Annotated in this window: 49 protein-coding genes and 1 pseudogene (1 of these 50 running past the window's edge); 30 read left to right on the plus strand and 20 right to left on the minus strand. The window is 61.2% G+C overall.

What is annotated here, in order from left to right; translation table 11 throughout:
• Positions 1-157: 157 nt before the first annotated feature.
• Positions 158-1,003 (plus strand): hypothetical protein, encoded by an 846-nt coding sequence (locus C6382_RS21715; protein ID WP_107026380.1) that lies wholly within the window; start codon positions 158-160, stop codon positions 1,001-1,003.
• A gap of 44 nt (positions 1,004-1,047) precedes the next feature.
• Here the strand turns inward: C6382_RS21715 and C6382_RS24795 are convergent, their stop codons facing one another.
• The 8 genes and pseudogenes from C6382_RS24795 to gap all read right to left on the minus strand — a co-directional run bounded on the left by C6382_RS24795 (position 1,048) and on the right by gap (position 9,891).
• Positions 1,048-1,803: a methyl-accepting chemotaxis protein gene (locus tag C6382_RS24795; protein ID WP_371919651.1), complete on the minus strand. Its 756-nt coding sequence runs from the start codon at positions 1,801-1,803 to the stop codon at positions 1,048-1,050.
• Between the two features lie 150 nt (positions 1,804-1,953).
• Positions 1,954-3,186: pseudogene (locus tag C6382_RS24800) on the minus strand (cache domain-containing protein); the annotation flags it as partial.
• A 98-nt stretch (positions 3,187-3,284) separates the two neighbouring features.
• Positions 3,285-3,710 carry a YbaN family protein gene (locus C6382_RS21725; RefSeq protein ID WP_107026382.1) on the minus strand — a complete coding sequence of 142 codons (426 nt, stop codon included), beginning with the start codon at positions 3,708-3,710 and terminating at the stop codon, positions 3,285-3,287.
• A gap of 59 nt (positions 3,711-3,769) precedes the next feature.
• Positions 3,770-4,384, minus strand: coding sequence for a biliverdin-producing heme oxygenase (locus tag C6382_RS21730; protein ID WP_107026383.1), 615 nt, complete (start codon positions 4,382-4,384; stop codon positions 3,770-3,772).
• Positions 4,385-4,520: 136 nt separating this feature from the next.
• Positions 4,521-7,115 (minus strand): TonB-dependent receptor, encoded by a 2,595-nt coding sequence (locus tag C6382_RS21735; protein ID WP_107026384.1) that lies wholly within the window; start codon positions 7,113-7,115, stop codon positions 4,521-4,523.
• Between the two features lie 119 nt (positions 7,116-7,234).
• Positions 7,235-8,197: a FecR domain-containing protein gene (locus tag C6382_RS21740; protein WP_107026385.1), complete on the minus strand. Its 963-nt coding sequence runs from the start codon at positions 8,195-8,197 to the stop codon at positions 7,235-7,237.
• A 67-nt stretch (positions 8,198-8,264) separates the two neighbouring features.
• On the minus strand, positions 8,265-8,783 hold the full coding sequence (locus C6382_RS21745; protein WP_107026386.1) for an RNA polymerase sigma factor: 519 nt from the start codon (positions 8,781-8,783) through the stop codon (positions 8,265-8,267).
• 106 nt (positions 8,784-8,889) lie between these two features.
• Positions 8,890-9,891, minus strand: a complete 1,002-nt coding sequence (gene gap / locus C6382_RS21750) for a type I glyceraldehyde-3-phosphate dehydrogenase (protein ID WP_107026387.1) — start codon at positions 9,889-9,891, stop codon at positions 8,890-8,892.
• Between the two features lie 268 nt (positions 9,892-10,159).
• Between gap and edd the strand changes: the two genes are divergently transcribed.
• From edd to C6382_RS21800, 10 genes are all read left to right on the plus strand, one after another.
• Positions 10,160-11,986 (plus strand): phosphogluconate dehydratase, encoded by a 1,827-nt coding sequence (gene edd / locus C6382_RS21755; protein ID WP_107026388.1) that lies wholly within the window; start codon positions 10,160-10,162, stop codon positions 11,984-11,986.
• Positions 11,983-12,936 (plus strand): glucokinase, encoded by a 954-nt coding sequence (locus C6382_RS21760; protein ID WP_107026389.1) that lies wholly within the window; start codon positions 11,983-11,985, stop codon positions 12,934-12,936. The genes edd and C6382_RS21760 overlap by 4 nt, the downstream gene beginning before the upstream one ends.
• Complete coding sequence (locus tag C6382_RS21765; RefSeq protein ID WP_178082820.1) at positions 12,937-13,680, plus strand: response regulator; 744 nt, start codon at positions 12,937-12,939, stop codon at positions 13,678-13,680.
• A 43-nt stretch (positions 13,681-13,723) separates the two neighbouring features.
• On the plus strand, positions 13,724-15,118 hold the full coding sequence (locus C6382_RS21770) for a HAMP domain-containing sensor histidine kinase (RefSeq protein ID WP_107026425.1): 1,395 nt from the start codon (positions 13,724-13,726) through the stop codon (positions 15,116-15,118).
• A gap of 144 nt (positions 15,119-15,262) precedes the next feature.
• Positions 15,263-16,525 carry an ABC transporter substrate-binding protein gene (locus tag C6382_RS21775; RefSeq protein WP_107026391.1) on the plus strand — a complete coding sequence of 421 codons (1,263 nt, stop codon included), beginning with the start codon at positions 15,263-15,265 and terminating at the stop codon, positions 16,523-16,525.
• A 102-nt stretch (positions 16,526-16,627) separates the two neighbouring features.
• A complete protein-coding gene (locus tag C6382_RS21780) occupies positions 16,628-17,536 on the plus strand; it encodes a carbohydrate ABC transporter permease (protein ID WP_107026392.1) in 909 nt (302 codons plus the stop codon).
• Positions 17,529-18,374, plus strand: coding sequence for a carbohydrate ABC transporter permease (locus tag C6382_RS21785; protein ID WP_107026393.1), 846 nt, complete (start codon positions 17,529-17,531; stop codon positions 18,372-18,374). The genes C6382_RS21780 and C6382_RS21785 overlap by 8 nt, the downstream gene beginning before the upstream one ends.
• Before the next feature lie 6 nt (positions 18,375-18,380).
• Positions 18,381-19,538 (plus strand): ABC transporter ATP-binding protein, encoded by a 1,158-nt coding sequence (locus C6382_RS21790; protein WP_107026394.1) that lies wholly within the window; start codon positions 18,381-18,383, stop codon positions 19,536-19,538.
• Between the two features lie 54 nt (positions 19,539-19,592).
• Positions 19,593-20,939, plus strand: a complete 1,347-nt coding sequence (locus C6382_RS21795) for a carbohydrate porin (RefSeq protein WP_107026395.1) — start codon at positions 19,593-19,595, stop codon at positions 20,937-20,939.
• A 135-nt stretch (positions 20,940-21,074) separates the two neighbouring features.
• Positions 21,075-21,929: a D-hexose-6-phosphate mutarotase gene (locus tag C6382_RS21800; RefSeq protein WP_107026396.1), complete on the plus strand. Its 855-nt coding sequence runs from the start codon at positions 21,075-21,077 to the stop codon at positions 21,927-21,929.
• Here the strand turns inward: C6382_RS21800 and hexR are convergent.
• Complete coding sequence (gene hexR / locus C6382_RS21805; protein WP_174242320.1) at positions 21,922-22,782, minus strand: DNA-binding transcriptional regulator HexR; 861 nt, start codon at positions 22,780-22,782, stop codon at positions 21,922-21,924. The two genes, C6382_RS21800 and hexR, sit on opposite strands and share 8 nt — an antisense overlap.
• Positions 22,783-22,996: 214 nt before the next feature.
• On the opposite strand from hexR, the gene zwf reads away from it, so the two are divergent.
• Genes zwf through C6382_RS21820 form a run of 3 tightly spaced genes read left to right on the plus strand, consistent with a single transcriptional unit; the run spans position 22,997 to position 25,858 of the window.
• Complete coding sequence (gene zwf / locus C6382_RS21810; RefSeq protein ID WP_107026397.1) at positions 22,997-24,466, plus strand: glucose-6-phosphate dehydrogenase; 1,470 nt, start codon at positions 22,997-22,999, stop codon at positions 24,464-24,466.
• Positions 24,453-25,166 (plus strand): 6-phosphogluconolactonase, encoded by a 714-nt coding sequence (pgl, locus tag C6382_RS21815; RefSeq protein ID WP_107026398.1) that lies wholly within the window; start codon positions 24,453-24,455, stop codon positions 25,164-25,166. The genes zwf and pgl overlap by 14 nt, the downstream gene beginning before the upstream one ends.
• A 17-nt stretch (positions 25,167-25,183) precedes the next feature.
• Complete coding sequence (locus tag C6382_RS21820) at positions 25,184-25,858, plus strand: bifunctional 4-hydroxy-2-oxoglutarate aldolase/2-dehydro-3-deoxy-phosphogluconate aldolase (RefSeq protein ID WP_107026399.1); 675 nt, start codon at positions 25,184-25,186, stop codon at positions 25,856-25,858.
• Between the two features lie 189 nt (positions 25,859-26,047).
• Here the strand turns inward: C6382_RS21820 and leuA are convergent, their stop codons facing one another.
• From leuA to C6382_RS21840, 4 genes are all read right to left on the minus strand, one after another.
• Positions 26,048-27,721, minus strand: coding sequence for a 2-isopropylmalate synthase (gene leuA / locus C6382_RS21825; protein ID WP_107026400.1), 1,674 nt, complete (start codon positions 27,719-27,721; stop codon positions 26,048-26,050).
• A 312-nt stretch (positions 27,722-28,033) separates the two neighbouring features.
• Positions 28,034-28,858, minus strand: coding sequence for a M23 family metallopeptidase (locus tag C6382_RS21830; RefSeq protein WP_107026401.1), 825 nt, complete (start codon positions 28,856-28,858; stop codon positions 28,034-28,036).
• A 3-nt stretch (positions 28,859-28,861) separates the two neighbouring features.
• Positions 28,862-30,241, minus strand: a complete 1,380-nt coding sequence (gene xseA, locus C6382_RS21835) for an exodeoxyribonuclease VII large subunit (protein ID WP_107026402.1) — start codon at positions 30,239-30,241, stop codon at positions 28,862-28,864.
• Positions 30,242-30,249: 8 nt separating this feature from the next.
• On the minus strand, positions 30,250-31,218 hold the full coding sequence (locus C6382_RS21840; RefSeq protein ID WP_107026403.1) for a LysR family transcriptional regulator: 969 nt from the start codon (positions 31,216-31,218) through the stop codon (positions 30,250-30,252).
• Between the two features lie 102 nt (positions 31,219-31,320).
• On the opposite strand from C6382_RS21840, the gene C6382_RS21845 reads away from it, so the two are divergent.
• The 4 genes from C6382_RS21845 to guaA all read left to right on the plus strand — a co-directional run bounded on the left by C6382_RS21845 (position 31,321) and on the right by guaA (position 35,891).
• Positions 31,321-32,103, plus strand: coding sequence for a sulfite exporter TauE/SafE family protein (locus tag C6382_RS21845; RefSeq protein WP_107026404.1), 783 nt, complete (start codon positions 31,321-31,323; stop codon positions 32,101-32,103).
• A gap of 18 nt (positions 32,104-32,121) precedes the next feature.
• Positions 32,122-32,679: a sugar ABC transporter ATPase gene (locus C6382_RS21850; RefSeq protein WP_107026405.1), complete on the plus strand. Its 558-nt coding sequence runs from the start codon at positions 32,122-32,124 to the stop codon at positions 32,677-32,679.
• Positions 32,680-32,764: 85 nt separating this feature from the next.
• Positions 32,765-34,234: an IMP dehydrogenase gene (gene guaB / locus C6382_RS21855; RefSeq protein ID WP_107026406.1), complete on the plus strand. Its 1,470-nt coding sequence runs from the start codon at positions 32,765-32,767 to the stop codon at positions 34,232-34,234.
• Between the two features lie 79 nt (positions 34,235-34,313).
• Positions 34,314-35,891 (plus strand): glutamine-hydrolyzing GMP synthase, encoded by a 1,578-nt coding sequence (gene guaA / locus C6382_RS21860; protein WP_107026407.1) that lies wholly within the window; start codon positions 34,314-34,316, stop codon positions 35,889-35,891.
• Between the two features lie 65 nt (positions 35,892-35,956).
• On the opposite strand, the gene C6382_RS21865 is transcribed toward guaA, so the two are convergent.
• Positions 35,957-38,740, minus strand: coding sequence for a dermonecrotic toxin domain-containing protein (locus C6382_RS21865; protein ID WP_107026408.1), 2,784 nt, complete (start codon positions 38,738-38,740; stop codon positions 35,957-35,959).
• Positions 38,741-38,879: 139 nt separating this feature from the next.
• Here C6382_RS21865 and C6382_RS21870 point away from each other — a divergent pair, with 139 nt between their 5' ends.
• On the plus strand, positions 38,880-40,259 hold the full coding sequence (locus tag C6382_RS21870) for a multicopper oxidase family protein (RefSeq protein WP_107026426.1): 1,380 nt from the start codon (positions 38,880-38,882) through the stop codon (positions 40,257-40,259).
• On the plus strand, positions 40,259-40,741 hold the full coding sequence (gene tadA / locus C6382_RS21875) for a tRNA adenosine(34) deaminase TadA (protein ID WP_107026409.1): 483 nt from the start codon (positions 40,259-40,261) through the stop codon (positions 40,739-40,741). The genes C6382_RS21870 and tadA overlap by 1 nt, the downstream gene beginning before the upstream one ends.
• A 69-nt stretch (positions 40,742-40,810) precedes the next feature.
• Here the strand turns inward: tadA and mltF are convergent, their stop codons facing one another.
• Positions 40,811-42,271: a membrane-bound lytic murein transglycosylase MltF gene (gene mltF, locus C6382_RS21880; RefSeq protein ID WP_107026410.1), complete on the minus strand. Its 1,461-nt coding sequence runs from the start codon at positions 42,269-42,271 to the stop codon at positions 40,811-40,813.
• 246 nt (positions 42,272-42,517) lie between these two features.
• On the opposite strand from mltF, the gene purL reads away from it, so the two are divergent.
• Both purL and C6382_RS21890 read left to right on the plus strand, forming a co-directional pair.
• Positions 42,518-46,417, plus strand: a complete 3,900-nt coding sequence (gene purL / locus C6382_RS21885; RefSeq protein ID WP_107026411.1) for a phosphoribosylformylglycinamidine synthase — start codon at positions 42,518-42,520, stop codon at positions 46,415-46,417.
• 2 nt (positions 46,418-46,419) lie between these two features.
• The gene (locus C6382_RS21890) at positions 46,420-46,731 is read left to right on the plus strand and encodes a YqfO family protein (RefSeq protein WP_107026412.1); all 312 of its coding nucleotides are present in this window, start codon (positions 46,420-46,422) and stop codon (positions 46,729-46,731) included.
• A 92-nt stretch (positions 46,732-46,823) separates the two neighbouring features.
• Here C6382_RS21890 and C6382_RS21895 read toward each other — a convergent pair whose 3' ends face one another.
• Positions 46,824-47,381 (minus strand): murein L,D-transpeptidase family protein, encoded by a 558-nt coding sequence (locus tag C6382_RS21895; protein ID WP_107026413.1) that lies wholly within the window; start codon positions 47,379-47,381, stop codon positions 46,824-46,826.
• 19 nt (positions 47,382-47,400) lie between these two features.
• Positions 47,401-47,955, minus strand: coding sequence for an NUDIX hydrolase (locus C6382_RS21900; RefSeq protein ID WP_107026414.1), 555 nt, complete (start codon positions 47,953-47,955; stop codon positions 47,401-47,403).
• Positions 47,956-48,088: 133 nt separating this feature from the next.
• Here C6382_RS21900 and C6382_RS21905 point away from each other — a divergent pair, with 133 nt between their 5' ends.
• From C6382_RS21905 to purT, 5 genes are all read left to right on the plus strand, one after another.
• Positions 48,089-48,688 (plus strand): CoA pyrophosphatase, encoded by a 600-nt coding sequence (locus C6382_RS21905; protein ID WP_107026415.1) that lies wholly within the window; start codon positions 48,089-48,091, stop codon positions 48,686-48,688.
• A gap of 43 nt (positions 48,689-48,731) precedes the next feature.
• Positions 48,732-49,256, plus strand: coding sequence for a gamma carbonic anhydrase family protein (locus C6382_RS21910; RefSeq protein ID WP_107026416.1), 525 nt, complete (start codon positions 48,732-48,734; stop codon positions 49,254-49,256).
• On the plus strand, positions 49,256-49,468 hold the full coding sequence (locus tag C6382_RS21915; protein ID WP_107026417.1) for a DUF1289 domain-containing protein: 213 nt from the start codon (positions 49,256-49,258) through the stop codon (positions 49,466-49,468). Before C6382_RS21910 ends, C6382_RS21915 begins: the two co-directional genes overlap by 1 nt.
• A gap of 63 nt (positions 49,469-49,531) precedes the next feature.
• Positions 49,532-49,999 (plus strand): VUT family protein, encoded by a 468-nt coding sequence (locus tag C6382_RS21920; RefSeq protein WP_107026418.1) that lies wholly within the window; start codon positions 49,532-49,534, stop codon positions 49,997-49,999.
• A 96-nt stretch (positions 50,000-50,095) separates the two neighbouring features.
• The gene (purT, locus tag C6382_RS21925) at positions 50,096-51,277 is read left to right on the plus strand and encodes a formate-dependent phosphoribosylglycinamide formyltransferase (protein WP_107026419.1); all 1,182 of its coding nucleotides are present in this window, start codon (positions 50,096-50,098) and stop codon (positions 51,275-51,277) included.
• 58 nt (positions 51,278-51,335) lie between these two features.
• Here the strand turns inward: purT and C6382_RS21930 are convergent, their stop codons facing one another.
• From C6382_RS21930 to C6382_RS21940, 3 genes are all read right to left on the minus strand, one after another.
• On the minus strand, positions 51,336-52,640 hold the full coding sequence (locus tag C6382_RS21930; RefSeq protein ID WP_107026420.1) for an MFS transporter: 1,305 nt from the start codon (positions 52,638-52,640) through the stop codon (positions 51,336-51,338).
• A gap of 268 nt (positions 52,641-52,908) precedes the next feature.
• Complete coding sequence (locus tag C6382_RS21935) at positions 52,909-54,120, minus strand: transporter associated domain-containing protein (RefSeq protein WP_107026421.1); 1,212 nt, start codon at positions 54,118-54,120, stop codon at positions 52,909-52,911.
• A 12-nt stretch (positions 54,121-54,132) separates the two neighbouring features.
• Positions 54,133-54,945, minus strand: a complete 813-nt coding sequence (locus tag C6382_RS21940; RefSeq protein ID WP_107026422.1) for an inner membrane protein YpjD — start codon at positions 54,943-54,945, stop codon at positions 54,133-54,135.
• A 196-nt stretch (positions 54,946-55,141) separates the two neighbouring features.
• On the opposite strand from C6382_RS21940, the gene ffh reads away from it, so the two are divergent.
• The 3 genes from ffh to rimM form a co-directional block, all read left to right on the plus strand.
• The gene (gene ffh / locus C6382_RS21945; protein WP_107026423.1) at positions 55,142-56,518 is read left to right on the plus strand and encodes a signal recognition particle protein; all 1,377 of its coding nucleotides are present in this window, start codon (positions 55,142-55,144) and stop codon (positions 56,516-56,518) included.
• A 235-nt stretch (positions 56,519-56,753) separates the two neighbouring features.
• Positions 56,754-57,005 (plus strand): 30S ribosomal protein S16, encoded by a 252-nt coding sequence (rpsP, locus tag C6382_RS21950; RefSeq protein WP_038614163.1) that lies wholly within the window; start codon positions 56,754-56,756, stop codon positions 57,003-57,005.
• Positions 57,006-57,010: 5 nt separating this feature from the next.
• Positions 57,011-57,353: the 5' portion of a ribosome maturation factor RimM gene (gene rimM, locus C6382_RS21955; protein WP_107026424.1), read on the plus strand. Its footprint extends 194 nt past the window's final position; 343 of the gene's 537 nt are visible here — the first part of the coding sequence; its start codon is at positions 57,011-57,013; the stop codon falls past the right edge of the window.

The raw sequence follows: 57,353 nt of genomic DNA on the forward strand, positions 1-57,353 counted from the left end.
CTCTAGCGGCTTGTTGAGCTTATAACAGGGCGCTGTTTATCACGGCTACCTAGCATTTTTGCCAGTTGTGTGGGGGGGGGCAAACGCCTAACGTCGGGATTCAGGCGGTCACCATTGCTCGGTGTCCATCGATAAGCGATGTTTTGCGAGAACATTCATGACCAGCACTAATCTTAAGGTAAGCACCGTCGCGCCCTCCGGTAGTGTCACCGCAACATTGGTCCCGCCCGGCGCAGTGTCTGAAAAATTCAGTGGTACCTACTTCGATGCGTACAGGTATCAAAACGAGCTTCACCTTTGGGCGGAGCAAGGTGATGTGAGCGGCGGCAAGTACGACGCGATCCTCCTATTAATCCCCTTTGACACCGCTGATGGGGCAGAGCACGAAATCTTGCCAGGAGAACCAGGGGAGACAGGCAAGATCCGAGCTGTTTTTTTTACCCCGGGTTCAGCCGCTTGGGCTGTGAAGGGGGGGAAGTTGCTCAACTTCAAGTGGGGTCAAGACCAGCAGTCCGTGGCGTTTGAGTTCCATTTCGACGTTGAAGTCGAGGGAAAGGTGCGCTCCATCGAGAATGGGGTGTTGGAATTACGCTATGACGTGCCAAGACACACTAAGGGCATCAAGGCTGAAACAGGTTCAGTGTCGGCCACCATTGCACCACCTGTTTTTCCGGGGCATGAACAATTTCAATCATCCGAAATCTTATTTGAAAAAGACTCCACAGGCGGTTACTACCGGCTGACTGCTAGGCATATCTTCGATGGCTCGGTGCCGGAGGTGCACCAGGGAATTATGCTGCGTATATCCACTGAAAACCCCAAACCCGGAGTCTTCGCGTTTTTCATCAGAAACCATGGTATTTACCTAACAACTGGCTACCAGCTGGAGAACGTCGAGTGGGACAAGGAGGGGCAGACTTTCAAGGCTGACTTCAGCTTCGATGTCGACCTCTCGCCCGGTATGCATGCTCTGCGTGACGGCAAGATCGACATCGGTTACTGATCGACTACCTTGAGCTAGCAAGCCGCAAGGAGTAAGCAACCAGCTCAAACCCTGAACTGATCCATCAATGCCATCTGCTGCGATGACAAGGTGTTTAGCTGGCTGCTTACCTGCGCCGATTCGGCCGCCTGGCCGGTCAGTGTCTCAGTCACGCCTCGGATCGCCGAGACATTGCGATTGACCTCTTCGGCTACCGCACTTTGCTGTTCGGCAGCACTGGCGATCTGCAGGTTCATGTCGCTGATGACCGTCACCGCCTCGCTGATCCGGTCCAGCGCTTCGACAGCCTGGTGGATCTGCCCGGCGTTCTCCTGGGCCTTGCCATGGCTCGAATGCATGGTCGCCACTACCTCGCGGGTGTTGCTCTGGATACGCTCGATCACCTGACGAATTTCTTCGACCGAATCCTGGGTGCGACGCGCCAGATTGCGTACCTCGTCGGCAACCACGGCAAAGCCACGCCCGCTCTCACCGGCGCGGGCGGCTTCGATCGCTGCGTTGAGGGCCAGCAGGTTGGTCTGTTCGGCGATGCTGCGGATCACCTCCAGCACCGAACCGATCTTTTCGCTGTTCTGTGCCAGCACTTCGACTTCGCTCACTGCTTTGCTCACCTCATCGGCCAGCAGGGTGATGTCGCGGGTGCTGCGTTCGATGATCGCCATCCCGTCCTTGGCCGAGCGGTCGGCGCCGCGAGCGGCATCGGCAGCGCTCGCGGCACTGTTGGCGACGTCGTGGGCGGTGGCGCTCATTTCATTGGAGGCGGTGGCGACCTGATCGATCTCGCGAAACTGTACCTGCATGCCCTCGCTGGTGCGCTGGGCAATGGCCGAGGACTGGTCCGCAGTGCTGCGGGCCTGGGTGATGCTTTGCTTGATCTGGGCGATGGTCGGCTGCAGTTTGTCGAGGAAGCGGTTAAAGCCCGAGGTCAGGCGGCCCAGTTCATCCTGGCGGGCGTAGCGCAGGCGCTGGGTCAGATCGCCGTCACCGCCGGCAATGTCTTCGAGCATGCTGGCCACGGTATTGAGCGGACGGGTCACGCCGGTTGCGGTCAGCCACATCAACAGCAGGCCGCCAAGACCGGCCAGAGTGGCAAACAGCAGCACCTTGAGGGTGCCGCTGGTGCGGGCTTGCTCAAGGGTGTTTTGCAGGCTGATGGCATCTGCCAGCAGCACCTGCCTGGGCAAGTCGATGACAATGCCCCAGGCTTTGCTGTCGGCAGTCGGTTGCACGGGGGTGAGGGCGCGGATGGTTTCGCCCTGCTCAAGGAGCAGCGGCTGGTTGGCGGCGAGTTTCTGCACGGCCTGCTGGCCTTCCTGGCCAAGGGTCTGGCCAATGTTTTTGCCGACCTTGGCGGCATCGTCGCTGTTGGCCGCCAGCAGTCCGCTAGGCGCGACGATCATCAAATGCCCGGCGCCATTGAACAGTTCCTGCTGGGCCTTGGCAGCAGCGGCCTGGAGTGCGTCGAGGGAAATGTCCACGCCGGCTACAGCGATCACCTTGCCGTTTTGCAGCAGTGGCACGGTGATGCTGGTCATCAGCATCTGCTTGCCGCCGACGGTGTCGGAGTAAGGTTCAAGCAGGCAAGGGCGGGCGCTGTTGCGTGAGCAGGTGTACCAGACATTGTAGGGCGTGCCGCTGAGGTTGATGTCGGTCTTGTTCAGGTCGGCATCACTGATCACAGTGTTCAGCGACTCGCCTTGCGCCCGGCTCCAGTAGCTGGCGAAACGACCGCTTTCATTACTCATGTGCTTGGCATCGTTGGCGAACGTGCTGTCGTCAGCGTCCATGGCCTGGGGTTCGAACGCCAGCCAGATACCGAGCACTTGCGGATTACGTTTGAAGCTGGTGGCCAGGCTCTGGTTGATCGCTTCGCGTAGTTCGCCTGCGCTCAGGCCACGCTCGCGCGCCAGCTTTTGTACGTCCTGGACCTGATCGGCGAGGGCGATGATGACGGTCTGGCTGTCGCTGAAGGTACGCCGCAGCATTTCGGCTTTTTCCCCGGCGCGGGCCTGAAGCAGCGCCTGGACGTTGCGGGTAAGCATGGTGGTGCTGGCTTCGCCGACCAGTTCATCGCTCTGGTGTGATTGATAAAGGTTGATACCGACGACCAGCGCGACCACGCCGAGCAGGCAAAGGCCGGAGAGCAGTACGATTTTCAGGCGGATGGAGAGCGTGTCGAACATGGACGTACTCGCTAAAGACAGGCCAGAAGGGGACCGAACCGGGCACGATTCGATTCGCTACATCCATTTAGCGATATCAGGGCATCGGCTTTATAGCGTCAACCATGAGTGCCTGCCGATGAGCGGTCGTCAAGGCTCAAGGGCGCGGCTTCTGGCCGTGACCAGATCCACAGGTTGCCCAAAGCCATGCCGCCGATGGCGAGAAATACCGGCCAACGGTGCTCAAGGAACACCAGCATCAGGCTGGCGCACACCAGCATGCTCACGGTGGCGCTGAGTTTGGCGCAACGCTGGATGACTTTGCCATTACGCCAGTTGTGCAGGATTGGGCCGAACAGGCGATGGTTTTCCAGCCAGGCGCTCAGGCGCGGTGAACTGCGGGTCGCGGCCCAGGCGGCGAGGAGAATGAACTCGGTGGTGGGCAAGCCGGGCACGACGATTGCGACCAGGCCGATGGCCAGGCTGACGTAGGCCAAGAGGCCAAACAGCAGGCGTGAGAATTTGGAGGCAGCGGGACGAGTCATGGGGGCGTCGGTTGCACGGGTTAGGCCCGGTTGCCACGAGGGTAACCGGGGACGGCGCATCAGGTCAGTTCGGCTTTAGGCGCAGTCGCGTAAGCGTGTTTGAGCAGTTCGGTGAAGCGCTCGAACGCCGCCACGGCGCCTTGTTCAGCCTTGGCCTCTTCCTCGGGGCTGAGCTCCAGGCTGTCGAGGATGCGGGTGAACTGCTTCCAGCCTTCGGCACGGCCACCGGCCGGTTCGCCCAGGTGGCGGGCACCGAAGCTGTCGGACAGGCCAAGGACCACGGCACGCTTGATCAGGAACGCCGCACCGAGTTTGGAGCCTTCGGAAACGAATATCCAGCCCATGGCCTCACCCAGGCTCGGGTTGTGCACGGCACCGGCGAAGTCGGCGGGAATCTCGGTATTGAGGTCAGCCAGGTCGAGGCCGGCCTGTTCGGCACGGCAACGTTCGGCCAGGTCTGGGACGATGGCGATCAGCTCGGGGTTGGTGTACAGCGCCTTGAGTTCGTTCTGGAACAGGTACTGGGCGACGACGAAGCGGGCGAAGCTTTCGTGGGTTTCGAACGGCGCGTGGGATTTGACCAGGGCGTCCAGCACGGTGTGCGGGGCATGGGTCAGCTGGTTCAGGCGTTGCGAACGCAGGCTGGCGCGTTCGCTGGTGATTGCGGCGGTCATGGTGATTCCTTGCGAAATGGGCGTGTCTAGTGACTAGACGAACAAGGTGACGTGCGACAGTAAAAAAATCTCACCCCATCGCGGGGCAAGCCCGCTCCCACAGGTTTCGTGGGAGCGGGCTTGCCCCGCGATGCCTTTAAATGTCCCAGATCAGATTGATGGCGAAATTGCGCCCCGGCATGGTCAGGCGGTCGAGGTTGGCGGGTGAGGTGACAGCCGCTTCACCGAGGCCGTCGTAGCCGCGCACGTCATCCCATTGCCAGTATTTCTTGTCGGTGAGGTTGTACAGGCCGGCGTTGACCGTGATGTCGTCGGTGACCTTGTAGTAACCCGTCAAGTCGAGCACCCCGTAACCCGGCGTGCGGAATTGTTTGCTGGTGCCGTCGGGCGCGAAGAAGGTGGTGTAGTCGACCCGATCCTTGCGCTTGACCAGGGTCCAGCTCAGCAGACCGCCGTATTGTTCCTGCTCATAGCCCAGGCCCATCACTGCAGTCAGCGGGTTGACACTGTTGAGCGGCTGACCGGTGTCCTCGTTACGGCCGTAGGCATAGGCCAGCGAGCCCTGGCTGTAGAGGCCATGTGGCGCGCCAAAGGCATCCAGGTTCAGGCGGCCTTTGAACTCGGCGCCCTTGATGATGGCATGTTTAATGTTGTTGGCCTCGAAGGTCTGGCCCAGGTTGCTGCCTTGCACGGCATCTTCGTTGATGAAGTCACGGTACTTGTTGTAGAACACCGCCACATCGAAGTTACCGGCGCCGAAGTTGCCGCGCAGGCCGGTCTCGTAGCTTTTGCTGGTTTCCGGTTCCAGGTTGGAGTTGCCGCGTACGCTGTAGCCCAGGCCCGGGTTTTCAAAGCGGCCATAGAGTGCCTTGGCGGTTGGCGTACGGAAGCCTTCGGCGTATTGGCCGTACCAGGTGTAGTTGGCGTTGAACGCATAGGTCACACCGAACTTGGGCGATACCTGGTGCCACTTCTTCTGGCTATCGTCAACCGGGTCGGTGCTCGATGCCTCGACCCCGCGCAGGTACTCGTCGGTCATGTGTGGCTTGAGCTGCGTGTAGTCGTAGCGAACACCCGGCAGGAAGGTCCACTGGTTCCAGCGGATCTCGTCCTGGGCGAACAGGCTGTAGGTGTTGACCGTCGGGTCCGGGAAGTCGCTGACGAGTACCTGGCCATCACGCGGGCTGTCGGCGCCGATGGCTCTGCAGGTGCCGCCGACGTTCAGGCAAGTACCGGTGCCGCTGCGCGAACCGGTGACTTTCTGATGCTTGAGGGTGGTGCCATAGGTCAGTAGGTGTTCGCTCTCACCGATGCTGAAGGTTTTGTCCAGCTGGGCATCGAAGATCCACTGGCGATCCTTGTAAGTGGTCTGGCGATCACGCAAGACCTGGCGCCCCCCGGCAACATAGCGTTCTTCGGTGCGCTGGTCAGTCTTGCCGATCTGATAGTTCAGGCTCCATTTCATGTTGTCGGCAAGCAGGCTGCCCAAGGCGAACTCATGGTTGATGCCGAAGCGCTCGCGGGTCACGGTGTCATTGCCGGTACGGTCGCGGTAGGCGTTCATGGCGCCGAAGCCAGGGATGAAAGGCCCGCCCACGGAGCTCTTCTGATCCAGGTCGCGGTCGTCCTTGTAGTGTTCGTAGGTCAAGGCCAGGCGCGCCTCGTCGGCATAGTTCCAGCCGGCTTTGGCGAGGATATTGGTGGTGCGCACGTCTTCAGGGTTCGCCTCGGTCCGCTCAAGGCCAGTGCCGCCGTGGCTGCCGTAGGACTCGGTCTCATGGCCATTGCGTTGGCTCAGATGCAAAAGACCGTCGAAGTCGCCCTGACGTCCGGCGACGGTGGCCGAGTTCAGCCAGCTCTCATCTGCTGAGCTGTAACCGGTCTTCAGGCGGGCGCCGACGTCCTGGCCGGGCTTGATGATGTCGTCCGGGTCGAGGGTGAAGTAGCTGACCGCACCGCCGATGGCATTGCTGCCATACAGCACCGAAGCCGGGCCACGGAGGATTTCCACGCGCTTGACGATCTCTGGATCGACGTAATTGCGCTGGGTCTGGGCGTAGGGGCCGAAGAAGAAGCTGTCGGGAATCGACACGCCGTCGACCTGGGTCAGTACGCGCTCACCGTCGATGCCACGAATGTTGTAACCATTCAGGCCGCTGCGCTGGCCGGTGCCACTTACCGATATGCCAGGCTCGTAACGCACCAGCTCCTTGATGTTGTTGACGTTCTGGCGGTCGAGCTGCTCACGGGTCTGTACTGAGACCGTGCTCGGCACCTGGCTGATGTCCTGGGCGCTGCGGGTCGCACTGACAGTGATCTGCTGCAGGGCGATGGCGCTGGAGTTGCTGCGCTCGAGCACCACATTGCCAGCACTGAGCCTGCGGTACTTCAGGCCGGTGCCAGCGAGCAGGCGCTGCAAAGCGGCCTCCGGTTTCAGCGAGCCCTGCACGCCTGGCGAAGCGACGCCCTCTGCCAGCTCGGCCGACAGCCCGACCTGCCAGCCGGTTACGGCGGTAAACGCGTTGAGCGCCGAGACCAGCGGCTGCTGGCCAATTGCAAAGTGATAGTCACCCATGCGCGGGGCGCTGGCCTGGGCTGGCTCGGCGGCCAGTGCCGGCAGGCTGCAGGCGCCGCTGGCGAGCATGGCCAGGGTCAACAGGGAGAGCGTGCAGCGCTGTAGGCCTGGTGTACGTGGGGTGTCTGAAGACCGACGAGTGAAACCGGTTGGCATCGAAAGCGCTCCCTGTCGCGCGAATGTTATAGGTGCTGGCTGATTCAAAAATAAGAATCAGTTGCATTGGCTATAACGAGACGTATCGCCGCAGGGGATCGCGTAAAAAAACTTTCCAGTCAGTTAAGAATGACCATTGCAGGGAGCTCGAGCAACTGCGCCGAAGTAATGTGGGCCAGGGCTCGCAAGGTTTCCACGGGTTGGTCGAGGCGGTAGTTGCCGGTGACCGCGACCTGCTCCAGGCGCTCGTTGCCGGCGATGATCAGGCCCGGGTAGTAGCGGCGCAGCTCGGCCAGTACCTGGCTCAGCGGGCAATTCTCGAAGATCAGGCGGCCCTGGACCCAGGCCAGGTCTTTCTGCGGGTCGACGCGCTCGCGATGACCGAAGCCATTGGGGCCGATCCGAATGCTGTCGCCACTGGACAGACGAATGCGCTGGTCGCTGCTGGCCTGCAGGTCGACATCGCCGCGTTGCACCCGCACCTGGGCTTCGCCGTCGAGGTAGCGCACGGCAAAATCGCTGTCGCGCACACTGGCGCGCAGCGGGCCTGCCTGCAACTCCAGCGGCTGGTTACGGCCGGCGGGCACCTCGAAGAACACTTCGCCCTGATAGAGGCGGGCGACGCGCTGGCGGGCATCGATGTCACTGGAAAATGCAGTGTTGGTGTTGAGCAGAACCTTGGAGCCGTCCTCAAGCTGCAGGCGCTGGCGCTCACCGACCACGGTCAGGTGATCGGCCTGCAGACGCATCGGCAGATTACCGATGGTAAACACCCCGATCAGCAGTACCGCAGCTACGGTCAGGGGCTTCCAGTGCGGGCGCAGGCGCGCCAGGCGCGAAGGGCGGTAAGCCTGGGCGATCTGGCTGGCGGCCTGGCGCACGGTGTCGCCTTGCCACAGGGCCTCGGCTTCGACATAGGCTTGGGCATTGGCTGGATTTGCTTCCAGCCAGGCTTCGAAGGCGCGGGTGTCTTCGGCGCTGGCGCATTGCAGGCGGATCAGCCAGTCCAGCGCCTGGTCCATGGCACTGTTGCAGGCAGCCGGGTCTGGCGGCGAAGGGCGGTCAGGGGCGCTTTCGGTCACGGCAAATCCTGGGGGGCTTGTAATTGCGCTAATGATCAAGCGTAACGGCGCAGGTGGCAAGCCAGGCTCAGTCGCGGTTCAGGCGACTGGCAACACCAACACAAATGGCCATGATCAGTTTCAGTTCCTTCTGAACCGTGCTGGCCGAGACGTTGAGCTGCTCGGCGATTTCCGGGTAACTGGCGCCGTGCAGGCGGCTGAGGATGAAAATCCGTTGTTGTCGCGAGGTCAACTGCCCCAGGCTGACGCTCAGGCGCTTGAGCAGCTGTTCGGCATGAGCTGCGTCTTCGGCGCTGCTGCCGGGTGCGGCGACGTTGTGCAGAACCTGCTCGGGCACATCATCCACCAGGTTGCGTGATTGCGCCCGGCGTGCGCGCAAATGGTCCAGGGCCAGGTTGCGGGCGGTCTGGAACACGAAGGGCTCAAGGTGCTCGATCGGCCGCTCCCCCAGTGCCCGGGTAACACGCAGGTAGGTCTCCTGCAGCAGGTCTTCGGCGGTGCTGGGATTGTCGACCATGCGCTGCAACGTCCGCAGCAGGCTGACCCGCTGAGCGAGGAATACAGTGTTGAACTGGGACTGACTCACAGCGATACCTGACCAATGCGAAGTTAATGATAATGCTTATCATCATCGTATTGGTCAAGTATTGGTTGCTGGAACCAAATTTGTGTGAGCGGGCTTATTATTGCTCCTACACCGCGTGGCACAACGCCAGGCAGTTATCCAGCATACGGTTGGAAAATCCCCACTCATTGTCATACCAGGCCAGCACTTTGAGCATTCGTCCGTTGGTGCGGGTATGGTTGGCATCGAAGATCGATGACAAAGGGTTGTGGTTGAAGTCGCACGACACCAGCGGCAGGCTGTTATAACCGAGGACCTTGGAGTGACGGCTGGCGTCCTTGAACAGGTTGTTGACCTCTTCGACGCTGGCATCGCGCATGAGGTTGACGGTCAGGTCGACCAGCGACACGTTGATCACCGGCACGCGCACCGCCATGCCGGTGAGTTTGCCCGCCAGCTCCGGCAGCACCAGGCCCACGGCTTCGGCTGCACCGGTCTTGCTCGGGATCATCGACTGGGTCGCCGAGCGGGCGCGGAACGGGTCGCTGTGGTGAATGTCGGTGAGGCTCTGGTCGTTGGTGTAAGCGTGGATGGTGGTCATCAAGCCCTGCTCGATACCCAGCTCGCGGTGCAGCACCTGGGCAATTGGCGCCAGGCAGTTGGTGGTGCATGAAGCGCTGGAGATGATCTGGTGCGAAGGACGCAGGATGTCGTGGTTGACCCCGTAAACAATCGTCGCGTCGGCGCCCTTGGCCGGTGCCGAGATAATGACTTTGCGCGCCCCGGCAGTAAGATGGGCGGCAGCCTTGGCGCGGTCGGTGAAGTGGCCGGTGCATTCGAACACCACATCGACGGCTTCGGCTTTCCACGGCAGCTCGGCCGGATTGCGAATGGCACTGACGGCAATGCGGTCGCCATTGACGGTCAGGCTTTCGTGGTCGGACTCGACATCGGCCGCAAAGATGCCATGAACACTGTCGTACTTGAGCAGATGCGCATTGATTGCGCTGTCGCCCAGGTCGTTGATTGCGACGACCTGCAGGTCTTGACGGTAGCCTTGGGTATAGAGTGCGCGAAGGACGTTGCGGCCAATGCGGCCAAAGCCATTGATTGCGATACGAAGGGTCATAGAGCTACCTCTGGCAGACCGGGTGAAGCCCGTGGTAAATGAGGAACTGCTTCACTGAATCTGATTTTGTTATTGGAATTACAAGATTATTCGTAAAAAAATAGAAAACAAGCCTTTTTGCTGGCAGTATTTTGTTCAATCTACAACGAGCGACCGGCCAAGCCGTTCCTTTCGCAACAGCTGCCCCTGTCTTTGAGCCTAGGTGGCGATTGTTGATAAGGGAAACCGCCGCAGAGCTCGCAATCACCGATAGCCTGGAGTCCAGTACATGCATCCGCGCATTCTTGAGGTCACCCAACGGCTGATCGACCGCAGCCGTGCCACCCGTGAACGCTACCTGCAATTGATTCGCGGGGCCGCCAGTGACGGGCCGATGCGGGCCAAACTGCAATGCGCCAACTTCGCCCACGGAGTGGCCGGATGCGGCACCCAGGACAAGAACAGTCTGCGCATGATGAACGCGGCTAACGTCGCTATCGTTTCCGCTTACAACGACATGCTCTCGGCTCATCAGCCTTACCAGTACTACCCTGAACAGATCAAACAGGCCCTGCGCGATATCGGCTCGGTTGGTCAGTTCGCTGGCGGCGTGCCGGCCATGTGCGATGGCGTTACTCAGGGTGAGCCAGGTATGGAGCTGGGTATTGCCAGCCGCGAAGTGATCGCTATGTCCACGGCCATTGCCCTGTCGCACAACATGTTCGACGCCGCACTGATGCTGGGTATCTGTGACAAGATCGTGCCGGGGCTGTTGATGGGCGCGCTGCGCTTTGGCCACTTGCCGACCATTTTCGTCCCCGGCGGGCCGATGCCTTCAGGCATTTCCAACAAGGAAAAAGCCGACGTGCGCCAGCGCTATGCCGAGGGCAAGGCCAGCCGCGAAGAGCTGCTGGAATCGGAAATGAAGTCCTACCACAGCCCCGGCACCTGCACTTTTTACGGCACTGCCAACACCAACCAGTTGCTGATGGAAGTAATGGGCCTGCACCTGCCGGGTGCGTCGTTCGTCAATCCTTACACGCCGCTGCGCGATGCACTCACGGTCGAGGCCGCACAACAGGTCACGCGGATGACCAAGGCCAGCGGCGACTTCATGCCCTTGGGCGAGATCGTCGACGAAAAGTCCCTGGTCAACTCCATCGTTGCCCTGCACGCCACCGGCGGCTCGACCAACCATACCCTGCACATGCCGGCAATTGCCCAGGCGGCGGGTATCCAGTTGACCTGGCAAGACATGGCCGAGCTGTCTGAGGTGGTGCCGACGCTGTCCCACGTCTACCCGAACGGCAAAGCCGACATCAACCATTTCCAGGCAGCCGGTGGCATGGCTTTCCTGATTCGCGAGCTACTCGATGCCGGGCTGCTGCATGAGGACGTCAACACGGTGGCCGGTCACGGTCTGCGTCGGTATACCCAGGAGCCGTTCCTGCAGGATGGCAAGCTGGTCTGGCGCGAGGGGCCGCAAGCGAGCCTGGACGAAGTGATCCTGCGTCCGGTGGCGCGGCCGTTCTCCCCGGAAGGCGGGCTGCGGGTGATGGAAGGCAACCTTGGCCGCGGGGTCATGAAGGTCTCTGCTGTCGCTCCTGAGCATCAGGTGGTCGAAGCCCCGGCGCGGGTGTTCCATGACCAGCAAGCACTGGCCGATGCTTTCCAGGCCGGCGAGCTGGAGCGCGATTTTGTTGCGGTGATGCGCTTCCAGGGGCCGCGTTGCAACGGCATGCCGGAGCTGCACAAGATGACGCCTTTCCTTGGTGTGCTGCAGGACCGTGGCTTCAAGGTGGCATTGGTGACTGACGGGCGCATGTCCGGTGCTTCGGGGAAAATTCCGGCGGCCATTCATGTCTGTCCGGAAGCCTTTGACGGCGGCCCGCTGGCGCGCGTGCGCGATGGTGATATCGTGCGGGTCGACGGCGTTGCCGGCACCCTGACGGTGAAACTCGATGCTGCGGAAATGGCCGACCGGGAAATTCCGCCAGCCCCGACCGGCAACGATCTGGGTTGCGGGCGGGAACTGTTCGGCTTCCTGCGCATGGCCCTGAGCCCGGCAGAGCAGGGCGCCAGCGCCTTCACCTCAGCCTTGGAAGCGCTCAAATGAAGCGCGCCCTGGTCGGTGATATCGGTGGCACCAATGCCCGCTTTGCCCTCTGGGAAAACAACCGGATGCACTCGGTGCAGGTGTTCGCCACCGCCGATTACACCAGTCCCGAGCAGGCCATCGGCGCTTATCTGTTGGCACAAGGGCTGGCCAAGGGCGACCTCGGCGCGGTCTGCCTGGCGGTGGCCGGGCCGGTCAGCGGCGATGAGTTTCGCTTTACCAACAATCACTGGCTGCTCAGTCGTCAGGCCTTCTGCAAGACCCTTCAGATTGAGCAGCTGTTGCTGATCAATGACTTTACCGCTATGGCGCTGGGCATGACTCGCCTGCAGCCTGACGAGCGCCGCACGGTCTGCGCAGGCGAAGCTGAAGCAGGGCGTCCGGCAGTGGTGATCGGCCCTGGAACCGGCTTGGGTGTGGGCACTTTGCTCGGCCTGGAGGATGGCCGCTGGATAGCATTGCCGGGTGAAGGTGGGCATGTCGACCTGCCGGTGGGCAACACCCGCGAGGCGCAGATCCGTGAACAGATCGCCAGCGAGACTGGTCATGTCAGTGCCGAAACGGTGCTCAGCGGCGGCGGCTTGTTGCGTTTGTACCAAGCCATTTGCGCGCTGGACGGGCACCCGGCAACCTTGCAAAGCCCTGCGGCGATTACCGATGCAGCACTGGCCGGTGAGCCGCTGGCACTGGTGGTGATTGAGCAGTTTTGTCGCTTTCTTGGGCGGGTGGCCGGCAACAATGTGCTGACCTTGGGTGGGCGAGGTGGGGTATACATTGTCGGCGGCATCATTCCGCGCTTCGCCGAGCTGTTTTTGCGCAGTGGTTTTGCCGTCAGCTTTGCCGAGAAAGGCTGTATGAGTGGCTACTTCAAGAATGTCCCTGTGTGGCTGGTGACCGCCGAATTCTCCGGCTTGCTCGGGGCTGGAGTGGCCTTGCAGCAAGCCGGTTGATTGTCCCACCGAACAAGGAACAGTGCTGTGAGCAAGTCGATACTGCTGGTCGACGATGACCAGGAAATCCGCGAGCTGTTGCAAACCTACCTGAGTCGCGCCGGTTTCAGCGTCCAGGCGGTTGCCGACGGCCAAGGCTTTCGCCGGGCGCTGGACGACAGCGACTGCGACCTGGTGATCCTCGATGTGATGCTGCCCGATGAAGACGGCTTCAGTCTCTGCCGCTGGGTGCGTCAGCATCCACGCCTGGCCCAGGTGCCGATCATTATGCTCACGGCCAGTTCCGATGAAGCCGATCGGGTCATCGGCCTGGAACTGGGCGCCGATGATTATCTTGGCAAACCCTTCAGCCCACGCGAGTTGCAGGCGCGAATCAAAGCCCTGCTGCGCCGCGCCGGTTTTGGCCAGGAACGCACTGGTAGCGATGTATTGGCCTTCGATGACTGGCGCCTGGACACGGTCAGTCACCGCTTGTTTCACCGCGACGGTGAAGAGGTGATTCTGTCCGGTGCCGACTTCGCTTTGCTCAAGTTGTTCCTTGATCACCCGCAGCAAATCCTTGACCGCGACACCATCGGCAACGCTACTCGAGGGCGCGAACCCATGCCCCTGGACCGCATCGTCGATATGGCGGTCAGCCGCCTGCGCCAACGCCTGCGCGACACGCACAAGCCGCCACGGCTGATTCGTACCGTACGTGGCAGTGGTTACCTGCTGGCGGCCAGCGTTGCGCCTGCGCACTGAGGGGCGCTGGCGTCTGCCGCTGCCGCGCTCGTTGCTCGGGCGCATGCTGCTGTTGACTCTGCTGGTGGTGTTGCTGGCCCAGGGCTTGTCGAGCCTGATCTGGCTGTCGCAACTGCGCGCCAGCCAGCTCGAAGGACTGGTGGCCAGCGCCCGTAGCCTGGCGCATTCAATGAGTGCCAGCGTCAGCTATTTTCGCTCGCTGCCGGTGGCCTACCGGCCCATGGTGCTGGATCAGTTGCGCAACATGGGCGGCACACGCTTCGTGGTCTCGCTCAACGACAAACCCTTGGACATGCAGGTTCTGCCGATTACACCGCGCAAGCAGGCCGTGCTCAGCGCAGTGGACGAAGTGCTGCGCCAGCGCCTCGGCGCGCAAATGGATATCTCCCTGGAGTTCGTCAGCCCCCAGGACCTGCGGATCTTCAACAGCGGCCTGAAGCTCGACGAGCTACCGCGTTCCTGGGCGCATTACGCGCTGACCCTGGAACCGGTCAATCCACCGGTACTGGTGACCCAGATCCGCCTCGGCGAAGGCGAGTGGCTGTACATCGCCTCGCTGATGCCTGAGCCCTATACCAGCCTTGAAGACGAAGGTCTGCCGCGTCAGCAGTTGTGGTTCATCGGCCTGACCAGCTTCTTTCTGCTGCTGTTCATCGGCTTGCTGGTGCATTGGCAAAGTCGTCCGCTCAAGCGTCTGGCGCGGGCGGCGCGGGAGATGTCGCTGGGTGCTGATGTCGAGCCAGTGCTGGAGGGGGGCGGCAGTGAGGTGGTCGAAGTCGGCCGGGCGTTCAATGCCATGCGTGAGCGCATCAGTCGCTACCTGACCGAACGCAGCCAGTTGTTCAGTGCTATATCCCATGACCTGCGCACACCGATTACCCGTCTGCGCCTGCGCGTCGAGCTGCTTGAGGACGAGCAGCAACAGACCAAGTTCAGCCGCGATCTGGACGAGCTGGAGATGCTGGTCAAAGGCGCGCTGCAGTGCGTGAAAGACACGGATATCCACGAGAACATCGAACCGATCGACCTCAATCATGCCCTCGATTGCCTGGTCGAGCCGTATCTGGCCAGTGCCCGCGTTACCGTGCAGGGCAGGGCGCTTGCCCCGTACCCCGGCAAGCCGCTGGCGCTGCGCCGGTGCATGGGCAACCTGATCGACAATGCCTTGAAATACGGCGAGCGTGCGCACCTGCGCGTGTTCGACAGTGAGTCAGGGTTCGTCCTGCAAGTGGACGATGAGGGGCCGGGGGTGCCCGAGCAGCGTCTGGAACAAGTCTTCGAACCGCATTTCCGTCTGGCCGGGCAGCAGCAGGGCTATGGCCTGGGCCTGGGGATCGCGCGCAACATCGCCCACAGCCACGGCGGCGAAGTGAGCTTGCGTAACCTGCAGGGCGGCGGTTTGCGGGTGACCTTGAGCCTGCCTCGCAGCAGCGACTGACACGCTGGCCAAGCGAATGTCACCAGTTAGTGACATTTGCGCATCCCTTCGTTACCTCGGCCACGCCAGTGCCTGGTTAGACTCCGATGCAAGCGCAAGCACCACGACTTGCACCTGCATAACAACAAGAAAAGGTCACGCCCCATGAATGCGATCAATCGCCTCGCCGCTGTTATTTCACTCGCCTCCTTGTTGCCTTTGAGCGCCATGGCCGCCGATACCGGTACCGTCGAAGTCCTGCACTGGTGGACCTCCGGTGGCGAAGCCAAGGCCGTTGAAACCCTCAAGGCCCAGGTGCAAAAAGACGGATTCATCTGGAAAGACAACGCCGTGGCCGGTGGTGGCGGCGCCGCAGCGATGACCGTGCTCAAGACCCGCGCCATTTCCGGCAACCCGCCAGCCGCTGCGCAGATCAAGGGGCCGGACATTCAGGAGTGGGGCGCACTCGGTCTACTGACTGAGCTCGATGATGTCTCCAAAGCCAACAATTGGGACGGCCTGCTGCCGCAGAAAGTCGCCGAGATCATGAAGTACGACGGCCACTACGTGGCGGTGCCGGTGAACATCCACCGGGTCAACTGGCTGTGGATCAACCCGCAAGTGTTCGACAAGGCTGGCGCCAAAGTGCCGACCACCCTTGATGAGCTTTTCGTCGCTGCCGACAAGCTCAAGAGCGCAGGCTTCATCCCTCTGGCCCATGGCGGTCAGCCGTGGCAGGACAGCACGGTGTTTGAAGACCTGGCCTTGAGCATCCTTGGCCCCAAGGGTTATCACGCCGCCTTTGTCGAGCTGGATGAAAAGACCCTGACCGGCGTGCAGATGGTCGAGGTGTTCAGGGCCCTGCAACGTCTGGGCACCTACATGGACCCCAACCGCGCCGGGCGTGACTGGAACATCGCCGCTGCCGAGGTCATCAGCGGCAAGGCCGGCATGCAGATCATGGGCGACTGGGCCAAGAGCGAATGGACGGCAGCTGGCAAGGTCGCCGGCAAGGATTACCAGTGCGTGGCCTTCCCCGGCACCCAGGGCAGCTTCGCCTACAACATCGACTCGCTGGCGATGTTCAAGCTCAAGAACGACAACGACATCAAAGCCCAGAACGACCTGGCCAAGGTTGCCCTGGAGCCGCAGTTTCAGACGGTGTTCAACCAGAACAAAGGCTCGCTGCCGGTGCGTCAGGACATGGACATGAGCCAGTTCGACGCCTGTACGCAGAAGTCGGCGGTGGACTTCAAAGAAGCAGAAAAAGGCGATGGCCTGCAACCGAGCATGGCCCACAACATGGCGACGACCCTGGCGGTGCAGGGAGCGATCTTCGATGTGGTGACCAACTTCCTCAATGACCCGAAAGCGGATCCCGCGACGGCGGTCAAGCAGCTGAATTCGGCGATCAAGTCGGCTAAGTAACGGTTTGCTGGCCTTTTCGCGGGGCAAGCCCGCTCCCACAGCAGTCACACATCCCCTGTGGGCGCGGGCTTGTCCCGCGATACCCCAACACGAGACCTCCCTATGAGCACTGTTGCTACCCTCAACAAGGCCTCGCCCTTCGACGCCTTGCAACGCTGGCTACCGAAACTGGTACTGGCGCCAAGCATGCTGATTGTCCTGGTGGGCTTTTATGGCTACATCTTCTGGACCTTCATCCTCTCCTTCACCAACTCCAGCTTCATGCCCAGCTACAAGTGGGTGGGTCTGGCGCAGTATGCGCGGCTGATGGAGAACGACCGCTGGTGGGTCGCCAGCAAGAACCTGCTGCTGTTCGGTGGCCTGTTCATCGCCATCAGCCTGGTGATCGGCGTGCTGCTGGCGGTATTGCTCGACCAGCGCATTCGCCGCGAAGGGTTTATCCGCACGGTTTACCTGTACCCCATGGCACTGTCGATGATCGTCACCGGCACTGCCTGGAAATGGCTGCTCAATCCGGGCCTGGGCCTGGACAAGATGCTCCGTGACTGGGGCTGGGAAGGTTTTCGCCTGGACTGGCTGGTGGACCCGGACCGGGTCGTCTACTGCCTGGTGATCGCGGCGGTGTGGCAAGCCTCGGGCTTTGTCATGGCGCTGTTCCTGGCGGGCCTGCGCAGCGTCGATCAGTCGATCATTCGTGCCGCCCAGGTCGATGGTGCCAGCTTGCCGAGCATCTACTTGCGCATCGTGCTGCCGAGCCTGCGCCCGGTGTTCTTCAGCGCATTGATGATCCTCGCCCACATCGCCATCAAGAGCTTCGACCTGGTCGCGGCGATGACCGCAGGCGGGCCAGGGTACGCCTCGGACCTGCCGGCGATGTTCATGTACTCCTTCACCTTCAGCCGCGGGCAGATGGGCATGGGCTCGGCCAGTGCGATCCTGATGCTCGGCGCGATCCTGTCGATCCTGGTGCCTTATCTGTATTCGGAATTGAGGAGCAAGCGCCATGACTAGAACCCTGGCACCGCGTACTTTCAACTTCAGTCGGATCGCCATCTACGCCACGCTGTTGCTGGCCTGCGCGCTGTACCTGGTTCCGCTGATCGTGATGCTGCTGACCAGCTTCAAATCGCCGGATGACATCCGCACCGGCAACCTGTTGAGCTGGCCTGAAGTGATTACCGGTATCGGCTGGATCAAGGCCTGGGACACGGTGGGCGGCTACTTCTGGAACTCGGTGAAGATCACTATTCCAGCGGTGCTGATCTCGACGTTGCTCGGGGCGCTCAACGGCTATGTCCTGTCGATGTGGCGCTTCCGTGGTTCGCAACTGTTCTTCGGGCTGTTGCTGTTCGGTTGCTTCCTGCCGTTCCAGACCGTGCTGCTGCCGGCCTCGTTCACCCTCGGCAAGCTCGGCCTGGCCAGCACCACCACCGGCCTGGTGCTGGTGCATATCGTCTACGGCCTGGCGTTCACCACGCTGTTTTTCCGCAACTACTACTGCAGCGTGCCGGATGCCCTGGTACGCGCGGCGCGGCTGGACGGGGCGGGGTTCTTCACCATCTTCGGACGCATCCTGCTGCCGATGTCGGTGCCGATCATCATGGTCTGCCTGATCTGGCAGTTCACTCAGATCTGGAACGACTTTCTCTTCGGTGTGGTGTTCGCCAGTGGCGACGCGCAACCGATCACCGTGGCCCTGAACAACCTGGTCAACACCAGCACCGGGGTCAAGGAATACAACGTCGACATGGCGGCGGCGATGATCGCCGGGTTACCGACCCTGTTGGTCTATGTGCTGGCTGGCAAGTATTTCCTGCGCGGGCTTACGGCCGGCGCGGTCAAGGGGTGAACCAATATGGCAACGCTTGAACTGCGCAACGTCAACAAGACCTACGGCAGCGGTCTGCCGGATACCTTGAAGCATATCGACCTGTCGATCGACTCCGGGGAGTTCCTGATTCTTGTCGGCCCTTCCGGCTGCGGCAAGTCGACTTTGATGAACTGCATCGCCGGTCTCGAACAGATTACCGGCGGGGCGATCCTGGTGGACGATGCCGACATTAGCGGCATGAGCCCCAAGGACCGCGATATCGCCATGGTCTTTCAGTCTTATGCGCTGTACCCGACCATGAACGTGCGCGACAACATCGCTTTCGGCCTGAAGATGCGCAAGATGCCGGCGGCGGCGATCGATGAGGAAGTGGCGCGGGTGGCCAAACTGCTGCAGATCGAACACCTGCTGACGCGCAAGCCCGGCCAGCTCTCCGGCGGCCAGCAGCAACGTGTGGCCATGGGCCGGGCGCTGGCGCGGCGACCGAAGATCTACCTGTTCGACGAGCCGCTGTCCAACCTCGACGCCAAGCTGCGGGTGGAGATGCGCACCGAGATCAAGCTGATGCACCAGCGCCTGAAAACCACCACGGTGTATGTCACCCACGACCAGATCGAAGCCATGACCCTGGGCGACAAGGTGGCGGTGATGAAGGACGGCCTGATCCAGCAGTTCGGCACGCCGCAGCAGATCTACAACGATCCGGCCAATCTGTTTGTTGCCAGCTTCATCGGTTCGCCACCGATGAACTTCATTCCGCTGCGTCTGCAGCGCAAGGACGGCCGCTTGCAGGCGTTGCTCGACAGTGGCCAGGCCCGCTGCGAACTCCCCCTGGGAATCAGTGATGCAGGGCTTGAAGACCGTGAGGTGATCCTTGGCATTCGTCCCGAGCAGATTGCTCTGGCGCCAAGCCAGGCCAATGGCCTGCCGAGCATTCGGGCCGAGGTGCAGATCACCGAGCCGACCGGTCCCGACCTGCTGGTGTTCGTCACCCTCAACCAGACCAAGGTCTGCTGCCGCCTGGCGCCGGATGTGGCGATCCAGGTGGGTGACACCCTGAACCTGCAGTTCGATCCGGCCCGGGTGTTGTTGTTCGATGCCGTCACTGGCGAGCGCCTGGGGGTGAAGCTCACGCCACAGCAGTCCGGTCAGGACAATGTCGCGCAATTCAAGGGTCGTTGAATTCGTTGTAAGTCGTACATGCCCATCAAGAACAATAAAACGAGGAAACAAGGGATGGATCACTTCAAACGCATCAAGCCGCTGGTTCCGCTGAGCCTGCTGGCAGCCCTCGGGGTCAGCTGCGGGGCGCAGGCGGCCGGCGCTTTTGCCCCGGAGTCAAAATGGATGAGCGGCGATTGGGGCGGTACCCGCACCGAATTGCTGGAGAAGGGCTACGACTTCACCCTCGACTACGTTGGAGAGGTGGCAGGCAACCTCAACGGCGGTTACAACGACGACAAGACCGCGCGCTACAGCGATCAGTTCGCGTTGGGCGCGCACCTGGACCTGGAGAAGATCTTCGGCTGGCACGACACCGAGTTCAAGCTGGCGATCACCGAGCGCAGCGGACGCAACCTGTCCAACGACCGCATCAGTGATCCGCGGGCCGGCCAGTTCAGTTCCGTGCAGGAGGTCTGGGGCCGTGGCCAGACCTGGCGGCTGACCCAGATGTGGATCAAACAGCAGTACTTCGATGGCGCCCTGGATGTGAAATTCGGCCGTTTCGGCGAAGGCGAAGACTTCAACAGCTTCCCGTGCGACTTCCAGAACCTGGCGTTCTGCGGCTCTCAGGTCGGCAACTGGGTGGGGGGTATCTGGTACAACTGGCCGGTCAGCCAGTGGGCGCTGCGGGTCAAATACAACATCACCCCGGAATTCTTCGCTCAGGTCGGGGTGTATGAGCAGAACCCGTCCAACCTTGAAACCGGCAATGGTTTCAAGCTCAGTGGTAGTGGCACCGAGGGCATGATCCTGCCGGTAGAGCTGGTCTGGTCGCCCAAGGTCAACAATCTGCCGGGTGAGTACCGCTTGGGTTATTACTACAGCACCGCCAAGGCCGACGATGTCTTTGATGACGTTAATGGCCAGCCCCAGGCGATTACCGGCAACGACTTCAAGTCACACTCCAGCAAGCATGGCTGGTGGGTGGTGGCTCAGCAGCAGGTGACCGCACATAACGGCGATGCCAGCCGTGGCTTGAGCTTGTTCGCCAACTTCACCGTGCATGACAAGGCCACCAACGTGGTCGATAACTATCAGCAGGTGGGTATGGTCTACAAAGGCGCTTTCGACGCCAGGCCCAAGGATGACATCGGCTTTGGCGTAGCGCGGATTCACGTTAACGATGATGTTAAGGACCGCGCCGAGTTGCTCAATCAGCAGAGCGGCGTTGATGATTACAACAACCCGGCCTTTGTGCCGATTCAGGAGACCGAGTACAACGCCGAGTTGTATTACGGCTTCCATGTCACCAACTGGCTGACCGTACGGCCCAACCTGCAATACATTAAAAGTCCGGGCGGGGTGGACGAGGTGGATAACGCACTGGTCGCTGGCTTGAAGATTCAGTCGTCGTTCTGAGGCAATATGTTGTAAATTTACGCCATATTGCGACCGCTCTGCGGTCGATCGCCGGCAAGGCCGGCTCCTACCGTACATTGTAGGAGCCGGCCTTGCCGGCGATGAGGTCCTCACTAACAACAAGAGTTTCCAACCATGCCCGAGCACCCGCTACATCGCTTCTTCACCTCGCAGAGGCCGCGACCGACCTTCGAGTGGGAGCGTTATCAGCAGCGCGATGTGCTGATCATCGACCATCCCCAGTGCCAGGCCGTGTTCAGCCGCCAGGGCGCGCAGCTGTTGCACTTCCAGCCCACGGGCGAGCGGCCCTGGCTGTGGTGTGCGGCGCAGTGGCCGCAGGTCGGCGCCATTCGTGGCGGTGTGCCGGTGTGCTGGCCCTGGTACGGTCGCCATCCCAGCGAAGACATGTGGCCAGCGCACGGCTGGGCGCGTTTGCTCGACTGGAAACTGATCGACAGCAGTGAGGACGAAGAGGGCGTGGCGCTCAAATGGCGTTTGCAGTTGTGCGATTGGCAGGTCGACCTGTTGGCCAGGTTAGGTAAACGCATGGAGTTGCAGCTCAGTACCGAACACCAGGACAGCCAACCTTGTCAGCTGAGTCATGCTCTGCTGGCCTACTGGCGTATTAGTGACGTTTCAGAGATAGCGCTATCTGGGCTAGAAAACATTGAAGGTTACGACCGTTTGAACCGTCAGGCCTGCCGTCAGAAGGGCGCCTTGAAGGTCCATGGCGGCTGTCAGCGGGTGTTCCCCAATGCAGCGACCGTGCAACTGCACGACCCGGCCTGGCAACGACAACTGAGCATCGATACCGGTGACAGCGAGGACACCATCGTCTGGCACCCGGGCAGTCGCCCGTTAATGGGGGTCAGCAGCAGTGAAACCCTGGGTTTCGTCTGTGTCGAGGCGGCCAGTGGCAGCAGTGACAGCCTGAGCCTGGCGCCGGGAGAACAGGCACACCTGCGGTTGCAGGCACAGCTGCTTAGTTGAGCTCGTCGTCGATCGGGTAGCGGCTGGCGTTGAGGCTTTCCTTGATCTTGCGCAGGTGCGGCTGGAAGTCCACGCCGCGGCGCAAGGTCATGCCGGTGGCCAATACGTCGAGTACGGTCAACTGGATGATCCGCGAAGTCATCGGCATGTAAATATCAGTGTCTTCTGGCAGCGGTATGTTCAGGCTCAGGCTGCTGGCTTTGGCCAGGGGCGAGTCAGCGGCGGTCAGGCCTAGCACCGAGGCACCGTTTTCCCGGGCCAGGCGTGCGACTTCGACCAGTTCGCGGGTACGCCCGGTGTAGGAGATGATCACGAACAGTTCACCGGTATGAGCCACCGAAGCCAGCATGCGCTGCATCAGCACATCGGCGTGGGCCGAGACCGCCAGGTTGAAGCGGAAGAACTTGTGCTGGGCGTCCAGGGCCACCGGAGCCGAAGCGCCGAGGCCGAAAAAGTGGATCTGCCGGGCCTGGATCAGCATGTCGACGGCGCGGCTGATCAGCTGCGGATCGAGTTGCTGGCAGGCACTGTCCAGCGAGGCGATGGCGCTGCCGAAGATCTTCTGGGTGTAGGACGCCGGATCATCATCGGCCTCCACCGCCCGGCTGACATAAGCAGCGCCGCTGGCCAGGCTCTGCGCCAGTTGCAGCTTGAGCTCGGGATAGCCACTGACGCCGAACGAACGGCAGAAGCGGTTCACCGTCGGTTCACTGACCTTGGCTGCCTGGGCCAGGGCGGCGATGCTGAAACGGGTGGCTTGCTGAGGGTTGAGCAGGATGACTTCGGCGACTTTGCGCTCAGCCTTGTTCAGCTCTTCGAGGCGGCCCTGGATCTGCTCCAGGAGGTTTCGCACGCGGTCCATGGGTATGTGTCCTTGGGTCGATGAGGCAGCCCGCTGCTGATGGCAGCGGGCTTTTGACGCGGTGGCCTATCGTACTGATGGCATGGGAGGCACACCACTTGAATCTGTGTTCCAGATAAAATGTTGTGGTTTTTACTACATTATTCCTTGAAAACTGCGATTGAAAACGGTATTTCTACGTCAACTTGATAAAAGAACCAACATCATGGCATCGATCAGCGTTGAACCTTGCACCTTTGCCCTGTTTGGCGCACTCGGCGACCTGGCCTTGCGCAAGCTGTTTCCGGCGCTTTACCAGCTTGATCGCGCCGACTTGCTGCACGCTGATACCCGTGTGCTGGCGCTGGCCCGCGAGCCGGGCAGTGTCGAAGAGCACCTGACATCGATCGAGGCGCATTTGCGAGAGTTTGTCCCGCAAGGGCAGATCGAGACAGTGGTGTTGCAGCGTTTTCTCGCGCGCTTGCGCTATCTGCATGTGGACTTCCTCAAGGCCGAGGACTATCAGGCGCTGGCCGAGCAGGTCGGTGATGACAGCCAGCTGATCGCTTACTTCGCCACGCCCGCGGCGGTCTATGGCGGAATTTGCGAGAACCTCGACAAGGCCGGTCTCAGTGCGCGTACCCGGGTGGTGCTGGAAAAGCCTATCGGTCATGACTTGGACTCTTCGCGGCGGGTCAATGAGGCGGTGGCGCAGTACTTCCCGGAAAACCGCGTTTATCGCATCGACCATTACCTGGGCAAGGAAACCGTACAGAACCTCATTGCCCTGCGCTTTGCCAACAGCCTGTTCGAAACCCAGTGGAACCAGAACTCGATCTCTCATGTGGAAATCACCGTCGCCGAGAAGGTCGGGATCGAGGGGCGCTGGGGCTATTTCGACAAGGCCGGGCAACTGCGCGACATGATCCAGAACCACTTGTTGCAGCTGCTTTGTCTGATCGCCATGGACCCACCCAGCGATCTCTCTGCGGACAGCATTCGTAACGAGAAGGTCAAAGTGCTCAAGGCCCTGGCACCGATCACTGGCGAAGGCCTGAGCACGCATGTGGTGCGCGGCCAGTACATCGCCGGCTACAGCGAAGGCAAGCCGGTGCCAGGCTACCTGGAAGAAGACAACGCCAACGCCCAGAGCGACACCGAAACCTTTGTTGCCCTGCGCGCCGATATCCGCAACTGGCGCTGGGCTGGCGTGCCGTTCTACCTGCGTACCGGCAAGCGCATGCCACAGAAACTGTCGCAGATCGTCATCCATTTCAAGGAAACCCCGCACTACATTTTCGCCCCGGAACAGCGTTTGCAGATCGGCAACAAGCTGATCATCCGTTTGCAGCCGGACGAAGGCATTTCCTTGCGGGTGATGACCAAGGAGCAGGGCCTGGATAAGGGCATGCAGCTGCGCAGCGGGCCGTTGCAGCTGAACTTTTCCGACACTTGGCGCAGTGCGCGGATTCCCGATGCCTATGAGCGCTTGCTGCTGGAAGTAATGCGCGGCAACCAGAACCTGTTCGTGCGCAAGGACGAAATCGAATACGCGTGGAAGTGGTGCGATCAGCTGATTGCCGGCTGGAAGAATAGCGGCGATGCGCCCAAGCCTTATGCCGCTGGCTCCTGGGGGCCGATGAGCTCGATTGCATTGATTACCCGTGATGGGAGGTCTTGGTATGGCGATATCTGAACTGCAACTGCCGGCTAACGTGACGGCCCATGATTTCAACGGCACCGTGCAGTTGGCCGAAGGCTTGGCCAAGGACGTAGCCGGGCGCCTGAATGCTGCGATCGCGGCAAACGGTCAGGCGACCCTGGTGGTGTCCGGTGGACGTAGCCCGGTGGCGTTTTTTCAGGCACTGATCCAGCAGCCGCTGGACTGGTCGAAGGTCTTGGTTACCTTGGCCGATGAGCGCTGGGTGCCGGTCGAGCATACCGACAGCAATGCCGGTCTGCTCAAACGCCATCTGTTGACTGGCAAGGCGGCCACGGCGCGTTTCCTTGGTCTGTACCGCGCCGCTTCCAGCCTTGAAGCTGCTGCGCTGGACGCCGATCAGGCGCTCGACGAACTATCAGGCATCGACGTGCTGGTGCTCGGTATGGGGGATGACGGGCATACCGCTTCGCTGTTCCCTAATAGCCCGAACCTGAGCGAAGGCCTTGACCCAGACAGCACGCGGCGCTGTCTGCCGATGCTGGCGCCAACGGTGCCGCATCAACGCCTGAGCATGACCCGCGCCTTGCTGGCGAGGGCTGGCTTTACCGCCTTGTCCGTGCAAGGCCCGGGCAAACTCGCTACCCTGCGCACCGCACTGGCTGGCGATGACCTGAGCGAAATGCCGATTCGCGCCTTTTTGCAAGACCCTCTGGATATTTACTGGTGCCCATGAGCCAAGGATCCGCCGTTATGACCACGCATGAACTGAAACAGCCGGGAGTTTCCATGGCCGACAAGATTGCCCGGATCGATCAGATCTGCACCCAGGCGCGGATTTTGCCGGTGATCACCATTGCCCGCGAAGAAGACATTCTGCCCCTGGCCGATGCGCTGGCTGCTGGTGGCATCAAAACCCTTGAAGTGACCCTGCGCTCGGCGCACGGCTTGAAAGCCATTCAGGTGCTGCGCGAACAGCGGCCGGAACTGTGCATTGGCGCCGGGACCGTGCTGGACCGCAAGATGTTCGCTGCCGTGGAAGCGGCTGGGGCGCAGTTTGTGGTCACGCCAGGTGTTACCCAGGACATTCTTGAGGTGGGTGTGCAAAGCGACCTGCCGTTGCTGCCGGGGATCAGCACGCCATCGGAGTTGATGATGGGCTACGCCCTTGGCTATCGCCGTTTCAAGCTGTTTCCAGCGGAAATCAGCGGTGGTGTGGCGGCGATCAAGGCTTACGGTGGTCCGTTCGGTGAAGTGCGCTTCTGTCCGACCGGTGGGGTGAACCCGGGTAATGTGAAGAGCTATATGGCCCTGCCCAATGTCATGTGTGTGGGCGGGACCTGGATGCTCGACAGTGGCTGGATCAAGAACGGCGAGTGGTCGCGGATTACCGAGTGCAGCGCGCAGGCATTGGCGCTGCTGGATTGAACTGAATCGTTGTGTGCTACACGGCTTTGAGGTGCGCTTGGTCGGCGCGCCTCTTTTTTTATCTGTACTGGCCTGATCGCGGGGCAGGCCCGCTCCCACAGCGGTCGCTCTGACTCGGTGGGAGCGGGCTTGCCCCGCGAAAAAAACCGCCTGTACTAGGCGGTTTTTTTTTGCTTCAGTCAGCGATGTTTACGCTGCCTTGGCGGCCTGCTGGCTCAAGGAACGGTTCAATGCACTGAACAGCGCCTTGAAGCTGGCGGTGGTGATGTTTTCATCAACCCCCACGCCATGCACCGGACGACCACCGGCCACACGCAATTCGATGTAGGCCGCCGCCTTGGCGTTGGTACCGGCACCAATGGCGTGCTCGTTGTAGTCCATGATCTCCACGGCCACCGGCAGGCCGGCGACCAGGGCTTCGAGGGCACCATTGCCCTTGCCGCGCCAGTGCAGGGTAGTCTCGCCTTCACCGGAAACTTCCACTTCCACGGCGCTGTGACCGTTCTCTTCCTGCAGGCGATGGCTGACCAGCGCGTACGGCGCGTTGGCTTGCAAGTACTCACGGTGCAGCAGGTTGTAGATCTGCTGGGCAGTCATTTCCAGGCCCAGACGGTCGGTTTCACCCTGAACCACCTGGCTGAACTCGATCTGCATGCGGCGCGGCAAGCTGATGCCGTATTCCTGCTCCAGCAGATAGGTGATGCCGCCTTTGCCCGACTGGCTGTTGACGCGGATCACCGCCTCGTAGCTGCGGCCAATGTCGGCCGGGTCGATCGGCAGATACGGCACTTCCCACTTGGCGTCGTCTTTCTGCTGGGTAAAGCCCTTGCGGATCGCATCCTGGTGCGAGCCGGAAAATGCGGTGTGAACCAGGTCGCCGACGTACGGATGGCGTGGGTGCACCGGAATCTGGTTGCACTCCTCGACCACCTTGCGCACGCCATCGATGTCGGAGAAGTCCAGCTCAGGGTTAACGCCCTGGGTGTAGAGGTTCAACGCCAGGGTCACCAGATCGACGTTACCGGTACGCTCGCCGTTGCCGAACAGGCAGCCTTCGACGCGATCGGCGCCGGCCATCAGGCCCAGTTCGGTGGCGGCCACGCCAGTGCCACGGTCGTTGTGGGTGTGCAGGCTGATGATCACGCTGTCACGGCGCGACACGTTGCGGCCGAACCATTCGATCTGGTCGGCATAGATGTTCGGCGTCGACACTTCGACGGTGGCCGGCAGGTTGAGAATGATCTTGTTGTCCGGCGTCGGGTTCCACACCTCGATCACCGCGTCACAGACCTCCTTGGCAAACTCCAGTTCGGTGGCGCTGAAGGTCTCCGGCGAGTACTGGAAGGTCCACTGGGTTTCCGGCTGCTGGGCAGCGTACTTGACGAACAGCTTGGCCGCGTTCACCGCGATGTCCTTCACGCCTTGCTTGTCCTGATTGAAGACGATGCGGCGGAACGACGGGCTGGTGGCGTTGTACAGGTGGACGATGGCCTTTTTCGCACCGCGCAGCGATTCAAAAGTACGGGCGATCAAGTCTTCACGGGCCTGGGTCAGCACCTGGATGGTGGTGTCCTCGGGAATGTGACCGTCCTCAATCAGTGTACGGACGAAGTCGAAATCGGTTTGCGAAGCCGAGGGGAAGGAGGCTTCGATTTCTTTCACGCCAACGCTGACCAGAGTCTTCCAGAAGCGCAGCTTCTTCACCGCATCCATTGGCTCGATCAACGACTGATTGCCATCACGCAGGTCGGAGCTGCACCAGATCGGCGCTGCGGTGATGGTCTTCGATGGCCAGGTACGGTCAGGCAAGTTGACGGTAGGGAAGGCACTGTATTTTTTCGAAGGGTCTTTGAGCATGGTCATGAAAAGCAATCCTTGAATGTGCGGCCTGGAAAGGTGGCCTGCCGAACGAAAACGAGATGAAAAGGCGAGGCGACGCGATTCAGCTTGGTAGTCGTGCACTGACCAGGCAGAGGCTGCGATGTTGACGAAGCAGGATGAGGGTCTGAAAGGTTTTCATGGCTTCAACCCTAACCAGTGGGGTTAAAGATGGCAAGCGTTGAGAAAAAATTGATAGAAATGCTTAAAAAGTTGAATTTATCGATATTTTATCGCTTATCTAATTCAAAAAGACCGCGGCAGTTGCGCAGTCTTTTTGAATGGCGCAAACGAGCATCAGGGCTGGAACGCCCCGATGAAAATCGCCGGATCCACTCGCGCATCATTGAGGCTGACGTTCCAGTGCATGTGCGGACCGGTTGCGCGGCCCGTTGCGCCTACCCGGCCTACGACAGCGCCGCGACTGAGTTGCTGGCCTGGCTTCACATCGATTTTCGACATATGGCAGAACATGCTGATAAAGCCCTGGCCATGGTCGACGAATACGGTGTTGCCGTTGAAGAAGTAATTACCCACCAGAATCACTTTGCCGTTGGCCGGGGTCTTGATCGGTGTTCCGGCAGGCACGGCGAAATCCAGGCCGGCATGAGGGTTGCGTTCTTCGCCATTGAAGAAACGGCGTACGCCAAATTTGCTCGACAGCGGGCCGCTGACCGGCTTGTCGAGGATCAGGTTGCTCGGCAGGTTGGGGCTGAAGCTGCGGTAGGCCTTGATCTGCTCGGCTAGCTCGGCATCGATGCGCTTGAGGTCGGCCGGATCGGGGTTGACCTGGCGCTTGTTCTTCAAGGTGATGCGCTGCTCCGGGTATTGCTTGCTGCCAACGTTGAAGGTCAGCGTGCGGCTGCCCTGGCTGAGTTGCGCCTGACCGGCTTTTTGCGTCAGCGGCAGGCCGACGATGGCCAGCCAGTTGTCCTGTTCCTTGACCACCAGCACCGGTTTGCCGTCAAAGCGTGCGCTCGGTGCCTGGGCTGCGGGGCCAAGGTCGATGACCGCGACGCCACCAGGCACCGGCTTGTTCAGTTGACGGGTGATGTAGCTGGCCTGGGCGCTGCTGGTGAATATCAGGCACAGCAGCAATAGCGGGGCAAACAGACGGGGCATGGTTCAGTCCAGTAGTGAAAGCGTGACCGGGGTCAGGTGGTTGTCTTCGACCCGCACGTGCAATTCGCCTTCGCCCAGGCGCGCGCTCAGGCGCTGGCCGTTGTGGGTCTGGGCGGCGCTGCGGATAGCCTGGCCGCGCTCGTCGAGGAGGATGCTGTAGCCGCGCCCAAGGGTTGCCAGAGGGCTGACCACATGGAGGGTCTGGACCTGTGCCTGCAGGCGCTGGCGACGGTCTTTGAGGGTTTCGCGCATGGCCCGCGGCAAGCGTTCGGCGAGGCTGTCCAGGCGCTGTTTGAGCAGCGCCAGGGTACGTCCTGGGTGTTGCGCGGCCAAACGCGTGTCGAGACGGGCCAGGCGTTCGCGGCGCTGGTTCAGACGTTGTTCGAAGGCCCGACGCAGGCGCATGTCGAGGTCGTCCAGGCGCTGGGCCTGTTGACGCAGGCGCTCGCCGGGGTGACGCAGGCGCCGGGTCAGGCTGTCCAGGCGCAGGCGGTCGTGCATCAGGCGGCTCTGGATGCGTAGCAGCAGGCGTCGCTTGAGGCTGTCGATGCGCCGCTGCAGGTCGCTGCTATCCGGGGCCAGCAGCTCGGCAGCGGCCGAAGGTGTAGGTGCGCGTACGTCTGCGACAAAGTCACTGATCGAGACGTCGGTTTCATGGCCGACGGCGCTGACAATCGGCGTCACACAGGCGGCGATCGCCCGGGCCACGGCTTCCTCGTTGAAGCACCAGAGGTCTTCCAGCGAGCCACCGCCACGGGCCAGGATCAGTGCGTCGAAGCCGCGGCTGTCGGCCAGTTGCAGGGCGCGAACGATCTGATTGATCGCTTCGCGGCCTTGTACGGCAGTGGGGATCAGTGTCAGCTCGACCTGCGGGGCACGACGGCGGAACACGCTGATGATGTCGCGGATCACCGCGCCGGTGGGCGAGCTGACAATGCCGATGCGTTGCGGGTGGGCGGGCAGGGTAACCTTGTTTTCAGCGCTGAACAGGCCTTCGGCGCCAAGCTTTTCCTTGAGTGCTTCGAACGCCAGGCGCAACGCACCATCGCCGGCAGGTTCGACGGTATCGAGGATAAGCTGATAGTCGCCACGGCCTTCAAACAGCGATACCTTGCCGCGTACCTTGACCGCCAGGCCATCGCGCAGGGCCTGACGAACCCGCACGGCGTTCTGCCGGAACAGCGCGCAGCGCACCTGGGCGCCGCTGTCCTTGAGGGTGAAATAGACATGACCGGAAGCCGGGCGGGCGAGGTTGGATATCTCGCCTTCGACCCAGACATTGCGGAACACGTCTTCAAGCAGCACCCGGGCGCGGCCGTTGAGCTGGCTGACGGTGAGGACTTCGCGGTCCAGGCCGAGTCTTTCGAAGGGGTCTTTGATCATGGACTGCATCATAAAGGATTGTGGCTATGGGGTGTCAGTGGCCCGCCGGTGCCTTGATCACTGTAGGAGCCGGCCTTGCCGGCGATGGGGGGCGCAGCAGCCCCCATGTGCATGATGAACTGCTGTACCAAAGGCCCGGCATCGCGACGGCACGCCAACGCCACCGTACTGCTGCACCCTTCATCTGCAAGGGTAATGAACCGCAGTGAGGGCGGGGCAATCTCCTGCATGCACTGCGGCAACAGAGCCACACCAAAACCTGCCTGGATCAACTGCAACTGGGTTGTCTTGCGTGACACCACCCGCGCGGCTTTCGGAAAGAAGCCGGCACCCATGCACAGCTCTGCAGACAGGTAGCTCAAGCCGCCGCGCTGGCGATGGGGGATGGAAATAAACGGCTGGTCACGCAGCTGCGCCAGGCAAACGCTGGTTTCCCGGGCCAACGCATGGTCTTCGGCGACCGCCAGCAACAAGGGCTCTTCAAACAGCGGCTGCACACAAAGCCCTTGATGCTGGCGCAGCACCGGCAAGCGCAACAGGCCGACTTCCAGGCGATCTTGCGCGAGCTCTGCAAGCTGTGCCTCGGAAGACTGCTGGGCGATCTCCATGGCAACGCCTGGATGCGCATGCAGATAGCCACTGAGGCGGGTCAACAGCTGCCCGGTCAAGGGCACGGTGCTCGAGTGATTCAGGCGCAGACTGCCGATTACGCCCTGGCCGACATCCCGCGCCAGACGTTGGGCCTTTTCCAGATCCACCAGCAAGGTGCGGGCTCTTGGCAGGAAGGCCTGGCCCGCAGCAGTAAGACGCGGCTGGCGAGCAGTGCGTTCGAACAGCATCGTATCGAGCTGCGACTCCAGCTCCTTGATTTGGCGGCTCAGGGCCGACTGGGCAATGAACAGGCGCTCGGCGGCGGCGCTGAAGCTGCCGGTTTCGGCGATTTCGACGAAGTAGCGCAGCTGGCGGGTGGAGATCATGAGTGATATGCCGTTTCAAGATGGCTAGTGGCGTAATTGCATATTAGTCGGCATAGCTTGGCGCTGGCTAAAGTTTCCTCACCTTCACTGTTGGCGACCGCCATGCTCTCGACCCTGCTTGCCCAATTACCCTTCACCTCCCTCGACTGGCTACCGATCCTGCTCGGCGTCGGCGCCGCCTATATCGTCTTCGGCATCGCTGGTTTCGGTACGGCGCTGGTGGCCGGGCCTGTGCTGATCAACTTCATGCCGCTGTCGCGGATCATCCCGTTGCTGGTGTTGCTGGATTTCGTCGCCGCCTTTGGCAACTGGCTGCCGGCGCGCAAGGCGGTGGCACGCTCGGAGTTACTGCGCCTGCTGCCGTGCATGGCACTGGGCTGTACCCTCGGCGTGGTGTTTTTGCTCAACCTCAAGTCCGACCTGTTGTTGCTGTTGATGGGCCTGTTCATCAGCGCCTATGCCCTGTATAGCCTGGCGGTGAAGATCAGGCCGGCACAGCTCTCGGCTTCTTGGTCGGTGCCGATAGGAACCGTGGGCGGCTTGTTCGGTGCGCTGTTCGGCAGCGGCGGCTTTCTATATGCCCTCTATCTCAATGCCCGGCTGCCTTCCAAGGAGCAGGCGCGGGCGACCCAAAGCGCGCTGATCAGTTGCAGTACCGTGGTGCGCCTGAGCCTGTTCCTGTTCGCTGGCGTGTATGCCGACCTGCCGCTGTTGTTGCTGGCCTTGTGCTTGCTGCCGATGATGGTGATCGGGCTGTACCTGGGCCGGCGTCTGACCCTGAACATGACGCGGGATACGTTCGTGCGCCTGGTCACCTGGCTGGTGCTGGTCAGCGGTATTGCCCTGATCGGTCGCTACCTGAGTGAGGTAAACTGGTTGCTTTGAGCATGTTTGGCTGCCGTCATGATTACCCAGAGCATCATTGTCCCGAAGATCTCCACCGTTCCTGTGCATGAGCCGCGCGCGCGGGCGATCCTGCGCTGGCTGGTGCGGGAAAAGATCGTCGAGGAACAATTGAGCACCTGCGGCAGCACCGGCAACCGTATGGCTTACGCCATCGCCGAGGGCGCGCGCAAAGTCGTGGAGCGGCCCGAGCTGCTGCCGTTCGGGCAGGCGGTCAATGGCCTGGAGGTGATCACCAAGCGTTGCATCTATACCCCGCTTGACGACTTTCTGGAGGAGGCGGGCTGCGCCGAATGCCGTCGCGAAGTCGGCGTGGCGCTGTTTGAAAGCCTGGAGGAGTGGATGCCCGGGCAGACCGACAACTTCATTTGCCCGCTGTGCGGCCATGAAGACGACATCAATGGTTTCCTGTTCCTGCAACCCTGCGCGTTTTCCAACCTGGGTTTTATCTTCAATAACTGGGGCGCGGCAGGATTCAAGCAGGCGTTTCTCGACGACTTTGCCGACTGGCTGGATCAGCCGGTGGCCGTGGTGCAGGTAAAGCGCGGCGGTAACTGACCGAAGGCCGATCTTTGCATTGAGTGAAGGGCTCTGCATGAGTATAATGGCGCGCTTCCATTTTTCCCGCCCGGGAGCCCCCGCGATGCTGCGTATCAGCCAAGAAGCCCTGACCTTCGACGACATTCTCCTAGTGCCTGGTTATTCAGAGGTACTACCCAATGAAGTCAGTCTCAAGACCCGTTTGACCCGTGGCATCGAGCTGAATATTCCGTTGGTTTCCGCCGCCATGGATACCGTGACCGAAGCCCGTCTGGCCATTGCCATGGCCCAGGAAGGCGGCATCGGCATCATCCACAAGAACATGACCATCGAGCAGCAAGCTGCCGAAGTGCGCAAGGTCAAGAAGTTCGAGGCCGGCGTGGTCAAGGACCCGATCACCATCGAGGCCGATGCCACGGTGCGTGACCTGTTCGAACTGACCCGCCTGAACAACATCTCCGGCGTTCCGGTGCTGCACAATGGCGACCTGGTCGGCATCGTCACCTCCCGCGACGTACGCTTCGAAAACCGTCTGGACGCCACTGTCCGTGAAGTGATGACGCCTAAAGAGCGCCTGGTCACGGTCATGGAAGGCGCCAACAAGAACGAAGCACGCGAACTGCTGCACAAGCATCGTATCGAGCGCGTACTGATCGTCGACGACAAATTCGCCCTCAAAGGCATGATGACCGTCAACGACATCGAGAAGGCCAAGGCCTACCCACTGGCCAGCAAGGACGACCAGGGTCGCCTGCGCGTGGGTGCTGCGGTCGGTACCGGCAAAGACACCGGTGATCGCGTTTGCGCACTGGTTGCTGCCGGCGTTGACGTGGTAGTGGTCGACACCGCTCACGGTCACTCCAAAGGCGTGATCGATCGCGTTCGCTGGGTCAAAGAGAACTTCCCGCAGGTTCAGGTCATCGGTGGCAACATCGCCACCGGCGCTGCAGCCAAGGCGCTGGCCGAAGCCGGCGCTGACGCGGTCAAGGTCGGTATCGGCCCTGGCTCGATCTGCACCACGCGTATCGTCGCCGGTGTCGGCGTGCCGCAGATCAGCGCCATCGCCAATGTCGCCGCCGCCCTTGAAGGCACCGGTATCCCATTGATCGCCGACGGTGGCATCCGCTTCTCCGGTGACCTGTCCAAGGCCATCGTGGCCGGTGCTTCGGCGGTGATGATGGGCTCGATGTTCGCCGGTACCGAAGAGGCGCCAGGCGAAATCGAACTGTTCCAGGGCCGTTCCTACAAGGCTTACCGTGGCATGGGCTCGCTGGGCGCCATGTCCCAGGCCCAGGGCTCCTCGGACCGCTACTTCCAGGACTCCTCGGCCGGTGCCGAGAAGCTGGTACCGGAAGGTATCGAAGGTCGCGTGCCGTACAAGGGCACCCTGACCGCGATCATCCACCAACTGATGGGTGGCCTGCGTTCTTCGATGGGTTACACCGGCAGCGCCAACATCGACGAGATGCGCACCAAGCCTGAATTCGTGCGTATCACCGGTGCCGGCATGGCCGAGTCCCATGTGCATGACGTACAGATCACCAAAGAAGCGCCAAACTACCGCGTAGGTTGATGCTTCTGGCAACACTTGCAAGCGGGGCTGTTATCGACAGCCCCGCGTCGTTTCCGATTACCACTGACGAGATTGAGTCATGGCCCTCGACATTCACGCTCACCGCATCCTGATCCTCGACTTCGGTTCCCAGTACACCCAGCTGATCGCCCGCCGCGTGCGCGAAATCGGCGTGTACTGCGAACTGCACCCGTTCGACATGGACGACGAAGCGATTCGCGAATTCGCGCCACGCGGCATCATCCTGGCCGGCGGCCCCGAGTCCGTGCATGAAGCCGACAGCCCGCGCGCACCACAGGCCGTCTGGGACCTGGGCGTGCCGGTATTCGGTATCTGCTACGGCATGCAAACCATGGCCGAGCAGCTGGGCGGCAAGGTTGAAGGTTCCGAACTGCGCGAGTTCGGCTACGCCCGTGTTGATGTAGTCGGCAAGAGCCGTCTGCTCGACGGCATTGAAGACCACGTTGATGCTGACGGCGTACTGGGCCTGGACGTGTGGATGAGCCACGGTGACAAGGTCACCCGCATCCCGCAAGAATTCCACATCCTGGCCAGCACCCCGAGCTGCCCGATCGCCGGCATGGCCGACGATACCCGTGGCTACTACGGCGTGCAGTTCCACCCGGAAGTGACCCACACCAAGCAGGGCGGTCGCATCCTCTCGCGCTTCATCCTCGACATCTGCGGCTGCGAAGCGCTGTGGACCCCGTCGCACATTGCTGAAGACGCCATCGCCCAGATCCGCGCCCAGGTCGGTAGCGACAATGTCCTGCTCGGCCTGTCCGGCGGCGTCGACTCCTCGGTGGTTGCAGCCCTGCTGCACAAGGCCATCGGCGACCAGTTGACCTGCGTCTTCGTTGACAACGGCCTGCTGCGCCTGCACGAAGGTGAGCAAGTGATGGCCATGTTCGCCGAGAACATGGGCGTCAAGGTGATCCGTGCCAACGCTGAAGAACAGTTCCTGAGCAACCTTGCCGGTGAGTCGGACCCTGAGAAGAAGCGCAAGATCATCGGCCGGACCTTCATCGACGTGTTCGATGCCGAGTCGAACAAGCTTGAGAACATCAAGTACCTGGCCCAGGGCACCATCTACCCTGACGTGATCGAGTCGGCTGGCGCCAAGAGCGGCAAGGCCCACGTGATCAAGTCGCACCACAACGTTGGTGGTCTGCCGGAAGAGATGAACCTCAAGCTGGTCGAGCCGCTGCGCGAGCTGTTCAAGGACGAGGTCCGTCGCCTCGGTCTGGAACTGGGCCTGCCGTACGACATGGTCTACCGTCACCCGTTCCCGGGCCCGGGCCTGGGTGTGCGCATCCTCGGTGAAGTGAAGAAGGAGTACGCCGACCTGCTGCGTCGTGCCGACCATATCTTCATCGAAGAACTTCGCAAGGCCGACTGGTACCACAAGGTCAGCCAGGCGTTCGTGGTGTTCCAGCCGGTGAAATCGGTGGGTGTGGTCGGTGACGGCCGTCGCTACGCCTGGGTCGTGGCCCTGCGTGCGGTGGAAACCATCGACTTCATGACCGCACGTTGGGCGCACCTGCCTTACGAGTTGCTGGAGACTGTCAGCGGCCGGATCATCAACGAGATCGAAGGCATCTCCCGCGTTACTTACGACGTGTCGAGCAAGCCGCCTGCCACTATCGAGTGGGAGTGAGTTGAACAACAAGGGCGCCTGACGGCGCCCTTGTTGCATCTGCGTTGTGCTTGGGGCGTGCTTTTCTACATCCAGGGGCGGGAGATCGCCACTTGCAGGAGCAGGTCGTTCCTGACGAAGAAACTTTCACCCTCCACCTCGTCCCAGAAACCACTGTCGGCACCAATGCTGCCTGGTTGGCCGATTTCGATATCTTCAATCCGCAAGCCGATGGCACCTTGCAGCTCACTCAAGCCGGGAACGCCTTGAAAGGAGTTGGCGTGAGAGTTGCCCACCAAAGCAACCCATCGTCCCGCGCCACGCCGCGTTTGATCGGCCTCTATGATCCGGTGAGCAAAGAAGTTCATCATTTCCTGGCGAATGACTGGCGAAGGCTTCTCGTACCAGGCCTGGCGGTATGAGACCAGACAGTCGATGGCTTGTATACGCACGTTTTGCTTGTAGGCCTCATGTAGCACTTTCTTCATGGTGTAGGGTGTCTGTTCGCCAAGCGTGGCTATGTAATCATGATTTTCGATATAGGCTTTGAGCCCATCGGGTATTGTCCCGGTTCGATTGAACAGATCCAGGTCGGCTTGGTGGAAGTCCGTCATGAAATGTTCCATGTAGAGGACATCAACGCCTTGTTTCTTGAGCTGGCGCATATTGCTTATCAAGAACTGCTTGGCACTTTGCTGGGTATGTGACTCGCCGATCACCAGCCCTTCGCTCTGTTCATACAGGCTGCGCAGGATTTCTTTGGGGCTGGCGGTGCCGGGGATTTCTGGGATCACTGGGCGAGCAGGCGGCGTGACAGCAGCATAAAAATGCTGCGCATCAGCGGCCAGTTGGTCGCGCAATTGCCGGTACAGCGTGTAGGGGGGACCGTTATAGGGGTCGCTCAGTTCCATGTCTTGGTTGCCGTTCGCGGCGTCCTGCAATGCCTCACGTTCGGCTTGCGCTACTTCATAGGGGCTCGGCTCCAATGCTGGCAGGGCCGGCCTTGGGGCCAGCCTGCCCCAGACCTTGAGCAGAAACCGAGGCGTTCCACCCTTGAGCCCCATACGTTCAGTGAACTGCCAGTTGCCTTCGTCGTCCAGAACTACGGGAACATTGCGGGTAAACGAGTAGGGGTTATCCGGGTCAATGATGACCCATGTCTTCAACTCCCCGACGTAGCGCACTTGATAGGTGCCTTCGCCAACCATTGCGTACTGCTTGCCATCTTGAAAGAAAATGCCGGTGAAGCGACCGCTGTCAGAAGCGCTCCTGAGGATATCGTTACTTTCCAATGACTCTATTAACTGGGCAAACTCGGCTGCTTGGAACGTTTTCGGCACCCAGGTTTCGATCTCGGCAGAAGTGGCAGATCCTAGCTCATCGCCCGTCAGTTGGTTTTCTTCGCCAATTCCGGGCTGGCTCTCGCTGCCGCTGGTTGTTTCACCGATTTGCGCTGCCTCTGCGATCTCTCCGGCGGCATTCACGCCGCCTGCGTGCAGCAGGGTCGCGTTGAACAGGGTGTTGACCCCGGCCAGTATGGCTCCGGTGACACCCGCCTGGCGTTCGGCCGTGGTATGGCCATTGATCGCCTGATCGATGTTCAGGCCGGTCTCGGCCAGGCCGGCTCCCACGACTGCCAGGGCCACTGGCCAATCGACAGCAGCCATGGGCGCAAACACTTTGGCAAAGGTTGCGAGGTAGCCTATCCACAGCTGTTTGCGCAGGTCCGCATTGGAGCGCAGGGCAAAGTGGGCGTCGCCGATCATGCGCTGGCGTGTTGCATCGCGAAGATAGCTGAAGGCATCTACCTGCAGGGTTCTGTCCAGGGTATTGATACCTTCAGGGTGCGTGCAGTCCCATTGCGCCTTCATTACGTCGAGCAGGTGGCCGAGCCCCACGCCGGCGTCGTTCTCTGCCTGGCTGTTGAGCGCAAAGTGACTCATGAATCGTGCCCGATCTTCTGCCGTGCCGGTTTGTGCCAACACCCACGTATACAGATCCCTGGGATCGCTGAACAGTTGCAGCGCATCCACTTCGCCGGGGCGGTAGAGCAACTGGTAACCATCCTCCATCACCACTCTAAAGATCGAGCTGGCGACATGGCCTCCAATGTCGAAGGTGCACAGGCGAATCCCTTGCGCTGGGCTGATCTCTTGCTGTAGCTGTTGCAGGGTCGGTGGCCAGGTCCGTGCACCGGTCAAGGCTTCGGCCACCTGGCGCGCGCGCCTGGCCAGGGCACTGCTGCCTTTCTGAGCGCTGACCTCCAGGACCTTGCCGAGGAATGTGGACTTGGCCAAGGTGCGATATGCGTCTGAATCTTCTGACCAGAAATGCTCGAGGTGCTGGTGAAAGTCGGTGCTGAAATCGACTTCCCAGAAGTATCCAAGCACCTCTTTAGGCGCCAGGGGAAGCTCATTGTGCTCGTCGTAGGCATCCTTGCCTGGCCCTGCGCTGTAGAAGCCGGTGTAGTTGGCAAGCTCGTCGAGGTAGTTCTGGTCGTCGACAGAGAAGCGATGCATTACCAGTTGCGGCAGGGTCAGTGATTGGTACGGGGCGCTGTGATGCTGCCAGCCACTAAAGGTACGCGGGCTGCTTGAGCCTGAATGGAAGCGATGAAAATAGACATGGTCAGGGTCATGACTAGACAGGTTGTGCCGGGCGAGAAGCTGCTTGGCAATATCACGTGCCATCTGCCGGATGTCAGGGCAGTGGGTGCTCACCTGGATTGCCATCTGTCTCAGAGCTAGAAGGTCATTGTTTTGCTGCGCGGTAACGAGCATGAGGTCTCTCGCAATGATGGGCGGGCAGGCAGGATGAGGCAGCTGATTGGAGTAAAGGTGGTAACTAATGCTGCCCAGGTGCGACATCATGCGCAGAGGTCAGAGAAAGACTTCACTTAATCTTTCGCAAATGCAGGTGTATCGTATTCGCCCTTCATCGTCGCTGCTTTGGCTCTTTTCCGGGCAAGGTGCCGGCATGTTGTTCCTGGCATTACGAGGTACCTGCTGCATGTCCTTTACCCGGCGACAAATACTCGGTGGCCTGACCGGCCTGGTGGCAATCGGTCTGGGTGCCGGTGGCGCATCCCGTTACTGGCTGGGGCGCAGCGACCCGAACGCCGGGCATGACTACGAGTTGATTGCCGCGCCGCTGGATGTGGAGCTGGTGTCGGGCCACAAGACCGAGGCCTGGGCCTTCGGCCCCTCGGCGCCAGGCACCGAATTGCGGGTGCGTCAGGGTGAGTGGCTGCGTGTGCGTTTCATCAACCACCTGCCGGTAGCCACCACTATTCACTGGCATGGCATCCGCCTGCCGCTGGAGATGGACGGGGTGCCTTACGTCTCGCAACTGCCGGTGTTGCCTGGCGAGTACTTCGATTACAAATTCCGCGTGCCCGATGCTGGCAGCTTCTGGTACCACCCGCATGTGAACAGTTCCGAAGAACTCGGCAGAGGCCTGGTCGGCCCGCTGATTGTCGAGGAGCGCGAGCCCACCGGCTTCAAGCATGAGCGCACGCTGAGCCTGAAAAACTGGCATGTGGACGAGCAGGGCGCCTACCTGCCGTTCAGCATTGCGCGTGAAGCCGCCCGTGGCGGGACTGCCGGGCGTTTGATCACCATCAATGGTCAGGCCAATGCTGTCATCGACATGCCTGAAGGGCAGATCGTGCGGGTACGCCTGCTCAATCTGGACAATACCCTGACCTACCGGATCAACCTCAAGGGTAACTTTGAGGCAAAGATCTACGCCCTCGATGGCAATCCGATCACCCCGCGGCCGTTGGGCAAGGATTACTGGCTCGGTCCGGGCATGCGTATCTGCCTGGCCATCAAAATGCCGCCTGCCGGTGAAGAGCTGTCGTTGCGCGATGGCTCGGTGCGCCTGGGCACCTTGCGTTCGGTGGCCAGCAGTGAAGCGCCAGGCGACTGGCCGCCGGCGTTGCCGGCCAACCCGGTGGCCGAGCCGGACCTGGCCAATGCCGAGAAGCTCAACTTCAATTTCGAGTGGGTGGGGTCGGTCTCGGTCAATACTGAGAACGGCAAGCCGCCGAGCCTGTGGCAGATCAATGGCCAGGCCTGGGACATCACCGACAAAACCTGTGCCGACCGGCCGATTGCTAGGTTAAAGAAGGGCAAGAGCTACATTTTCGAGCTCAAGAACATGACCCAGTACCAGCACCCGATCCATCTGCATGGCATGAGTTTCAAAGTGCTCAGTTCGAACCGCCACAAGTTCCCGGAACAGTACTTCACCGATACCTATCTGCTGGGCAAGAACGAGAGTGCGCAAGTGGCCTTGGTGGCCGATAACCCGGGAGCCTGGATGTTCCATTGCCATGTGATCGACCATATGGAAACCGGCCTGATGGCCGCGATCGAGGTGGCCTGATGCGTCAGCCGCAAATTATTGATCGCAGCCGCGACCAGGAATTCATGCGCCAGGCCCTGGAGCTGGCGGCGCAGGGCGCTGCCATGGGTGAAGTGCCGGTAGGTGCGGTTTTGGTGCAGCATGGTCAGGTCATCGGCCGGGGTTTCAACTGCCCGATCAGCGGCAGTGATCCCAGTGCCCATGCCGAGATGGTTGCCATCCGTGCCGCCGCCCAGGCCGCGAGCAACTATCGTCTGCCTGGCAGCACCCTGTATGTGACGCTGGAGCCCTGCAGCATGTGCGCCGGGCTGATCGTCCATTCGCGCATTGCCCGGGTGGTGTACGGGGCGTTGGAGCCGAAGGCGGGGGTTGTGCAAAGTCAGGGACAGTTCTTTACCCAGGGTTTTCTCAACCATCGGGTGCTGTTTGAAGGTGGGGTGCTGGCGCAGGAATGCGGGACGATTCTTTCAGAGTTCTTCAAGGCGCGTCGGGCCAAGGCCTGAGTTGTGATTTGATCGCGGGGCAAGCCTGCTCCCACAGAGACCTGGTGCGGGCTTGCCCCGCGATTCATTTCAGAGCGGTGGCGAGGGCTCTGGCGGCTTGGTCTTGTCGACGCCCGGCACATGCAGGCTGCCTTCGGCCACCTGGCTGCCCTCCAGCTGTGGCTGGGTCACCCAGGTGAGGATGTCGTAGTAACGGCGGATGTTGGCGACAAAGTGCACCGGTTCGCCACCTCGGGCATAACCGTAGCGGGTCTTGCTGTACCACTGCTTTTGCGACAGGCGCGGCAGCATTTTCTTCACATCCAGCCATTTGTTCGGGTTCAAACCCTCACGTTTGGCCAGTTTGCGCGCATCGTCCAGGTGACCGCCGCCGACGTTGTAGGCCGCCAGGGCGAACCAGGTGCGGTCCGGCTCCTTGATCGAGTCGTCGAGTGATTCCTTCACGTGCATGAAGTACTTGGCCCCGCCACGAATGCTTTGCACCGGGTCCAGCCGGTTGGACACACCCATGGCCTGGGCGGTGCGCTGGGTCAGCATCATCAGGCCGCGCACGCCAGTCTTGGAGGTGACTTCCGCCTGCCACATGGACTCCTGGTAGCCGATGGCGGCCAGCAGGCGCCAGTCGACCTGCTCTTTCTTGGCCGACGCCTTGAAATGTTTCTCATAGCGCGGCAAGCGTTGTTGCAGGTGCTGGGCGAAGGTGTAGGCGCCGACGTAGCCAAGCACATCGACATGCCCGTAATAACGGTCTTTCAGGCGTTGCAAGGTGCCATTCTTCTGCACCTTGTCGAGAAACTCGTTGATCTCGTTGAGCAGGCTGTTGTCATCCCCGGCCGCCACTGCCCAGCGCTGGTCGCGCGAATCGCCCAGGTCGAAAGCGACCCGCACTTTGGGAAAATAGACCTGATTCATCGCCAGCTCATTGGAGTCGACCAGGGTCAGATCGATCTGACCTTCATCGACCATGCGCAGCAGGTCAACCACCTCTACAGCGTCAGACTCTTCGTATTCAAGTGCCGGGTACTGTTTTTTCAGTTCTGCCAGCTGTTCAGCATGAGTGCTGCCCTTGAGCACGATGATTTTTTTGCCGACCAGGTCTTTGGCATCGGTCGGCCGCGAGCGACCGTTGCGGTAGATAATTTGTGGGGTGACTTCCAGGTACGGATGGGAGAACCGTACCTGTGACTTGCGCCGCTCGCTACTGACCAGACCGGCCGCCGCCACTACCGGCCCCGATGGTTTGCCGAGCTGGCCGTAGAGTTCGTCGAGATTGTCGGCGGTTTCGATTTTCAGCTCGACACCGAGGTCTTCGGCAAAACGCTTGACCAGCTCGTATTCGAAGCCGGTTTCACCGTTGCGGTCCTCGAAGTAGGTGGCGGGGCTGTTGCGGGTGATCACGCGCAGCACACCATCCTCCTTGACGCGCTCCAGGGTGCTGGGTTTTTCAACACAGGCACCGAGCATCAGGAAGAGTCCGGTTGCGATGAGCCATCTGGCGCAGCGCTGGCGCAAAGCAGTTTGGGCAAACATAGGTTGCAGTATACGCAAAGGACTGGTCCCGCCATATCTCGACAACGGTTTGCTTGTCTGCTAGCAGGCTTTGCACCAGGTCCTGAAGGGCTGGCGCCAACAGGTCATTTTTTTGACCCCCGAGTCCGGTTTGTTTCGCCGACACGCGGCCGCGTCAGAATGCTGTGTTGCGGGTGCCGGAAGCGACGGATTTAGGCTAGAATGCACGGCCTCTAAGCACACCCCCTTCCTGAGGCTGTCCCGACGATGTTGATCCTGCGCGGCGCTCCTGCCCTTTCTGCCTTTCGCCACGGTAAATTACTCGAGCAATTGAGCCAGAAAGTCCCCGCTGTTAGTGGTTTGTACGCTGAATTCGCTCATTTCGCCGAGGTTGACGGCGATCTGACTGCCGACCAACAGCAAGTGCTCGCGCGCTTGCTCAAGTACGGCCCGAGCGTACCGGTACAGGAGCCGAGCGGTCGCCTGTTCCTGGTTCTGCCGCGTTTCGGCACCATCTCGCCCTGGTCGAGCAAGGCCAGCGACATCGCCCACAACTGCGGCCTGGAGAACGTCCAGCGCCTGGAACGCGGTATCGCCTACTACGTCAGCGGTGAGCTGAGTGAGGCCGACGCTGCGCTGGTCGCCCAGGTGCTGCACGACCGCATGACCCAGATTGTCCTGAGCAAGCTGGAAGAGGCTGCCGGCCTGTTCAGCCACGCCCAGCCCAAGCCGATGACCTCGGTGGACATCCTCGGCGGTGGCCGCGCTGCGCTGGCTCAGGCCAACATCGACCTGGGCCTGGCCCTGGCCGAAGACGAGATCGACTACCTGGTCGAGGCGTTCCAGAACCTTGCGCGCAACCCGAACGACATCGAACTGATGATGTTCGCCCAGGCCAACTCCGAGCATTGCCGTCACAAGATCTTCAACGCCAGTTGGGATATCGACGGCGAAAGCCAGGAAAAAAGCCTGTTCGGCATGATCAAAAACACCTACCAGATGCACAGCGAAGGCGTGCTGTCCGCTTACAAGGACAACGCCTCGGTGATCGTCGGTAACGTCGCCGGCCGCTTCTTCCCGAATCCTGAGACCCGTCAGTACGGCGCGGTGCAGGAGCCGGTGCATATCCTGATGAAGGTCGAGACCCATAACCACCCGACCGCCATCTCGCCGTTCTCCGGTGCGTCCACCGGTTCCGGCGGCGAAATCCGCGATGAAGGCGCCACCGGTCGCGGCGCCAAGCCCAAAGCCGGCCTGACCGGTTTCACCGTGTCCAACCTGCAGATCCCGGGCTTCGAACAGCCATGGGAGAAGGCCTACGGCAAGCCTGAGCGCATCGTCACCGCGCTGGACATCATGATTGAAGGCCCGCTGGGTGGCGCGGCGTTCAACAACGAATTCGGCCGTCCGGCCCTGACCGGCTACTTCCGTACCTTCGAGCAGTCGATCAGCACCCCGCACGGCGAAGAAGTGCGCGGTTACCACAAGCCGATCATGCTCGCTGGCGGTATGGGCAACATCCGCGAAGATCACGTCAAGAAAGGCGAGATCACCGTCGGCGCCAAGCTGATTGTCCTCGGTGGCCCGGCCATGCTGATCGGCCTGGGCGGTGGCGCGGCATCCTCGGTTGCCACTGGCGCCAGCTCCGCCGACCTGGACTTTGCCTCGGTACAGCGTGAAAACCCGGAAATGGAACGCCGCTGCCAGGAGGTCATCGACCGCTGCTGGCAGCTCGGTGACAACAACCCGATCGCCTTCATCCATGACGTCGGTGCGGGCGGCATTTCCAACGCTTTCCCCGAGCTGGTCAACGATGGTGGCCGTGGTGGCCGTTTCGAGCTGCGTAACGTACCCAACGACGAGCCGGGCATGGCCCCGCACGAAATCTGGAGCAACGAGTCCCAGGAGCGTTACGTGCTGGCGGTCGACGCTGCCGACTTCGAACGCTTCCAGGCCATCTGCGAGCGCGAGCGCTGCCCGTTCGCGGTGGTCGGCGAAGCCACCGCAGAGCCGCACCTGACCGTCACCGACAGCCACTTCGGCAACAGCCCGGTGGACATGCCGCTGGAAGTGCTGCTGGGCAAACCGCCACGCATGCACCGTTCGGTTACCCGTGAAGCCGAGCAGGGCGATGATTTCGACCCGTCCAGCCTTGAGCTGAACGACTCGGTCGAGCGCGTGCTGCGTCACCCGGCCGTGGCCAGCAAGAGCTTCCTGATCACCATCGGCGACCGCACCATCACCGGCCTGGTTGCCCGCGACCAGATGGTTGGCCCGTGGCAGGTGCCAGTGGCTGACGTCGCCGTCACCGCGACCAGCTTCGACGTCTACACCGGTGAAGCCATGGCCATGGGCGAGCGCACACCGCTGGCTCTGCTCGACGCGCCGGCCTCGGGGCGCATGGCGATCGGCGAAACGCTGACCAACATGGCCGCTTCGCGCATTGAAAAGCTCTCCGACATCAAACTGTCGGCCAACTGGATGTCCGCAGCCGGTCACCCGGGTGAAGACGCGCGTCTGTACGACACCGTCAAAGCTGTCGGCATGGAACTGTGCCCTGAGCTGGGCCTGACCATTCCGGTGGGCAAGGACTCGATGTCGATGAAGACCAAGTGGAGCGAAGAGGGCGCGGAGAAGTCCGTTACCTCGCCGCTGTCGCTGATCGTCACCGGTTTTGCGCCGGTCACCGACATCCGCAAGACCCTGACCCCGCAACTGCGCATGGACAAGGGCGAGACCGACCTGATCCTGATTGACCTGGGCCGTGGCCAGAACCGTATGGGCGCCTCGATCCTTGCCCAGACCCACGGCAAGCTCGGTAGCCAGGCCCCGGACGTCGACGACGCCGAAGACCTCAAGGCTTTCTTCGCGGTGATCCAGGGCCTGAACGCCGACGGTCATCTGCTGGCTTATCATGACCGTTCCGACGGCGGCCTGATGGCCACCGTGCTGGAAATGGCCTTTGCCGGCCATTGCGGTTTGAGCCTGGAACTGGACACTCTGACCAGCAAGCGTGAAAAAATTGCGGCCATCCTCTTCAACGAAGAGCTGGGTGCGGTGATTCAGGTGCACCAGGACGCCACTCCGGATGTGTTGGCCCAGTTCAGCGCTGCCGGTCTCGGTGAAGACTGCGTTGCAGTGATCGGCCAGCCGGTCAACAACAGCGAAGTCCTGATTCACCACATGGGCGAAGAGCTGTTCCGTGGCGACCGTCGTCTGCTGCAGCGCCAGTGGGCTGAAACCAGCTACCAGATCCAGCGTCTGCGTGACAACGCCGACTGCGCCGATCAGGAGTTCAATGGCCTGCTCGAAGAAGACAACCCGGGCCTGAGCGTCAAGCTCGGCTTCGACGTCAACCACGACATCGCCGCGCCGTACATCAAGAAGGGCATCCGCCCTCAGGTAGCGGTGCTGCGTGAACAGGGCGTCAACGGCCAGGTCGAGATGGCAGCTGCCTTCGATCGTGCCGGTTTCAACGCGATCGACGTGCACATGAGCGATATCCTCGCCGGTCGCATCGACCTGAACGAGTTCAAGGGTCTGGTCGCCTGCGGCGGCTTCTCTTACGGCGACGTCCTCGGTGCCGGTGAAGGCTGGGCCAAGTCGGCGCTGTTCAACAGCCGTGCCCGCGAGGCATTCCAGCAGTACTTCGAGCGTACCGACAGCTTCACCCTGGGCGTGTGCAACGGTTGCCAGATGATGTCCAACCTGCACGAGCTGATTCCGGGTACCGAGTTCTGGCCGCACTTTGTGCGTAACCGTTCCGAGCAGTTCGAAGCCCGTGTGGCGATGGTCCAGGTCCAGGAGTCGAATTCGATCTTCCTGCAGGGCATGGCCGGTTCGCGCATGCCGATCGCCATTGCTCACGGTGAAGGTCATGCTGAGTTCGAAAGCGAGGAAGCTTTGCTCGAAGCCGATCTGTCCGGTTGCGTGGCTCTGCGCTTTGTCGACAACCATGGCAAGGTCACCGAAACCTACCCGGCCAACCCGAACGGTTCGCCGCGCGGGATCACCGGCCTGACCAGCCGCGACGGTCGCGTCACCATCATGATGCCGCACCCTGAGCGGGTCTTCCGTGCCGTGCAGAACTCCTGGCGTCCGGATGACTGGAACGAAGACGCGGCGTGGATGCGCATGTTCCGCAACGCGCGGGCCTGGGTGAACTAAGGGTGTACAAGCTCGCCTTCTTCGTCCCGCCGAGCCATGTGGAAGTGGTCAAGGCTGCTGTGTTCGCCGCTGGCGGCGGACGCATCGGCGACTATGACTGCTGCGCCTGGCAGGTGTTGGGCCAGGGCCAGTTCCGCCCGCTGGACGGCAGTCAGCCGTTCATCGGGCAGAGCGGGGTGGTCGAACAGGTCGAAGAGTGGCGGGTAGAGTTGGTGGTGGCCGACGAGCTGATCAAGCCGGTGGTCGCTGCGCTCAAGCACAGTCATCCTTATGAAACACCGGCTTATGAGGTCTGGCAACTCGCCGACTTCTGAAGCCTGTAAAAAGCCGCGACCGATGCAAATCGGTCGCGGCTTTTTTGTGTCTGTCCCCAGTGGGAGCGGGCTTGCCGCCACCGAGTGTGTCCTCAGGGGCGAATTTCGATCATCGTGCCGTCGGGTACCAGGTTCCAGACCTCACGCATGTCGCGGTTGGTCATGGCGATGCAGCCTTCGGTCCAGTCCAGGGTGTGGAACACCTCTTCGGGATATTCTTCATCCAGCGGCGTGCCGTGGATCATGATCATGCCGCCGGGCGGTACGCCTTCACGCCGGGCGCGTGCCGAATCACTGATGTTCGGGTAGGACACGTGCATGGCCAGGTTGTAGCGGTCACTCTCCTTGCGCCAATCGATCCAGTAGAGCCCTTCAGGGGTGCGCTTGTCACCCTCGCGCAGCTTCGGGCCCTTGGGCTGCTTGCCCAGCGAGATGCGATAGGTTTTCAGCGGTGCGCCGGCGCTGATCAGTTGCAGGCGCCGTTCCGACTTGAGTACCAGGATCTTGTCGATGAGCACTGAATGCTCGGGTTTGAGCTGGAGCGGCGAAGGCGCGACCTTCTCGACAGGTTTGGTCACGATCGTTTCGGTAAACGCTGCCTGGGACACCGATGTCACACTGAGGCAGAAAAGGGCAAGCAACCAGCGCATGAAACGATATCCCTGAAAACTAGGTGTTGGGTAACGAGACGAGCAAAGGTGACAGGCATTCGTTGCCAATCGGGTAGCACTGCTCGATGCGGTCACGATAATAGCATTTTAGGGTATGACTGATGGTGCGGAAAGCCAGCTCGTCCCAGGGGATTTCACTTTCATCGAAAAGTCGCACTTCCAGGCTCTCGACGCCGACGGCAAAGTCCAGGTCGGCAAGTTCGGCGCGAAAGAACACATGCACCTGATTGATGTGCGGCAGGTCGAACAGCTGGTACAGGCTCATCTGCCCGACACGGGCACAGGCTTCCTCGACGGTTTCGCGGCGGGCGGCCTGCTCCAGGGTCTCGCCGTTCTCCATGAAACCGGCGGGCAGGGTCCAGTAGCCCCGGCGCGGCTCGATGGCCCGGCGGCACAGCAGCACCTGGTTACCCCAGATCGGTAGCACGCCGGCGACGATATTGGGGTTCTGGTAATGGATGGTCTGGCAGTGATCGCAGACATAGCGCAGGCGGGTATCGCCCTCGGGAATACGCTGAATCACCTGATTGCCGCACGCACTGCAGAATTTCATGCTTTTATTCCTATAGGTTGTGCTTATCTTGGCGCGACTTTCACCGCGGCCGCAAGCCGGTTCGCCTCGGGGCTTGGGCGGTTCGCGGCTTTGGTGCATCATGCAGGTCATGCTTTGGAATCGAGAGAGAGCAATGCTGGACGAGCTACTTCGCCGCGTGAGCAGTCATACGCCGGGCACCCTGGAAACCGATTGTCGTTTTCCCGAGGCCGCAGTGTTATTGCCCATTACCCGCAGTGAAGAGCCTGAGCTGGTGCTGACTTTGCGCGCCAAGGGCTTGTCGACCCATGGTGGCGAAGTGGCTTTCCCTGGCGGGCGCCGCGACCCGGAAGACCCTGATCTGGTGTTTACCGCACTGCGCGAGGCCGAAGAGGAAATCGGTCTGCCGCCAGGGCTGGTGGAAATCATCGGCCCCTTGAGCCCGCTGATCTCGTTGCATGGCCTGAAGGTCACGCCTTTCGTCGGGCTGATCCCCGATTATGTCGAGTACCTGGCCAATGATGCTGAAATCGCTGCGGTGTTTACTGTGCCGCTGGAGTTTTTTCGCCAGGACCCGCGCGATCATACCCACCGTATCGATTACCAGGGGCGCAGCTGGTATGTGCCCAGCTACCGCTTTGGCGAGTACAAGATCTGGGGGCTGTCGGCGATCATGATCGTCGAATTGGTGAACTTGCTTTACGATGCCGACATCAATCTGCACCAACCGCCTGAGCGCTTCATTCCAATTTGAGCGGGCTCACCCGCCAGCACAACCGCACCGTGAGGAACCACGCATGAAATACCGTCTGGGCGACCTGCGGGTCGAAACCCATCCACGCAGCTGGGCGGCGCCCACTGCCACGCTAGTCGGTAAAGTACGCCTGCAGGCGGGGGCCAGCGTCTGGTTCGGCGCGGTGTTGCGTGGCGACAATGAACTGATCGACATCGGCCAGAACAGCAACGTTCAAGACGGTACCGTGATGCATACCGACATGGGGTCGCCGCTGACTTTGGGCAAAGGAGTGACCATCGGTCACAACGCCATGCTGCACGGCTGCAGCGTCGGTGATTACAGCCTGGTCGGCATCAATGCGGTGATCCTCAACGGTGCGCGCATCGGCAAATACTGCATCATTGGCGCCAATGCGCTGATTCCCGAAGGCAAGGAGATTCCCGACGGCTCGCTGGTGATGGGCTCGCCAGGCAAGGTCGTGCGCGAACTGACCGAGGCGCAGAAGAAGATGCTCGAAGCCAGCGCCGCGCATTACGTGCATAACGCCGAGCGCTATGCCCGTGATCTGGCCCCGCAGGAGGAATGATGAGTAGCAGTGAGCGTCCGGTTGCCTCGCCCTGTGTGCATATCTGTGCTCTGGATGAGGCTGACATCTGCACTGGCTGTCAGCGCAGCGCAGCAGAAATAACCCGTTGGGGGCGGATGGACAACAGCGAGCGCCGCGAAGTGCTGAAGCTGTGCCATGAGCGGGCGGTAGCGGCCGGGCTGATCTTCAGCGTCGGCAGCGCCGCGCGCTGATCCGGCACTTGGCCGCAAGCGGCTGCTCAAGTACCCTGTAGGGCTTGCCCAGCGGTCTATTCCATGCCCTTTCTGATTGCATACATCAGCAGTGTCGTGCTGATCAACTACGCCTTCTCCAGTGCCCCGCACCTGGACGTCATCTGGTCCGCCTGGGGCGGGCTGGTGTTCATCCTCCGTGACATGGTGCAGACCCGCTTCGGTCACGGTGCGCTGGTTGCCATGCTGGTCGCGCTGGTGCTGTCCTATGTTACCTCAGAACCTGCCATTGCCCTGGCCAGCGCCAGCGCCTTCGCGGTCTCCGAACTGATCGACTGGCTGGTCTTCAGCATCACCAAGCGGCCGCTGCATGAGCGCCTGTGGCTGAGCTCGGCGCTGAGTATCCCGATCGACACCTTCATTTTCTTCGGCATGATCGGTGCCTTGACCCCGGCTGTGGCCGGAACCGCCCTGGCCTCGAAATTCGCCGGGGTCACCGCAGTGTGGCTGATCATGGCCTGGCGTCTGCGCAAGCCTGCCATCAGCAGCTGAGGCCCTGCGCCCCGGTTGATGTAAAATGGCGCTCCTTTTCACCGGGTTGGCCTGATCATCGGGCAGCCCTGGAATCCTTCCCTCTGAGGACCTGAAATGACCCGTATCGGAACCCCATTGTCGCCAACAGCGACCCGCGTACTGCTCTGTGGCTGTGGCGAGCTGGGCAAAGAAGTGGTGATCGAGCTGCAACGCTTGGGCGTTGAAGTGATTGCCGTGGACCGTTACGCCAATGCCCCGGCCATGCAAGTGGCCCATCGCAGCCATGTCATCAACATGCTCGATGGCGCAGCACTGCGGGCGGTGATCGAGGCAGAGAAGCCGCACTATATCGTGCCGGAAATCGAAGCCATTGCCACCGCGACTCTGGTCGAGCTGGAAAACGAAGGCTTCAACGTGGTCCCGACCGCGCGTGCCACGCAGCTGACCATGAACCGCGAAGGCATTCGTCGTCTGGCTGCCGAAGAGCTGGATCTGCCAACTTCGCCTTACCACTTTGCCGATACTTTCGAGGACTACCGCAACGCCGTCGAAGACCTGGGTTTCCCGTGCGTGGTCAAACCGGTGATGAGTTCCTCGGGCAAGGGCCAGAGCCTGCTGCGCAGCGCTGATGATGTGCGCAAAGCCTGGGACTATGCCCAGGAGGGCGGGCGCGCCGGCAAGGGCCGGGTGATCATTGAAGGTTTCATCGACTTTGACTACGAAATCACCCTGCTGACCGTTCGTCATATCGGTGGCACCACGTTCTGTGCACCGGTTGGTCACCGTCAGGAGAAGGGCGATTACCAGGAGTCCTGGCAGCCGCAAGCCATGAGCCCGGTGGCTCTGGCCGAGTCCGAGCGGGTGGCCAAGGCGGTCACTGAGGCGCTGGGCGGTCGTGGTCTGTTCGGTGTCGAGCTGTTCATCAAAGGTGATCAGGTGTGGTTCAGCGAGGTCTCACCGCGCCCACATGATACCGGTCTGGTGACCTTGATTTCTCAGGACTTGTCGCAGTTCGCTCTGCACGCGCGGGCAATCCTTGGTTTGCCGATTCCTTTGATTCGTCAGTTCGGCCCGTCCGCCTCGGCAGTGATATTGGTGGAGGGTCAGTCGCAGCAGACAGCGTTCGCTAACCTGGGCGCAGCGTTGAGCGAACCGGACACGGCCATTCGCCTGTTCGGCAAGCCTGAAGTCAACGGTCAGCGCCGCATGGGCGTGTGCCTGGCGCGAGATGAGTCGATCGAGGCTGCGCGGGCCAAGGCGACCCGTGCTTCCCAGGCGGTGAAAGTAGAGCTGTAAGGCTTTTCGCGGGGCAAGCCCGCTCCCACAGTGGGAGCGGGCTTGCCCCGCGATGCAGTTACAGCTCCGAATGCCGGGTCTCTTTCAGGCACAGCACGGCAATCAGGCTCAACACAGCCGCCGCCGACACATACCCGCCAACCCAGCTCAGTCCGCCCATCGCCACCAGCTTTTGGGCGAAGAACGGTGCCGCCGAAGCGCCGACGATGCCGCCCAGGTTATACGCCGCCGAAGCGCCGGTATAACGCACGTGGGTCGGAAACAGTTCAGGCAGCAACGCACCCATCGGTGCGAAAGTCACACCCATCAAGAACAGCTCGATGGCCAGGAACAGCGCTACCCCCGTGGTGGAGCCCGAGGTTAGCAACGGCTGCATGGTAAAGCCTGAGAGAATCGCCAGGACTGCACCGACAATCAGCACCGGTTTACGTCCATAGCGATCGCTGAGCCAGGCCGATAGCGGAGTGGCCAGGGCCATGAACAGTACCGCAAAGCACAGCAGGCCAAGAAAGGTTTCGCGGCTATAGCCCAAGGTCGACACGCCATAGCTGAGCGAGAACACCGTGGAGATGTAGAACAGTGCGTAGCACACCACCATGGCCGCGGCGCCCAGCAGTACCGGCATCCAGTATTGCGAGAAGAGCTCGACCACCGGCATTTTCACCCGCTCGTGACGGGCCACGGCTTTGGCGAAAATCGGCGTTTCTTCAAGCTTCAGGCGCACATATAGGCCGACGATGACCAGGGCTGCGCTGAGCAGGAAGGGAATCCGCCAGCCCCAGCTGCGGAACTGCTCGTCAGTCAGCACCATGGCCAGGGTCAGGAACAGGCCGTTGGCGGCCAGAAAACCGATCGAAGGACCGAGCTGTGGGAACATGCCGAACCACGCCCGTTTGCCTTTCGGTGCGTTCTCGGTGGCCAGCAGCGCCGCCCCGCCCCATTCGCCACCAAGACCCAGGCCCTGACCGAAGCGCAGTACACACAGCAGTATCGGTGCCCAGGCGCCAATGCTGTCATAGCCCGGAAGCACGCCGATCAGTGTGGTGCACACGCCCATCAGCAGCAGCGAGGCGACCAGGGTCGATTTACGCCCGATACGGTCACCGAAGTGGCCGAACAGCGCAGAACCCAGGGGGCGGGCAAGGAAGGCGATGCCGAAGGTGAGGAAGGCCGAGAGCATCTGCGCGGTGCCAGAGGTCTGCGGGAAGAACACCGGGCCGATCACCAGCGCTGCAGCGGTGGCGTAGACGTAGAAGTCGTAGAATTCGATGGCGGTGCCGATAAAGCTGGCGGTGGCCACCCTTGCTGGCGAGTTGCCTGGGCTGGCCTGAGCCGTTTCGGAGTAGGTGCTGCTGGTCGTCATGCGATTATCCCTGACAGTCGAGTGCTCCATGGGCGGCGTTGCCGACCTGCACAGACAGGTGTCAGCAAGCGGGCGCCGAAGCGTATTTGTTGTTGGTCGCGAGACTGAGCATACGCCCGTTGGGGATAGGGGCGGGCGCGGGCAATGTTCGGGGTGTGAAGCAGTGCCGGTAAAACGCGCGTTATTCAGTGCAGCGTACTGGCCGGGAGACGCTGGGTGCGGGTAGCGAGCGAGACGGCCAGGCTGGGTAAGTGTGGCCCGAGTATAGCTAGCGAGTCACGGTCCAGACCAGTATGCGGCTGGCACAATTGTCTTCTGTTTCGAGAATTTCCAGGCGATAACGGCCGATTTTCAGGCATACCGCACTGGCCGGGATGCTTTCCAGTGCTTCGGTGACCAGGCCGTTGAGGGTCTTCGGTCCGTCGCTGGGCAGGTGCCAGCCGAGGCTGCGGTTAAGCTCGCGAATCGATACGGTGCCTTCGATGACGAAACGCCCGTCGCCCTGCGGGTGAATGTGTGGGTTGTCCTGATGGTGTTCATCTTCAAATTCGCCGACGATCTCCTCGAGAATATCTTCGAGGGTGACGATGCCCAGCACCTCACCATACTCGTCGACTACCACGCCGAGGCGCCGCTGCTGCTTGTGGAAGTTGAGCAACTGCAATTGCAGGGGGGTACTTTCCGGGACGAAGTAGGGGTCGTAGCAGGCCGCCTGCAAGGCCTCGCGGCTCAGCTCGGCTTTGGGCAACAGGTGGCTGATAAGTTTGGTGTTGAGGATGGCTTCGACCTGGTTGATGTCGCTGTGGTACACCGGCAGGCGGGTGTGGCGGCTGATGATCAGTTGCTCGATGATGGCCTCGATCGAGTCGTCGAGGTTGATACCGTCGACGTCGTTGCGCGGCACCAGGATGTCATTGACGGTGATCTTGTCCAGCGCCAGCAGGCTTTCGGGTAGGTTCAGGCGATGGTCGGCGTGCAGGTGTTCCTCCGCGTCGGCATCGTCGTCCTGTTCATGCAGGCTCACTGCATGCGGCTGGATGCGGAACGGGCGCAACAGCGCACGGGCGCAGCCATCAAGCAGCCAGGCCAGGGGCTGGAGCAGCTTGAGTGGCGCTTTGAGCAGGCTGTTGCCCAAGGCAATGAAGGTGTGCGGATTACGCCGGGCCAGTTGCCGAGGCAGGTACTCGCTCAGCACCAACAGCAGCGCTGCGGCGCCAAGCCCGGCCAGCCAGAAACCCTGCTCACCGTTGTAGCGCTGCCCCAACAGGCAGGCCAGGGCCAGTACCAGCAATTTGCCCAGGGTTGAGCAGAGCACCAGAGACTGCGGCGCAACGGCCAGCTCTGGGTGCTCATCGGTCAGGCCGTTGCGCCGGGCGCTATTGAGCTGCTGCTGGGCGGCGTCCACGGCAGTGAACAGTGCCGACCAGAGCAGGGCCAGTACCAGTATGCCAAGCAAGGGGCCTAACGGCAGCGTGTCCATTAACTGTGCCCGTCAGATATGCAGGATGAATTCGCGTACCAGCTTGCTGCCGAAGTAGGCCAGCATCAGCAGGCAGAATCCGGCCAGGGTCCAGCGGATCGCCTTGTGACCGCGCCAGCCCAGGCGGGTGCGACCCCACAGCAGCACACTGAAGACAATCCAGGCCACGCAGGCCAGCAACGTCTTGTGCACCAGGTGCTGGGCAAACAGGTTGTCGAGGAACAGCCAGCCGGAAATCAGCGACAGCGACAGCAGCCCCCAGCCGGCCCAGAGAAAGCCGAACAGCAGGCTTTCCATGGTTTGCAGGGGCGGGAAGTTCTTGATCAGCCCGGAAGGATGTTTGTGTTTGAGCTGGTGATCCTGCAGCAGCAGCAACAGCGCCTGGAACACGGCGATGGTGAACATGCCGTAGGCCAGGATCGACAGCAGAATATGCGCGAGGATCCCTGGCTCTTCGTTGATCATCGGCACCGTGCCCGGAGGGGCGAACTGCGCCGTCAGCGCCGTCAGCATGCCCAGCGGGAACAACAGCAGCAGCAGGTTCTCCACCGGAATGCGCAGGCAGGCCAGCAAGGTCAGGGCAATCACCGCCGTGGCGATCAGACTGGCGGCACTGAAGAAGTCCAGGCTCAGGCCCTGGGGCGTGAGCAACTGCCAGAACAGTGCGGTGCCCTGGGCGATAACCGCCAGCGCGCCCAGCAGGCTGAGCAGGCGTTTGTCGGCCTTGGCGCCTTGCGCCAGGCGAGAGCCTTGATAGAGAGTCGCGGCGGCATACAGGCAGGCGGCGATCAGGTTGGGTAGCAGACTGGGTGACAAGGGGAGCATAAGTCCTGTTAGGCAAGCCCGAAAAGAATTGAGTTTGGCATAGAACGCGCCTGCCAAGGAAGACTGCCAGCCGACGGCGAGGTGTGCGCTTGCCCGAGTCTTCGTTATAATCGCCGATCTGCCCCTGCCCAAGGCCCGTCGATTACGCCAGAGGCAGCTGATAAACCTCGGTTCTACAGAGCCTGAAAGGATCACCATGTTTGAAAACCTGACCGACCGTCTGTCACAGACGCTGCGCCATGTCACTGGCAAGGCCAAGCTGACCGAAGACAACATCAAAGACACCCTGCGTGAAGTGCGCATGGCGTTGCTCGAGGCTGACGTCGCCCTGCCGGTGGTCAAGGATTTCGTCAACAAGATCAAGGAACGTGCGGTCGGCACCGAAGTGTCGCGCAGCCTGACCCCGGGCCAGGCATTCGTGAAGATCGTTCAGGCCGAGCTCGAAGGCATGATGGGTGCGGCCAACGAAGAGCTGGCGCTCAATGCCGCGCCTCCGGCTGTGGTGCTGATGGCTGGCTTGCAGGGTGCGGGTAAAACCACTACCGCCGGCAAGCTGGCGCGCTTCCTCAAAGAGCGCAAGAAGAAGTCGGTAATGGTGGTGTCGGCGGACGTCTACCGTCCGGCAGCGATCAAGCAGCTGGAAACCCTGGCTGGCGATATCGGCGTGACCTTCTTCCCGTCCGACATCAGCCAGAAGCCGGTGGCCATTGCTGAGGCGGCGATCCGCGAAGCCAAGCTCAAGTTCATTGACGTGGTCATCGTCGACACCGCCGGCCGCCTGCACATTGACGCCGAGATGATGGCCGAGATCAAGGACCTGCACGCCGCGGTCAAGCCGATCGAGACCCTGTTCGTGGTCGATGCCATGACCGGTCAGGACGCCGCCAATACCGCCAAGGCCTTCGGTGAAGCGCTGCCGCTGACCGGTGTGATCCTGACCAAGGTCGATGGCGATGCCCGTGGTGGTGCCGCGCTGTCGGTGCGAGCCATTACCGGCAAGCCGATCAAGTTCATCGGTATGGGCGAGAAGAGCGAAGCGCTCGAGCCGTTCCACCCTGACCGTATTGCTTCGCGCATCCTCGGCATGGGCGATGTGCTCAGCCTGATCGAGCAGGCCGAACAGACGCTCGACAAGGAAAAGGCCGACAAACTGGCCAAGAAGCTGAAAAAGGGCAAGGGCTTCGACCTCGAAGACTTCCGTGACCAACTGCAACAGATGAAGAACATGGGCGGCCTCGGCGGCCTCATGGACAAGCTGCCAAGCATCGGCGGGGTTAACCTGGCGCAGATGGGCAATGCCCAGGGCGCAGCCGAAAAGCAGTTCAAGCAGATGGAAGCGATTATCAACTCCATGACCCCGGCCGAGCGCCGCGACCCTGACTTGATCAGCGGTTCGCGCAAGCGCCGGATCGCCATGGGCTCCGGCACCCAGGTGCAGGATATCGGTCGCTTGATCAAGCAGCACAAACAGATGCAGAAGATGATGAAGAAGTTTTCTGCCAAAGGTGGCATGGCGAAAATGATGCGCGGCCTGGGCGGTATGATGCCCGGCGGCGGTATGCCCAAGCTGTAACCCTATTCAGGTCGTCGGCGCGAAGGCGCGTCGATGATCGGAACCCCGCCCTCGGCGGGACACTGTTGCCTTATATAAGGCAGCGTTATTCGCAAATCAGCAGGCAGGCCTATTTGCCCCGGTAAAAAGGCATTTGCAAAAGTCCGGATATTCCTTGAGAATATGCGGCCTTTCGGGCACCCGTGTGCCCGCTGTGCATTATGATTTGCAGCACCGACTACAGGAACGATGTTCAATGCTAACCATCCGTCTTGCCCGTGGTGGCTCTAAAAAGCGCCCATTTTACACCCTGACCGTGACCGATTCGCGTAACCCGGTTACCGGTTCGCACATCGAGCAGGTTGGCTTCTTCAACCCGATCGCTCGTGGTCAGGAAGTTCGTCTGTCCGTTAAAGAAGACCGCGTTGCTCACTGGCTGAGCGTTGGCGCACAGCCGTCCGAGCGCGTTGCTCAACTGCTGAAACAAGCTGCCAAGGCTGCTGCCTGAGCACGATGAGCGCGACGCCAGAAAAAGCTGATGACTTGATCGTTGTCGGCAAGATTTTTTCGGTTCACGGCGTTCGCGGCGAGGTGAAGGTCTTTTCCTTTACCGATCCGATTGAAAACCTGTTGGATTACCCTAACTGGACGCTTCGGCACGAAGGGAAGGTAAAACAGGTCGAGCTGGTCAGTGGCCGTTCCACTCAAAAGGATCTGGTCGCCAAGCTCAAAGGCCTCGACGATCGCGATGAAGCCCGTCTTCTGAGCGGTTATGAGATTTGTATCTCGCGGAGCCTTTTGCCCAACCTGCCTAGCGACGAGTACTACTGGTACCAGTTGGTAGGTCTGAAAGTCA

This window comes from Pseudomonas sp. BBP2017 (genome assembly GCF_003024385.1).
In the GTDB taxonomy this organism is placed as follows: domain Bacteria; phylum Pseudomonadota; class Gammaproteobacteria; order Pseudomonadales; family Pseudomonadaceae; genus Aquipseudomonas.

What these genes read in the sequence shown, in the direction of transcription:
- C6382_RS21715 (WP_107026380.1), top strand. Translation starts at nt 158, where the DNA reads ATGACCAGCACTAATCTTAAGGTAAGCACCGTCGCGCCCTCCGGTAGT.
- C6382_RS24795 (WP_371919651.1), bottom strand. Translation starts at nt 1,803, where the DNA reads ATGCAGGTACAGTTTCGCGAGATCGATCAGGTCGCCACCGCCTCCAAT.
- C6382_RS21725 (WP_107026382.1), bottom strand. Translation starts at nt 3,710, where the DNA reads ATGACTCGTCCCGCTGCCTCCAAATTCTCACGCCTGCTGTTTGGCCTC.
- C6382_RS21730 (WP_107026383.1), bottom strand. Translation starts at nt 4,384, where the DNA reads ATGACCGCCGCAATCACCAGCGAACGCGCCAGCCTGCGTTCGCAACGC.
- C6382_RS21735 (WP_107026384.1), bottom strand. Translation starts at nt 7,115, where the DNA reads ATGCCAACCGGTTTCACTCGTCGGTCTTCAGACACCCCACGTACACCA.
- gap (WP_107026387.1), bottom strand. Translation starts at nt 9,891, where the DNA reads ATGACCCTTCGTATCGCAATCAATGGCTTTGGCCGCATTGGCCGCAAC.
- edd (WP_107026388.1), top strand. Translation starts at nt 10,160, where the DNA reads ATGCATCCGCGCATTCTTGAGGTCACCCAACGGCTGATCGACCGCAGC.
- C6382_RS21760 (WP_107026389.1), top strand. Translation starts at nt 11,983, where the DNA reads ATGAAGCGCGCCCTGGTCGGTGATATCGGTGGCACCAATGCCCGCTTT.
- C6382_RS21770 (WP_107026425.1), top strand. Translation starts at nt 13,724, where the DNA reads ATGCTGCTGTTGACTCTGCTGGTGGTGTTGCTGGCCCAGGGCTTGTCG.
- C6382_RS21775 (WP_107026391.1), top strand. Translation starts at nt 15,263, where the DNA reads ATGAATGCGATCAATCGCCTCGCCGCTGTTATTTCACTCGCCTCCTTG.
- C6382_RS21780 (WP_107026392.1), top strand. Translation starts at nt 16,628, where the DNA reads ATGAGCACTGTTGCTACCCTCAACAAGGCCTCGCCCTTCGACGCCTTG.
- C6382_RS21785 (WP_107026393.1), top strand. Translation starts at nt 17,529, where the DNA reads ATGACTAGAACCCTGGCACCGCGTACTTTCAACTTCAGTCGGATCGCC.
- C6382_RS21790 (WP_107026394.1), top strand. Translation starts at nt 18,381, where the DNA reads ATGGCAACGCTTGAACTGCGCAACGTCAACAAGACCTACGGCAGCGGT.
- C6382_RS21795 (WP_107026395.1), top strand. Translation starts at nt 19,593, where the DNA reads ATGGATCACTTCAAACGCATCAAGCCGCTGGTTCCGCTGAGCCTGCTG.
- C6382_RS21800 (WP_107026396.1), top strand. Translation starts at nt 21,075, where the DNA reads ATGCCCGAGCACCCGCTACATCGCTTCTTCACCTCGCAGAGGCCGCGA.
- zwf (WP_107026397.1), top strand. Translation starts at nt 22,997, where the DNA reads ATGGCATCGATCAGCGTTGAACCTTGCACCTTTGCCCTGTTTGGCGCA.
- pgl (WP_107026398.1), top strand. Translation starts at nt 24,453, where the DNA reads ATGGCGATATCTGAACTGCAACTGCCGGCTAACGTGACGGCCCATGAT.
- C6382_RS21820 (WP_107026399.1), top strand. Translation starts at nt 25,184, where the DNA reads ATGACCACGCATGAACTGAAACAGCCGGGAGTTTCCATGGCCGACAAG.
- leuA (WP_107026400.1), bottom strand. Translation starts at nt 27,721, where the DNA reads ATGACCATGCTCAAAGACCCTTCGAAAAAATACAGTGCCTTCCCTACC.
- C6382_RS21830 (WP_107026401.1), bottom strand. Translation starts at nt 28,858, where the DNA reads ATGCCCCGTCTGTTTGCCCCGCTATTGCTGCTGTGCCTGATATTCACC.
- xseA (WP_107026402.1), bottom strand. Translation starts at nt 30,241, where the DNA reads ATGATCAAAGACCCCTTCGAAAGACTCGGCCTGGACCGCGAAGTCCTC.
- C6382_RS21840 (WP_107026403.1), bottom strand. Translation starts at nt 31,218, where the DNA reads ATGATCTCCACCCGCCAGCTGCGCTACTTCGTCGAAATCGCCGAAACC.
- C6382_RS21845 (WP_107026404.1), top strand. Translation starts at nt 31,321, where the DNA reads ATGCTCTCGACCCTGCTTGCCCAATTACCCTTCACCTCCCTCGACTGG.
- C6382_RS21850 (WP_107026405.1), top strand. Translation starts at nt 32,122, where the DNA reads ATGATTACCCAGAGCATCATTGTCCCGAAGATCTCCACCGTTCCTGTG.
- guaB (WP_107026406.1), top strand. Translation starts at nt 32,765, where the DNA reads ATGCTGCGTATCAGCCAAGAAGCCCTGACCTTCGACGACATTCTCCTA.
- guaA (WP_107026407.1), top strand. Translation starts at nt 34,314, where the DNA reads ATGGCCCTCGACATTCACGCTCACCGCATCCTGATCCTCGACTTCGGT.
- C6382_RS21865 (WP_107026408.1), bottom strand. Translation starts at nt 38,740, where the DNA reads ATGATGTCGCACCTGGGCAGCATTAGTTACCACCTTTACTCCAATCAG.
- C6382_RS21870 (WP_107026426.1), top strand. Translation starts at nt 38,880, where the DNA reads ATGTCCTTTACCCGGCGACAAATACTCGGTGGCCTGACCGGCCTGGTG.
- tadA (WP_107026409.1), top strand. Translation starts at nt 40,259, where the DNA reads ATGCGTCAGCCGCAAATTATTGATCGCAGCCGCGACCAGGAATTCATG.
- mltF (WP_107026410.1), bottom strand. Translation starts at nt 42,271, where the DNA reads ATGTTTGCCCAAACTGCTTTGCGCCAGCGCTGCGCCAGATGGCTCATC.
- purL (WP_107026411.1), top strand. Translation starts at nt 42,518, where the DNA reads ATGTTGATCCTGCGCGGCGCTCCTGCCCTTTCTGCCTTTCGCCACGGT.
- C6382_RS21895 (WP_107026413.1), bottom strand. Translation starts at nt 47,381, where the DNA reads ATGCGCTGGTTGCTTGCCCTTTTCTGCCTCAGTGTGACATCGGTGTCC.
- C6382_RS21900 (WP_107026414.1), bottom strand. Translation starts at nt 47,955, where the DNA reads ATGAAATTCTGCAGTGCGTGCGGCAATCAGGTGATTCAGCGTATTCCC.
- C6382_RS21905 (WP_107026415.1), top strand. Translation starts at nt 48,089, where the DNA reads ATGCTGGACGAGCTACTTCGCCGCGTGAGCAGTCATACGCCGGGCACC.
- C6382_RS21910 (WP_107026416.1), top strand. Translation starts at nt 48,732, where the DNA reads ATGAAATACCGTCTGGGCGACCTGCGGGTCGAAACCCATCCACGCAGC.
- C6382_RS21915 (WP_107026417.1), top strand. Translation starts at nt 49,256, where the DNA reads ATGAGTAGCAGTGAGCGTCCGGTTGCCTCGCCCTGTGTGCATATCTGT.
- C6382_RS21920 (WP_107026418.1), top strand. Translation starts at nt 49,532, where the DNA reads ATGCCCTTTCTGATTGCATACATCAGCAGTGTCGTGCTGATCAACTAC.
- purT (WP_107026419.1), top strand. Translation starts at nt 50,096, where the DNA reads ATGACCCGTATCGGAACCCCATTGTCGCCAACAGCGACCCGCGTACTG.
- C6382_RS21930 (WP_107026420.1), bottom strand. Translation starts at nt 52,640, where the DNA reads ATGACGACCAGCAGCACCTACTCCGAAACGGCTCAGGCCAGCCCAGGC.
- C6382_RS21935 (WP_107026421.1), bottom strand. Translation starts at nt 54,120, where the DNA reads ATGGACACGCTGCCGTTAGGCCCCTTGCTTGGCATACTGGTACTGGCC.
- C6382_RS21940 (WP_107026422.1), bottom strand. Translation starts at nt 54,945, where the DNA reads ATGCTCCCCTTGTCACCCAGTCTGCTACCCAACCTGATCGCCGCCTGC.
- ffh (WP_107026423.1), top strand. Translation starts at nt 55,142, where the DNA reads ATGTTTGAAAACCTGACCGACCGTCTGTCACAGACGCTGCGCCATGTC.
- rpsP (WP_038614163.1), top strand. Translation starts at nt 56,754, where the DNA reads ATGCTAACCATCCGTCTTGCCCGTGGTGGCTCTAAAAAGCGCCCATTT.